Annotated in this window: 45 protein-coding genes (1 of these 45 running past the window's edge); 26 read left to right on the top strand and 19 right to left on the bottom strand. The window is 73.2% G+C overall.

Translation table 11 applies throughout. From position 1 onward, the window contains the following. On the bottom strand, positions 1–628 hold the 5' portion of the coding sequence (locus IF73_RS0111135; RefSeq protein ID WP_031006182.1) for a glycoside hydrolase family 6 protein. It extends 395 nt beyond the left edge of the window; 628 of the gene's 1023 nt are visible here — the first part of the coding sequence; the start codon lies at positions 626–628; its stop codon lies off the left edge, out of view. Positions 629–692: 64 nt separating this feature from the next. After that, a complete protein-coding gene (locus tag IF73_RS0111130; protein WP_031006180.1) occupies positions 693–1688 on the bottom strand; it encodes an ArsR/SmtB family transcription factor in 996 nt (331 codons plus the stop codon). A 70-nt stretch (positions 1689–1758) separates the two neighbouring features. Between IF73_RS0111130 and IF73_RS0111125 the strand changes: the two genes are divergently transcribed. The 4 genes from IF73_RS0111125 (at position 1759) to IF73_RS0111110 (ending at position 5693) form a co-directional block, all read left to right on the top strand. Beyond that, positions 1759–3003, top strand: a complete 1245-nt coding sequence (locus tag IF73_RS0111125) for an MFS transporter (RefSeq protein ID WP_051716677.1) — start codon at positions 1759–1761, stop codon at positions 3001–3003. A 31-nt stretch (positions 3004–3034) separates the two neighbouring features. Next, positions 3035–3544, top strand: coding sequence for a MarR family winged helix-turn-helix transcriptional regulator (locus tag IF73_RS0111120; RefSeq protein WP_031006176.1), 510 nt, complete (start codon positions 3035–3037; stop codon positions 3542–3544). A 43-nt stretch (positions 3545–3587) separates the two neighbouring features. After that, positions 3588–3920, top strand: coding sequence for a DUF3817 domain-containing protein (locus IF73_RS0111115; protein WP_031006174.1), 333 nt, complete (start codon positions 3588–3590; stop codon positions 3918–3920). A gap of 72 nt (positions 3921–3992) precedes the next feature. Further along, positions 3993–5693, top strand: coding sequence for an acyl-CoA mutase large subunit family protein (locus IF73_RS0111110; RefSeq protein ID WP_031006172.1), 1701 nt, complete (start codon positions 3993–3995; stop codon positions 5691–5693). 66 nt (positions 5694–5759) lie between these two features. Here IF73_RS0111110 and IF73_RS0111105 read toward each other — a convergent pair whose 3' ends face one another. Together IF73_RS0111105 and IF73_RS0111100 are read right to left on the bottom strand one after the other, a co-directional pair. Beyond that, positions 5760–6179, bottom strand: coding sequence for a PPOX class F420-dependent oxidoreductase (locus IF73_RS0111105; protein WP_031006170.1), 420 nt, complete (start codon positions 6177–6179; stop codon positions 5760–5762). A 9-nt stretch (positions 6180–6188) separates the two neighbouring features. After that, the gene (locus IF73_RS0111100) at positions 6189–6812 is read right to left on the bottom strand and encodes a TetR/AcrR family transcriptional regulator (protein WP_031006168.1); all 624 of its coding nucleotides are present in this window, start codon (positions 6810–6812) and stop codon (positions 6189–6191) included. Positions 6813–7064: 252 nt separating this feature from the next. On the opposite strand from IF73_RS0111100, the gene IF73_RS0111095 reads away from it, so the two are divergent. From IF73_RS0111095 to IF73_RS0111080, 4 genes are all read left to right on the top strand, one after another. Next, positions 7065–8030 (top strand): tetratricopeptide repeat protein, encoded by a 966-nt coding sequence (locus IF73_RS0111095; protein ID WP_031006166.1) that lies wholly within the window; start codon positions 7065–7067, stop codon positions 8028–8030. 627 nt (positions 8031–8657) lie between these two features. After that, on the top strand, positions 8658–9326 hold the full coding sequence (locus IF73_RS0111090) for a DUF6230 family protein (protein ID WP_078868012.1): 669 nt from the start codon (positions 8658–8660) through the stop codon (positions 9324–9326). A gap of 106 nt (positions 9327–9432) precedes the next feature. Next, positions 9433–10005 (top strand): DUF6114 domain-containing protein, encoded by a 573-nt coding sequence (locus IF73_RS0111085; RefSeq protein WP_031006162.1) that lies wholly within the window; start codon positions 9433–9435, stop codon positions 10003–10005. After that, positions 9995–11341, top strand: a complete 1347-nt coding sequence (locus IF73_RS0111080) for a hypothetical protein (protein ID WP_031006160.1) — start codon at positions 9995–9997, stop codon at positions 11339–11341. Before IF73_RS0111085 ends, IF73_RS0111080 begins: the two co-directional genes overlap by 11 nt. Before the next feature lie 94 nt (positions 11342–11435). Here the strand turns inward: IF73_RS0111080 and pyk are convergent, their stop codons facing one another. From pyk to pta, 3 genes are all read right to left on the bottom strand, one after another. Continuing rightward, a complete protein-coding gene (pyk, locus tag IF73_RS0111075; RefSeq protein WP_031006158.1) occupies positions 11436–12866 on the bottom strand; it encodes a pyruvate kinase in 1431 nt (476 codons plus the stop codon). Positions 12867–12964: 98 nt separating this feature from the next. Further along, on the bottom strand, positions 12965–14179 hold the full coding sequence (locus IF73_RS0111070) for an acetate kinase (RefSeq protein ID WP_031006156.1): 1215 nt from the start codon (positions 14177–14179) through the stop codon (positions 12965–12967). Then, positions 14176–16269 (bottom strand): phosphate acetyltransferase, encoded by a 2094-nt coding sequence (pta, locus tag IF73_RS0111065; protein WP_031006154.1) that lies wholly within the window; start codon positions 16267–16269, stop codon positions 14176–14178. Before pta ends, IF73_RS0111070 begins: the two co-directional genes overlap by 4 nt. A 342-nt stretch (positions 16270–16611) precedes the next feature. Between pta and IF73_RS0111060 the strand changes: the two genes are divergently transcribed. Continuing rightward, positions 16612–17637, top strand: coding sequence for a 6-phosphofructokinase (locus IF73_RS0111060; RefSeq protein WP_031006152.1), 1026 nt, complete (start codon positions 16612–16614; stop codon positions 17635–17637). A 66-nt stretch (positions 17638–17703) separates the two neighbouring features. Here IF73_RS0111060 and IF73_RS0111055 read toward each other — a convergent pair whose 3' ends face one another. The 3 genes from IF73_RS0111055 to IF73_RS0111040 form a co-directional block, all read right to left on the bottom strand. Next, on the bottom strand, positions 17704–18312 hold the full coding sequence (locus IF73_RS0111055) for a helix-turn-helix domain-containing protein (RefSeq protein WP_031006150.1): 609 nt from the start codon (positions 18310–18312) through the stop codon (positions 17704–17706). 199 nt (positions 18313–18511) lie between these two features. Further along, positions 18512–19201 carry a response regulator gene (locus tag IF73_RS0111045; RefSeq protein ID WP_031006148.1) on the bottom strand — a complete coding sequence of 230 codons (690 nt, stop codon included), beginning with the start codon at positions 19199–19201 and terminating at the stop codon, positions 18512–18514. Next, the gene (locus IF73_RS0111040; protein ID WP_031006145.1) at positions 19198–20826 is read right to left on the bottom strand and encodes a sensor histidine kinase; all 1629 of its coding nucleotides are present in this window, start codon (positions 20824–20826) and stop codon (positions 19198–19200) included. The genes IF73_RS0111045 and IF73_RS0111040 overlap by 4 nt, the downstream gene beginning before the upstream one ends. A 126-nt stretch (positions 20827–20952) precedes the next feature. Here IF73_RS0111040 and IF73_RS0111035 point away from each other — a divergent pair, with 126 nt between their 5' ends. The 4 genes from IF73_RS0111035 to IF73_RS0111020 all read left to right on the top strand — a co-directional run bounded on the left by IF73_RS0111035 (position 20953) and on the right by IF73_RS0111020 (position 26336). Continuing rightward, a complete protein-coding gene (locus tag IF73_RS0111035; RefSeq protein WP_051716676.1) occupies positions 20953–22386 on the top strand; it encodes a cation:dicarboxylate symporter family transporter in 1434 nt (477 codons plus the stop codon). 217 nt (positions 22387–22603) lie between these two features. Continuing rightward, positions 22604–23467: a nitroreductase/quinone reductase family protein gene (locus IF73_RS0111030; RefSeq protein WP_031006141.1), complete on the top strand. Its 864-nt coding sequence runs from the start codon at positions 22604–22606 to the stop codon at positions 23465–23467. Next, positions 23464–23907 (top strand): GNAT family N-acetyltransferase, encoded by a 444-nt coding sequence (locus IF73_RS0111025; RefSeq protein ID WP_031006139.1) that lies wholly within the window; start codon positions 23464–23466, stop codon positions 23905–23907. The genes IF73_RS0111030 and IF73_RS0111025 overlap by 4 nt, the downstream gene beginning before the upstream one ends. Before the next feature lie 194 nt (positions 23908–24101). Beyond that, entirely contained in the window at positions 24102–26336 is a 2235-nt protein-coding gene (locus IF73_RS0111020; RefSeq protein WP_031006137.1) for a HelD family protein, read from the top strand. On the opposite strand, the gene glgB is transcribed toward IF73_RS0111020, so the two are convergent. The 4 genes from glgB to IF73_RS0111000 form a co-directional block, all read right to left on the bottom strand. Then, positions 26323–28539, bottom strand: a complete 2217-nt coding sequence (gene glgB, locus IF73_RS0111015; RefSeq protein WP_037878880.1) for a 1,4-alpha-glucan branching enzyme — start codon at positions 28537–28539, stop codon at positions 26323–26325. The genes IF73_RS0111020 and glgB overlap by 14 nt on opposite strands. Positions 28540–28645: 106 nt before the next feature. Next, on the bottom strand, positions 28646–29995 hold the full coding sequence (locus IF73_RS0111010; RefSeq protein ID WP_031006133.1) for a maltokinase N-terminal cap-like domain-containing protein: 1350 nt from the start codon (positions 29993–29995) through the stop codon (positions 28646–28648). Between the two features lie 224 nt (positions 29996–30219). After that, a complete protein-coding gene (gene treS / locus IF73_RS0111005) occupies positions 30220–31914 on the bottom strand; it encodes a maltose alpha-D-glucosyltransferase (RefSeq protein ID WP_031006131.1) in 1695 nt (564 codons plus the stop codon). Further along, a complete protein-coding gene (locus tag IF73_RS0111000) occupies positions 31911–33896 on the bottom strand; it encodes an alpha-1,4-glucan--maltose-1-phosphate maltosyltransferase (protein WP_031006129.1) in 1986 nt (661 codons plus the stop codon). The genes treS and IF73_RS0111000 overlap by 4 nt, the downstream gene beginning before the upstream one ends. A 364-nt stretch (positions 33897–34260) precedes the next feature. Here IF73_RS0111000 and IF73_RS0110995 point away from each other — a divergent pair, with 364 nt between their 5' ends. The 4 genes from IF73_RS0110995 to IF73_RS0110980 all read left to right on the top strand — a co-directional run bounded on the left by IF73_RS0110995 (position 34261) and on the right by IF73_RS0110980 (position 40110). After that, positions 34261–35139, top strand: a complete 879-nt coding sequence (locus tag IF73_RS0110995; protein WP_051716675.1) for an AraC family transcriptional regulator — start codon at positions 34261–34263, stop codon at positions 35137–35139. Positions 35140–35258: 119 nt separating this feature from the next. Then, complete coding sequence (gene glgP / locus IF73_RS0110990) at positions 35259–37826, top strand: alpha-glucan family phosphorylase (RefSeq protein ID WP_031006125.1); 2568 nt, start codon at positions 35259–35261, stop codon at positions 37824–37826. Between the two features lie 81 nt (positions 37827–37907). Beyond that, positions 37908–38576 (top strand): response regulator, encoded by a 669-nt coding sequence (locus IF73_RS0110985; RefSeq protein ID WP_031006123.1) that lies wholly within the window; start codon positions 37908–37910, stop codon positions 38574–38576. Beyond that, positions 38569–40110, top strand: coding sequence for a sensor histidine kinase (locus tag IF73_RS0110980; protein ID WP_031006121.1), 1542 nt, complete (start codon positions 38569–38571; stop codon positions 40108–40110). The genes IF73_RS0110985 and IF73_RS0110980 overlap by 8 nt, the downstream gene beginning before the upstream one ends. Positions 40111–40173: 63 nt before the next feature. Here the strand turns inward: IF73_RS0110980 and IF73_RS0110975 are convergent, their stop codons facing one another. The 3 genes from IF73_RS0110975 to IF73_RS0110965 all read right to left on the bottom strand — a co-directional run bounded on the left by IF73_RS0110975 (position 40174) and on the right by IF73_RS0110965 (position 46239). Then, positions 40174–42204: a M4 family metallopeptidase gene (locus tag IF73_RS0110975; RefSeq protein ID WP_031006119.1), complete on the bottom strand. Its 2031-nt coding sequence runs from the start codon at positions 42202–42204 to the stop codon at positions 40174–40176. Between the two features lie 394 nt (positions 42205–42598). Beyond that, entirely contained in the window at positions 42599–44449 is a 1851-nt protein-coding gene (locus IF73_RS0110970; RefSeq protein WP_051716674.1) for an ABC transporter ATP-binding protein, read from the bottom strand. Then, positions 44446–46239, bottom strand: a complete 1794-nt coding sequence (locus IF73_RS0110965) for an ABC transporter ATP-binding protein (protein WP_037878873.1) — start codon at positions 46237–46239, stop codon at positions 44446–44448. Before IF73_RS0110965 ends, IF73_RS0110970 begins: the two co-directional genes overlap by 4 nt. A 104-nt stretch (positions 46240–46343) precedes the next feature. Here IF73_RS0110965 and IF73_RS0110960 point away from each other — a divergent pair, with 104 nt between their 5' ends. Beyond that, the gene (locus tag IF73_RS0110960; protein ID WP_031006113.1) at positions 46344–47588 is read left to right on the top strand and encodes a hypothetical protein; all 1245 of its coding nucleotides are present in this window, start codon (positions 46344–46346) and stop codon (positions 47586–47588) included. Between the two features lie 12 nt (positions 47589–47600). On the opposite strand, the gene glgX is transcribed toward IF73_RS0110960, so the two are convergent. Then, the gene (gene glgX, locus IF73_RS0110955; RefSeq protein ID WP_031006111.1) at positions 47601–49802 is read right to left on the bottom strand and encodes a glycogen debranching protein GlgX; all 2202 of its coding nucleotides are present in this window, start codon (positions 49800–49802) and stop codon (positions 47601–47603) included. Positions 49803–49989: 187 nt separating this feature from the next. Here glgX and IF73_RS0110950 point away from each other — a divergent pair, with 187 nt between their 5' ends. The 4 genes from IF73_RS0110950 to IF73_RS0110935 all read left to right on the top strand — a co-directional run bounded on the left by IF73_RS0110950 (position 49990) and on the right by IF73_RS0110935 (position 54123). After that, entirely contained in the window at positions 49990–51207 is a 1218-nt protein-coding gene (locus IF73_RS0110950) for a L,D-transpeptidase (protein ID WP_031006109.1), read from the top strand. A gap of 193 nt (positions 51208–51400) precedes the next feature. Further along, entirely contained in the window at positions 51401–52645 is a 1245-nt protein-coding gene (locus IF73_RS0110945; RefSeq protein ID WP_037878870.1) for a L,D-transpeptidase, read from the top strand. Positions 52646–52727: 82 nt separating this feature from the next. Then, complete coding sequence (locus tag IF73_RS0110940) at positions 52728–53495, top strand: enoyl-CoA hydratase/isomerase family protein (RefSeq protein WP_031006105.1); 768 nt, start codon at positions 52728–52730, stop codon at positions 53493–53495. Between the two features lie 127 nt (positions 53496–53622). Beyond that, positions 53623–54123, top strand: a complete 501-nt coding sequence (locus IF73_RS0110935) for an ATP-binding protein (protein ID WP_031006103.1) — start codon at positions 53623–53625, stop codon at positions 54121–54123. A 299-nt stretch (positions 54124–54422) separates the two neighbouring features. On the opposite strand, the gene IF73_RS0110930 is transcribed toward IF73_RS0110935, so the two are convergent. After that, positions 54423–55061 (bottom strand): GNAT family N-acetyltransferase, encoded by a 639-nt coding sequence (locus tag IF73_RS0110930; protein WP_031006101.1) that lies wholly within the window; start codon positions 55059–55061, stop codon positions 54423–54425. Positions 55062–55136: 75 nt separating this feature from the next. On the opposite strand from IF73_RS0110930, the gene IF73_RS0110925 reads away from it, so the two are divergent. The 4 genes from IF73_RS0110925 (at position 55137) to IF73_RS0110910 (ending at position 57634) form a co-directional block, all read left to right on the top strand. Next, positions 55137–55352, top strand: coding sequence for an EF-hand domain-containing protein (locus IF73_RS0110925; RefSeq protein ID WP_015036303.1), 216 nt, complete (start codon positions 55137–55139; stop codon positions 55350–55352). An 85-nt stretch (positions 55353–55437) separates the two neighbouring features. Beyond that, positions 55438–56355, top strand: a complete 918-nt coding sequence (locus tag IF73_RS0110920) for a CopD family protein (protein WP_031006099.1) — start codon at positions 55438–55440, stop codon at positions 56353–56355. A gap of 89 nt (positions 56356–56444) precedes the next feature. Further along, the gene (locus IF73_RS37595; RefSeq protein ID WP_031006097.1) at positions 56445–56990 is read left to right on the top strand and encodes an SseB family protein; all 546 of its coding nucleotides are present in this window, start codon (positions 56445–56447) and stop codon (positions 56988–56990) included. Beyond that, positions 56987–57634 carry a hypothetical protein gene (locus IF73_RS0110910; RefSeq protein ID WP_031006095.1) on the top strand — a complete coding sequence of 216 codons (648 nt, stop codon included), beginning with the start codon at positions 56987–56989 and terminating at the stop codon, positions 57632–57634. The genes IF73_RS37595 and IF73_RS0110910 overlap by 4 nt, the downstream gene beginning before the upstream one ends. Positions 57635–57671: the final 37 nt, after the last annotated feature.

Genomic DNA, 57671 nt, shown 5'->3' with positions numbered 1-57671 from the left:
TCCACGCCGGGTTCCCCGCGTCCAGGTAGACCCGGGTCCGCGGCTGCCGCTTCAGCCGCTCGATCGCCTCCGTCAGCAGCTGCGACCGCTCCTCGTGGTACTGCCCCGGCGTGCAGCCGTCCACCATGTGCGGCACCGCGTCCGGCTCCAGCACCACCACCGCCGAGGCGTCCCCGATCGCCGACGCGAAGGCGTCCACCCACGCCCGGTACGCCTGCGCGTCGTGCGCCCCGCCCGCCGAGTACATGCCGCAGTCCCGGTGCGGGATGTTGTACGCCACGAAGACCGCCGTCCGGTTCTCGGCCGTCGCCCCGCGCACCGCCCGCAGGATCTCCGGCACCGGGTCGTCCCCGGCCGGCCACTCCGCGACCGGCTGCTCCGAGATCCGCTTCAGCACGTGGGCGTCGTCGGTGCGGCCCTGCGCCTCGTACTGCCGCACCTGCTTCGCCGCGTCGCTCTCCGGGTCCACCCAGAACGGCGACCCGCCGGTCGGTGCCGGGGCCTCGCCCTTCGTCGCGGCGGGCGGGCCGACGGGGGAGGGGGCGGGCCCGTCGGAGGAGCACCCGCTGCCGGTCAGCAGCAGGGCGGTCGCGAGGGCGAAGGCGGTGACGGCGGTACGGCGGGACATCCGGCCCCCAGGGTCGGCAACACGGGGAGTGGCGGAACCAACGGGACGTATCGTTACATGACGGTCAGCCGGCGTCCGGCTGCGACACCGCGATCCCCAGCGGCGTCCGCTCGTACAGCACCTGGTGGCCGTAACGGCGCGAGGTCAGCAGCCCCGCGTCCCGCAGCACGGCGAGGTGCGCGGAGACCGACGACGGAGCCCGCCCCAGCCGGTGCGCGAGCGCCGTCGTCCCCGTCGGCTCGTCCAGCGCGCACAGCACGTCCGCCCGCACCGGGCCGAGCAGCCGGGCCAGGGCCCGCGGCGTCCGCTCCCGCGACTCCGTCCACAGCCCGCCGATCCCGCGCACCGGATACACCACCGTCGGCTGCCACGGCTCGTCGAAACCGCTCACCACCTCGGGCCAGATGAACACCGACGGCATCAGCACCAGACCCCGCCCGCCCAGCGCCCGCACGTGCTCGCCGCGGTAGGCGCCCACCTCCAGGACCGCCGCCTCCGGGTCCCAGGAGAACGACGGGTGCAGCTCTGCGAGCAGCCGTTCGAGACCGCCCTCCGCGAGCCGCCGCGAGTGGTGGGCGACGTCCGCCTCGAGCAGCGCCCGCAGCCGGGGCCAGTGCGGGGCGATCAGCGCCTCCCAGGCGGCCTCCAGCAGACCGGCCAGCCGCTCCACCGCCCCGGCGGGGTCGGCGAGCAGCCGCCGCCCCTCCGCGCTCTCGGCCGCCCCCGGCGTACAGGCCAGCGCCCGGGCGAGGTCCGGCCCGACCAGCGCCGGATCGACCGCACGTACGGCGGCGAGCTCCTCCTCGAAGGAGGCGGCGGGCCCCAGCGGCGGCGGGTACAGGAAGTCCGGCGAATGCCCCCGCAGCGGCATCAGCAGCTGGAGCGGCGCCAGGTCCAGCTCCCGCGCCGCCCCGCCGATCCGCCGCAGCCACGGCAGGTGGTACCCCTGCTGCCGCGGCCGCGCCAATACCCGCACGGCGGACTGCGTCTCCCACAGCGGCGACACGGCGAACCGGATCCGCAGCGGATCGGCTTCGCCGAAGACCAGGTGGTACGGCACCACGCCCCCCGAGATTCGGCTGAAGCCGAAAGTCTAGGGCGGAGCCCACCCCGCGCAGCAGGCTGCGCCCATGACCCGGACCGACACCCCCGCCACCGCTCCCCCCGCCGCGGAAACCGCCCCGCCCGGCTACCTCGCCGTCTTCCGCGTCCGGGAGTTCCGGTGGGTGTTCGGGGCGCACCTGCTGTCCCTGCTCGGGCTCGTCGTCAGCGAGATCGCGCTCACCGTGCTCGTCTACGACCTCACCCGCTCCCCGCTCCTCTCCTCCCTCACCTTCGCGCTCGGGTTCCTGCCCTACCTCCTCGGCGGCACCCTCCTCGCCGGGCTCGCCGACCGCCATCCGCCCCGTCGCGTGCTCGTCGTCTGCGACCTGGTCTGCGCCGCCGCCGTCGCGCTGATGGTGCTGCCCGCCACCCCCGTCGCCGGGCTCCTCGTGCTGCGCTGCGCCGTCGCCGCCGTCGCCCCCGTCTTCCAGGGGACCCGGATGGCGACCCTCGCCGACATCCTCGGCGAGGGGGACCTCTTCGTCCTCGGCCGCTCCCTCCTCCGGATCGTCTCCCAGTCCGCCCTGCTCGCCGGGTTCGGCGTCGGCGGCGTCCTCCTCACCGTCCTGCCCGCCCGCGGCGCCATCGCCCTCACCGCCGGCACCTTCCTCCTCTCCGCCCTCCTGCTGCGCCTCGGCACCGCCCGCCGCCCCGCCCGCGCCGCGGACCGGCGCGAAGGGCTCGGCGCCACCTGGTCGCTGCTGCGCGACCGGCGGATCCGCGCCCTGATGCTGCTCTTCTGGGTGCCGCCGTTCTTCGTCGTCGTCCCCGAGGCGCTCGCCGCCCCCTACGCCGACGAGCTCGGCGTCTCCACCGCCGCCCTCGGCCTCCTCATGTGCGCCATGCCCGTCGGCACCATCGCCGGTGAGCTCCTGGCCGGCGCCGTCCTGCGCCCCGCCACCCGCTCCCGGCTCGTCGCCCCGCTCCTCCTCGCCGGCTTCCTCCCCTTCCTCCTCTACGCGCTCCGCCCCGGCCCCGCCCTCGCCGCGCTCGCCCTCGTGCTGGCCGGCGCCGCCGGGGCGTACACCCTCGGCCTCGACGCCTGGTTCGTCGCCGCCGTCCCGGAGGAGCGGCGGGGGAGGGCCATGACCCTCATGACGGCCGGGATGATGACCGTCCAGGGCGTCGGCATGGCCGGCGCGGGGCTCGTCGCCGAGTTCGTCCCCGTCCATCTGACCGTCGCCGGCGCCGGCGTCCTCGCCACCGCGGCCGTGGCCGCCCTGCTGGCCGAGGCCCGGGCGTCGGGCGGCCGAAAAGTGAGACGGGGCTGACCGCCATATGACCAGTCGGTAAGGTCGACGCGTGCCGAAGCCGCTCAGTCTCCCCTTCGACCCCATCGCCCGAGCCGACGAACTCTGGCAGAAGCGCTGGGGTCCGGTCCCCTCGATGGCCGCGATCACCTCGATCATGCGCGCCCACCAGATCCTGCTGGCCGAGGTCGACGCCGTGGTCAAGCCCTACGGGCTGACCTTCGCCCGCTACGAGGCTCTGGTGCTGCTCACCTTCTCCCAGGCGGGCGAGCTGCCGATGTCGAAGATCGGCGAGCGGCTGATGGTCCACCCCACCTCGGTGACGAACACGGTGGACCGCCTGGTGAAGTCCGGCCTCGTCGACAAGCGCCCCAACCCCAACGACGGGCGCGGCACCCTCGCCTCCATCACCGAGAAGGGCCGCGAGGTGGTCGAGTCCGCCACCCGCGATCTGATGGACATGGAGTTCGGCCTGGGCGCGTACGACGCCGAGGAGTGCGCCGAGATCTTCGCCCTGCTGCGCCCCCTGCGGGTCGCGGCGCACGACTTCGACGAGGGCTGACCCCGGCGAAGATCGCCCGGAACGGGCGGTTACGCTCGACGGCATGAAATCCAGCGTGCTGACCCGCTACCGCGTCATGGCGTACGTGACCGCCGTCATGCTGCTCGTGCTCTGTGGCTGCATGGTCGCCAAGTACGGCTTCGACACCGGCGAGGACCTGACCTTCGCGGTCTCCCAGCTCCACGGTGTCCTGTACATCATCTACCTGATCTTCGCCTTCGACCTGGGCTCCAAGGCCCGCTGGTCGTTCGGCAAGATCGTGTGGGTGCTGCTCTCCGGCACGATCCCCTTCGCCGCTTTCATCGTCGAGCGTAAGGTCGTCGCCGAGGTGAAGCCGCTGGTCAGCGGCGCGCAGCCGGTTCCCGCGAACGCCTGACACCCACCCCCGCACAGATGTGCGGGGGTGTGCCATCGACATTTACTAGGACGTCCTAGTAAATTCGAAGGCATGGACGCTGACGCCATCGAGGAAGGCCGCCGTCGCTGGCAGGCCCGTTACGACAAGGCCCGCAAGCGCGACGCCGACTTCACCACGCTCTCCGGGGACCCCGTCGAGCCGGTCTACGGGCCCCGGCCCGGGGACAGCTACGAGGGGTTCGAGCGCATCGGCTGGCCCGGCGAGTACCCCTTCACCCGGGGACTGCACCCGACCGGCTACCGGGGCCGCACCTGGACCATCCGCCAGTTCGCCGGCTTCGGCAACGCCGAGCAGACCAACGAGCGGTACAAGATGATCCTCGCCGCCGGCGGCGGCGGGCTCTCGGTCGCCTTCGACATGCCCACCCTCATGGGCCGCGACTCCGACGACCCCCGCTCCCTCGGCGAGGTCGGCCACTGCGGTGTCGCCATCGACTCCGCCGCCGACATGGAGGTCCTCTTCAAGGACATCCCGCTCGGCGACGTCACCACGTCGATGACGATCTCGGGCCCCGCCGTCCCCGTCTTCTGCATGTACCTGGTCGCCGCCGAGCGCCAGGGCGTCGATCCGGCCGTGCTCAACGGCACGCTCCAGACCGACATCTTCAAGGAGTACATCGCGCAGAAGGAGTGGCTCTTCCCGCCCGAGCCCCACCTGCGCCTCATCGGCGACCTGATGGAGCACTGCGCCGCCGGCATCCCCGCGTACAAGCCGCTCTCCGTCTCCGGCTACCACATCCGCGAGGCCGGGGCGACGGCCGCGCAGGAGCTGGCGTACACCCTCGCCGACGGCTTCGGCTACGTCGAGCTCGGTCTCTCCCGCGGCCTCGACGTGGACGTCTTCGCGCCCGGCCTCTCCTTCTTCTTCGACGCGCACCTCGACTTCTTCGAGGAGATCGCCAAGTTCCGCGCCGCCCGCCGGATCTGGGCCCGCTGGATGAAGGAGGTCTACGGCGCCAAGACCGACAAGGCGCAGTGGCTCCGCTTCCACACCCAGACCGCCGGCGTCTCGCTCACCGCCCAGCAGCCGTACAACAACGTCGTGCGGACCGCGGTCGAGGCCCTCTCCGCCGTCCTCGGCGGCACCAACTCCCTCCACACCAACGCCCTCGACGAGACCCTCGCGCTCCCCAGCGAGCAGGCCGCCGAGATCGCGCTCCGCACCCAGCAGGTGCTGATGGAGGAGACCGGCGTCGCCAACGTCGCCGACCCGCTGGGCGGTTCCTGGTACGTCGAGCAGCTCACCGACCGGATCGAGGCCGACGCCGAGAAGATCTTCGACCAGATCAAGGAGCGCGGGCTCCGGGCCCACCCGGACGGGCAGCACCCGATCGGCCCGATCACCTCCGGCATCCTGCGCGGCATCGAGGACGGCTGGTTCACCGGCGAGATCGCCGAGTCCGCCTTCCGCTACCAGCAGGCCCTGGAGAAGGGCGAGAAGCGGGTCGTCGGCGTCAACGTCCACCACGGCTCGGTCACCGGCGACCTGGAGATCCTGCGGGTCAGCCACGAGGTCGAGTGGGAGCAGGTCCGGGTCCTCGGCGAGCGGAAGGGCCGGCGCGACGAGGCGAAGGTCCGCGCCTCCCTCGACGCGATGCTGGCGGCGGCCCGGGACGGCTCCAACATGATCCCGCCGATGCTCGACGCGGTCCGCGCCGAGGCCACCCTGGGCGAGATCTGCGACGTGCTCCGCGACGAGTGGGGCGTGTACGTGGAGCCCGCGGGCTTCTGACGCCCCCGACGCGAACGGACAGGGCCGGTACGGGACCTCCCCGCACCGGCCCTTCGTCCGCCCGCGTCAGCGGACCGAGCCCAGCACCTTCGCCGGGGTGATCCGGAGCACCACCCGGACCTTCTCCGGCGGCAGCTCCAGGTACTCCCGGCCGGCGCCCTCGCCCTCGTACTTCTCCGCCAGCGCCACCGCCAGGGCCCGGCCCTCGTCCTCGGTGACCGTGGCCGTGCCGCGTATCTCCGCGTAGCGGTCGGGGTCGCGGCGGTCGAGGAGGGTGAGGGAGACCCGGGCGTCGGCCCGGATGTTCCCGACCTTGCGGCGGCCGTCCTGGCTGGAGATCAGCACGTCGTCGCCGTCCCGGCCCACCCACACCACCGAGGTCTGCGGGGAGCCGTCGGGCTGGATCGTGGCCAGGACGGCGTGGTTGACGTCGTCCAGCAGGGCGCGCACCGGCTCGGACAGCCGGATGTCTGTACGGGTGATCATGCGGGCACGCTAGCCGAGCGCCGCCACCGCGCCCAGGCCGCCCACGAGCAGCGCGGAGAGCCGGGCCACCCACTGGCCGTCCACCGGCTCGGCGCTCACCAGAGCGCGGTGCACCACGGCGCCGGCGACCACGTCGAAGATCAGGTCGTCGATGGCGTCCACGGTCACCGGGTCGCGGTCCGCGGGGAGTTCGCCGCGCTCCTGCGCCCGCCGCCGACCGTCGAGGACCAGCCGTTTCTGGCGCTCCACGATCGAGGTGCGGATCCGTTCGCGCAGCGGCACGTCCCGGGTCGACTCGGCGACGACGGCCATCAGCGCGGTCTTGGTCTCCGGGCGCTCCAGGAGGGCGGCGAACTGGAGGACCACGTGCTCGATGTCCGCCTGGAGGGAACCCAGGTCGGGCAGTTCGAGTTCATCGAAGAGGACGGCGACGGCGTCGACGACCAGTTCGTTCTTGTTGGCCCAGCGGCGGTACAGGGTGGTCTTGGCGACCCCGGCGCGGCCGGCGACGTCGCCCATGGTGAGTTTCGACCAGCCCAGCTCCACCAGGGCCGCGCGGGTCGCCTCCAGGATGGCCGCGTCGGCCTCGGTGGAGCGGGGGCGGCCGGTTCGGGGGGTGGTGCGGCTACACATGAACGACGACCATACTCGCCGGTAGGTACGGCGCCAGGGGCCCGTCGTGTGAGGCAGTTCACGGGAGGACGGTGGCCCCCGGCCCCGCGTCGGCCATTACGCTACGACCCGTAGCGAAAGGCATTGAGCGGCCTGAGCGACAACCATGCAGGACCGCCGGGTGGGGACCCGGCGGGTACGGGCGCCCTCGGCGGAGGGTGCTGTTCAGCCATGGCTTACCGGTTCCGCGCGCGGAAGGGGGAGGATGTACTCATGCAGCCCCGAAACATGTCCATGAGCGGCGTCGTCGACCTCGCCGCGGTGAAGGCGGCCGGAGAGGCCAAGGCGAAGGCGGAGCAGGCGCGCGCCGAGGCGGCGCGCCACGGCGGACCCGCGGCGGTGCCGCCGTCCGCCCTCGTGATCGACGTCGACGAGGCGGGCTTCGAGCGCGATGTGCTCCAGCGTTCCGCCGAGGTCCCGGTCGTCCTCGACTTCTGGGCCGAGTGGTGCGAGCCGTGCAAGCAGCTGGGTCCGCTCCTGGAGCGGCTGGCCGTGGAGTACGACGGTCGTTTCCTGCTCGCGAAGATCGACGTCGACGCCAACCAGATGCTGATGCAGCAGTTCGGCATCCAGGGAATTCCGGCCGTTTTCGCGGTCGTCGCCGGCCAGGCCCTGCCCCTCTTCCAGGGTGCGGTGCCGGAGGCGCAGATCCGCGAGACCCTCGACCAGCTGATCCACGTCGGCGAGGAGCGCTTCGGCCTCACGGGCCTCACCGTGGACCGGGACGCCGCCGGTTCCGGGTCCGAGCGGCCGGCCGCCGGCCCGTACGACGCCCTCCTGGAGGCGGCCATGTCCGCCCTGGACGCGGGCGATCTGGCCGGCGCGGTGCAGGCGTACAAGAACGTGCTGGCCGACGACCCCGAGCACCCCGAGGCCAAGCTGGGCCTCGCCCAGGCCGAACTGCTGCAGCGGGTGCAGGGCATGGACCCGCAGGCGGTGCGGAAGAACGCGGCGGACGACCCGGCGGACGTCGAGGCGCAGATCGCCGCCGCCGACCTGGACCTGGCGGGCGGTCATGTGCAGGACGCCTTCGGGCGGCTGGTCGAGACCGTCGGCCGGACCTTCGGCGACGACCGGAACACGGCCCGGCTCCGTCTCCTGGAGCTGTTCGAGGTGATCGGCCCCGAGGACCCGCGGGTGATCGCGGCCCGGCAGGCGCTGGCCCGCGTGCTGTTCTGAGCCCGTTGTCCCCGGCCTGAGGCTAAGCGCCTGCTCAGGGCGGGGAAGGGTGCCGGATCGTCCGTCGATTTGGCGACACGGTGACAACCGGCGGCCGCGCTTTACCAAATCTTGATAATCGCGGCCGCTGTTACTTGCAGTAAATCGAACCCGTGTGTCTGTCCGGGTTCACCCTCCTATAAGCGGATTTTCGGCACCTCGCGCCCCCACCCTGCGTGCCCGCTCGGCGGCATCACGCCATGGCGCGGTCACACGTCCGTTACTAGCGAGTAATGAACCCCTTGTGCGGGCGCCGGGAATGGACCACGATCGGCCACGCTCGGTCCGAACCGCACGCCCCGGCAACCGCCTGGACGCGCGGCGCGGGTCCCCACCGGGCGGGCCGGCGCCCCAGGCTGCCGGCCATCGGACAGGGGGGTTCCTGCTCCCACCGGGCAGGACCTGTCCACCGGGCCGTGCGCACGCGCGGCACATGGTTGTCGCTCGGGGGTGATCGCCGGTGATCCGGACGCGCGTCGCGTCTCCTGATGCCTCGGCGCTCTCCTTCCCGAGGACGTAGCTCTTCTCCCATCCCAGGACGGGCCCCGGGCCCCTCCTGGAGATGTACGTCCGAGAAGGAGGATTCTCATGAGTTCCCAGGTTCGTGGCGGGACCAGATGGAAGCGGTTCGCCGTCGTCATGGTCCCGAGCCTGGCGGCCACGGCCGCGATCGGTGTCGGCCTGGCGCAGGGCGCGCTCGCCGCGTCCTTCGCGATCTCCGGCCAGGAGTTCAAGGTCACGACGGACAAGCTCGAGGGCACCGAGTTCGTCCAGTACGGCAGCGTCGACCAGGGCAAGGACCTGGAGGGCAAGCCGTTCGCCGCTCCGGTCGCGGTCTCCGGCTTCGACACGGCCAAGATCACCAACATGTGCCAGTCCGTCGTGACCCCCGTCCTGGGCCTGGGTGACATCACCCTGCGCCTGGAGGCCGGCAAGGCCGCCGCGAAGAGCGGCGCCGACGCGGACAAGGTCCAGGCCAAGGACATCTACCTCGATGTCTCCTACCTGGACGCCGACGCCGACTTCAAGAACATCGACATCGGCGTCGCGGCCGGCGGTCTGCCGAAGTACGACGGTGGCCAGGGCATCCAGCCCAACACCAAGGCCAACCCGAACGGCTTCGCCCAGCGCGCCGAAGAGGTCGTCCTGACCAACGTCAAGCAGAAGGCGTGGGCCACGACGGCCGCCACCTTCAAGCTCCCCGACCTCAAGCTGTCCCTGCACCGGGGCACCGAGAAGGAGTGCTTCCAGGACTGACCTGGTGCTCCGGGGTGCGGGCCGTTCCGGCGGCCCGCACCTGCACCGGGCCGGTCCCGGTCTCCTCACCTTTCTCAGCAACACCGCTTCCAGGGAGCTGTTTTCCATGAGCGCCGAGACCCCTGCCTCCCCCGAAGTCCGCAAGGAGAACCGGTTCAAGGTCTGGCGGCAGACCCGGCCCTTCTGGGCGGGCCTGTTCACCATCCTCGCCAGCCTGCCGATCGCCTACCTCCCGTACGGGGACGTACGCCTCGGCAACATCACCCTGGCCATGGCCACGACCGCCGGAGCCGGTGCGCTGATCATCGGCGTACTGCTCTTCACGCTCGGCCTGACGATGTGGTTCCAGCCCGTCGTCCGGGTCTTCGCGGGCATCGCGGCGATCGTGCTCGGCCTGGTCTCCATCCCCGTGTCGAACTTCGGCGGTCTCGTCATCGGGTTCTTGTTCGCCCTCGTCGGCGGCGGCATGTCCGCGGCCTGGGCACCCGCCCCGCCGGTCGAGAAGACCGGCCACGCGGAGCACGACGGTGAGCCGGCGGTCTCCGAGGAGACCGCGTACGACTCCGACTCCGAGGCCGAGACCGTCCTGGCGGCCGGAGTCCCGGAGCAGCGCGAGGCGTACGAGCCGGCGACCGACACGACGATCGACGCCAACGGCGGGAGGAACAGTGCGGGGTGACGAGACCCAGCAGGGCCTCGGGAGGAGCGGGCCGCGCCACGCGGCCCCTCGCAAGACGCTGCTGAACAGGATCCAGGGCCCCGCGGGCAAGGCGATGGCGCTCGCCGCCATGCCGACCGCGGTGCTCATGGGCATGGGCCTGGCGCCCAGTCCCGCCCTGGCCGACGAGAAGGACATCCCCTTCGCCCCCGGCCCCTGTGTGACCCGCTCCGACGAGCCGGTGGCGGAGGAGACGACGGCCACGCCCACGGCGAAGGCCACCGAGACCGCGAAGCCGGAACCGACGGCCACGGCCACCGAGCCGACCGAACCGTCCGAGGAGCCGTCGGCGACCCCGTCCGCCACCGCGACCGCGACCGCCGCGCCCACCGCCACGGCGACCCCGGAGCCGACGGCGACCGCGACCGCGTCCGCCCTCGCGGCCTCCGCCGCCGACACGGCCGCGCCCGCCCCGACGCCCACGCCCACCCAGTCGGTCAACCCGCTCGACCCGCTGGGCGTCGGCGACGCCATCACGGACTTCTTCGACGGCCTGGCCCCGGACCGGGAGCCGACGGCGACCCCGTCCGCCACCGCGACGCCCGCGCCGACCCCGTCGGCGACGACGGCCGCGCCGCAGCAGAAGGCGGCCACGGCCGACGAGCCCGCGCCCACCGAGGCACCCACCGAGGCGCCCGCCGAGCAGAAGGACACGGCCGCCGCGAAGGCCGACGCCGCCGCGGCGAAGACCAAGGCCGCCATCGAGAAGGCCGCCAAGCAGGCCGGCGTCGCGGTCAAGGAGCTCGACGAGAGCGCCAAGGGCCTGGACGCCAAGCAGGACACGGACATACCCGACGGCGCCAAGCCCCGCTTCCCCTGCCCCGAACGCGACGACGCGGCGCTCGCCGCGGCCGAGCTGGAGCCGGGCATCCCGCTGCTCCCGGACGAGCCGTGGCGCCTGGAGAGCACCATGCTCACGCTCAGCGGCCTGAAGTACCACGGCATCGTCGAGGTGAAGACCTACGGCGGCCAGGAGAAGAAGGTCCTGAAGTTCACCGCGACCTACGTGGGCATCAAGGACCTGCACCAGATCACCGAGCACTCCGACGGTCGCGAGGGCCACGTCCGCTCCCAGCGGGGCTCGACGTCGACCATCACCGGCGGCACCGTGACGATGTACACGGAGGAGCTGAAGGGCAACCTCCTCGGCATCATCCCGATCACCTTCGGCCCGGAGTCCCCGCCCCCGCTGGACCTCCCGGCGGTCTTCTTCACCAACGTGAAGCTCAAGCAGGCGGGCCAGTTCGGCGGCAACCTCCACGTGGAGGACCTCCGCAACACCGTCGAACCGGCCTGACCCCCGTACCACTCCGGGAGCCGCACAGAGCGACGGCCTCTCCTCCCACCCGGGAGGAGAGGCCGTCGTCGTGCGTGATCCCGAGGGGAGCGCGTCAGGCGCGCTCGCCGCCGCCCAGGTGGTGGACGCGGACCATGTTGGTGGTGCCGGGGACGCCGGGGGGCGAGCCGGCGGTGATGACCATGGTGTCGCCCTCGTTGTAGCGCTGGAGCTTGAGGAGCTCGGCGTCGACGAGGTCGACCATCGCGTCGGTGTTGTCGACGAAGGGGACGAGGAAGGACTCGACGCCCCAGCTCAGGGTGAGCTGGTTGCGGGTGTCGGCGTCCGTCGTGAAGGCGAGGATCGGCTGCTGCACCCGGTAGCGGGAGAGGCGGCGGGCCGTGTCGCCGGACTGGGTGAAGGCGATCAGCGCCTTGCCGCCGAGGAAGTCGGCGATCTCACAGGCGGCGCGGGCGACCGAGCCGCCCTGGGTGCGCGGCTTCTTGCCCGGGACGAGGGGCTGGAGGCCCTTGGAGAGGAGCTCCTCCTCGGCCGCGGTGACGATCTTCGACATCGTCTTGACGGTCTCGATCGGGTAGGCGCCGACCGAGGACTCGGCGGAGAGCATGACCGCGTCGGCGCCGTCCAGGATGGCGTTGGCGACGTCGCTCGCCTCGGCGCGGGTCGGCCGCGAGTTGGTGATCATCGACTCCATCATCTGGGTGGCGACGATGACCGGCTTGGCGTTCCGGCGGCACATCTCGACGAGCCGCTTCTGCACCATCGGCACCCGCTCCAGCGGGTACTCGACGGCGAGGTCGCCGCGGGCGACCATCACGGCGTCGAAGGCGGCGACGACCTCGGCCATGTTCTCGACGGCCTGCGGCTTCTCGACCTTGGCGATGACGGGGACCCGGCGGCCCTCCTCGTCCATCACCTTGTGGACGTCCTTGACGTCGGCGGCGTCGCGGACGAAGGAGAGCGCGACCATGTCGCAGCCCATCCGGAGGGCGAAGCGGAGGTCCTCGACGTCCTTCTCGGAGAGGGCCGGGACGTTGACCGCCGCGCCGGGCAGGTTGATGCCCTTGTGGTCGGAGATCACGCCGCCCTCGATGACGACGGTCTTGACCCGCGGGCCCTCGACCTCGACGACCCGCAGCTCGACGTTGCCGTCGTTGATGAGGACCTGGTCGCCCTTGGAGACGTCGCCCGGGAGGCCCTTGTAGGTGGTGCCGCAGATGGACTTGTCGCCGGGGACGTCCTCGGTGGTGATGGTGAACTCGTCCCCGCGGACCAGCTCGACCGGACCCTCCGCGAAGGTCTCCAGACGGATCTTGGGGCCCTGGAGGTCGGCCAGCACACCGACGGCGCGGCCGGTGTCGGCGGCGGCCTTGCGGAGACGGTCGTACCGCTCCTGGTGCTCTGCCTGGGTCCCGTGGCTCATGTTGAAACGGGCCACGTTCATGCCGGCCTCGATGAGAGCCTTCAGCTGCTCGTACGAGTCGACGGCGGGGCCCAGCGTGCAGACGATTTTGGAACGGCGCATGAGGCGGATCCTATCGGTTTGTTTCACTGCGGAATATTCCGGCTGGCGGAAAGTACAAATGGGCGGGGACCCGCTCAGGCGTTCACTCGTTCGAGTGGCTACTCGCTCACGAGTGCGTAGCTCTGACGGGCGATCTCCAGCTCCTCGTCGGTCGGCACCACGGCCACCGCCACCCGGGCGTACTCGGGCGAGATCACCCGCGGTTCGTCCGACCGTACGGCGTTGAGACCGGCGTCCACGGCGAGGCCCAGTTCCTCCAGGCCGGCGATGGCCGCCTCCCGTACCGGCGCCGCGTTCTCGCCCACGCCGGCGGTGAAGGCGACCGCGTCGACCCGGCCGAGCACCGCGTAGTACGCGCCGATGTACTTCTTCAGCCGGTGGACGTAGACGTCGAAGGCGAGCGCGGCGCGCTCGTCGCCCTCGTCGATCCGGCGCCGGATCTCGCGCATGTCGTTGTCGCCGCAGAGCCCGACGAGCCCGGACCGCTTGTTGAGCAGGACGTCGATCTCGTCGGCCGACATGCCCGCCACCCGCATCAGGTGGAAGGTGACCGCCGGGTCGACGTCGCCGGAGCGGGTGCCCATGACCAGGCCCTCCAGCGGGGTCAGGCCCATCGAGGTGTCCACGCAGCGGCCGCCGCGCACCGCCGAGGCGGAGGCGCCGTTGCCGAGGTGCAGCACGATCACGTTCACCTCCTCGGGCGCCTTGCCGAGCAGCTTCGCCGTCGCCCGGGAGACGTACGCGTGGGAGGTGCCGTGGAAGCCGTAGCGGCGGATCCGGTGCGCGTCGGCGGTCTCCACGTCGATCGCGTACCGGGCCGCCGCCTCCGGCATCGTGGTGTGGAAGGCGGTGTCGAAGACGGCGACCTGCGGCAGGTCGGGGCGGAGCGCCATGGCCGTGCGGATGCCGAGCAGGTTCGCCGGGTTGTGCAGCGGCGCCACCGGCACCAGGCGCTCGATCTCGGCGATCACCTCCTCGTCGATGACCGTCGGCTCGGTGAAGCGCAGCCCGCCGTGCACCACCCGGTGGCCGATCGCGGCCAGCTCGGGGGAGTCCAGGCCGAGCCCGTCCGCCGCCAGCTCCTCGGCGACCGCCTTCAGCGCCGCCGCGTGGTCGGGGATCGGTCCGGTCCGCTCCCGCTTCGCGCCGCCGCCGCCCTGCAGCGGGGTGTGGGCGAGCCGGGAGGTGTCCTCGCCGATCCGCTCCACCAGGCCCTGGGCGAGCCGGCTGCCGTCGCTCATGTCGAGGAGCTGGTACTTCACCGACGAGGAGCCGGAGTTCAGGACGAGGACGCGGGTGGGAGTGCCGGTCATGCGGGGAGCTCCTCGGTCGGGGCGGGGACCTGGGACTGGATCGCCGTGATGGCGACCGTGTTGACGATGTCGCTGACGAGGGCGCCGCGCGAGAGGTCGTTGACCGGCTTGCGCAGGCCCTGGAGGACCGGGCCGACGGCGACGGCGCCGGCCGAACGCTGCACCGCCTTGTAGGTGTTGTTGCCGGTGTTGAGGTCCGGGAAGATCAGCACGGTCGCCTGGCCGGCCACCTCCGAGCCGGGCAGCTTGGTCGCCGCCACGGAGGGCTCCACGGCCGCGTCGTACTGGATCGGGCCCTCGATCCGCAGCGCCGGGTGCGCCTCCCGGACCAGCTTGGTGGCCTCGCGGACCTTGTCGACGTCGGCGCCGGAGCCGGAGGTGCCGGTGGAGTACGAGAGCATCGCGATCCGCGGGTCGACGCCGAAGCGGGCCGCGGTGGCCGCCGACTGCACGGCGATGTCCGCGAGCTGCTCGGCGTCCGGATCCGGGTTGACCGCGCAGTCGCCGTACACCAGCACCTTGTCGGCGAGGCACATGAAGAAGACCGAGGAGACGATCGAGGCGTCCGGCTTGGTCTTGATGATCTCGAAGGCGGGGCGGATGGTCGCGGCGGTGGAGTGGACCGCGCCGGAGACCATGCCGTCGGCCAGCCCCTCCTGGACCATCAGGGTGCCGAAGTAGTTCACGTCCGAGACGACGTCGTACGCGAGCTCCACGGTGACGCCCTTGTGGGCGCGGAGCGCCGCGTACTTCTCGGCGAAGTCGTCCCGCAGCTCGGAGGTCTGCGGGTCGATCAGCTGGGTGTCCCGCAGGTCGACGCTGAGGTCGGCGGCCTTCTTGCGGATGGTCTCGACGTCGCCGAGCAGGGTGAGGTCGCAGACGTCCCGGCGCAGCAGCACGTCGGCGGCGCGCAGCACCCGCTCCTCGGTGCCCTCGGGCAGCACCACCCGGCGCCGGTCGGCCCGGGCCTGCTCCAGGAGCTCGTGCTCGAACATCATCGGGGTGACCCGGCCACTGGGCGCCACCGAGATCCGCTTGAGCAGGTCGGTGGTGTCCACGTGCCGCTCGAAGAGGCCGAGCGCGGTCTCCGCCTTGCGCGGGGTGGCCGCGTTCAGCTTGCCCTCCAGGGCGAAGAGTTCGGCGGCGGTCGGGAAGCTGTTGCCGGGGACGGAGATCACCGGGGTGCCGGGGGCGAGCCGGGCGGCCAGGGTGAGGACCGCGTCGGTGGGCCGCTCGTCCAGGGTGAGCAGGACGCCGGCGATCGGGGGCGTACCGGCCGAGTGGGCGGCGAGCGCGCCGACGACCAGGTCGGCGCGGTCCCCGGGGGTGACGACCAGACAGCCCGGGGTCAGCGCGTCGAGGAAGTTCGGCAGCATCGCGCCGCCGAAGACGAAGTCCAGGGCGTCGCGGGCGAGCCCGGCGTCGTCGCCGAGGACGACGGTCGCGCCGAGCGCGTGGGTGATCTGGGCGACCGTCGGCGCGGCGAGCGCCGGCTCGTCCGGGAGGACGTAGCAGGGGACGGGGAGCCGGGCGGCCAGCCGCTCGGCGATGGTCTCGCGGTCCTCGCCCGCCACCCGGTTGACGACCATCGCGAGGACGTCGCAGCCGAGGCCGTCGTAGGCCCGGAAGGCGTTGCGGGCCTCGGCGCGCACGGACTCGGAGGGCTGGCCCTTGCCGCCGACGACGGGGATGACGGAGGCGCCGAACTCGTTCGCCAGGCGGGCGTTGAGGGCCAGCTCGTCGGGGAGCTGGGTGGCGGCGAAGTCGGTGCCGAGGACGAGGACGACCTCGTAGTCGCGGGCGACCGCGTGGAAGCGGTCGACCAGCCGGGAGACCAGCTCGTCCGTGCCCTGCTCGGCCTGGAGGGCGGACGCCTCGTGGTAGTCCATGCCGTAGACCGTGGCGGGGTCCTGGGTCAGCCGGTAGCGGGCGCGCAGCAGGTCGAAGAGGCGGTCGGGACCGTCGTGCACCAGGGGGCGGAACACCCCCACGCGGTCCACCTGTCGGGTGAGGAGTTCCATGACTCCCAGCTCGACGACCTGGCGGCCGTCCCCGCGGTCGATCCCGGTCACGTACACGCTGCGCGTCACGCCGTGGTCTCCTGTCCAGTCCTGCGGTAGGGGCCCGTCCCGTGGAAGGGCCGTCCTGCGTGAGGGCCCGGCCCGTCCTGGGGGCCCGGCCCTCGCCCTGCGTCACCCCAGTCAACTCTCGATCCCGAAAAGAAGCCGATAGGGCGGCATTACCCCCTTGACAATACCCCTGCACCTGGGTAGGTCGCTTGCTGTACGAAAGGCCCTCCCCGAGGGACGAAAGGCCCCCGTTCGGCCCCGCTCCCGGCACGCGCGGAGCGGCGGCGAACGCCCCGGACGGATCCGGCGTGTGAGAATCGAAACGGCTCAAACGGACCGCGACCGAGCAGGAGACACAGCACGATGCGCATCGGAGTCCTCACCGCAGGCGGCGACTGCCCCGGCCTGAACGCAGTGATCCGGTCGGTCGTGCACCGGGCCGTGACCAACTACGGGGACGAGGTCATCGGCTTCGAGGACGGCTACGCCGGACTCCTCGACGGCCGCTACCGCACCCTCGACCTCAACGCCGTCAGCGGCATCCTCGCCCGCGGCGGCACCATCCTCGGCTCGTCCCGCCTGGAGCGCGACCGCTTCGCCGCCGCCTGCGACAACGCCAAGGCGCTCGTGGAGAAGAGCGGCTTCGACGCCCTCATCCCGATCGGCGGCGAGGGCACCCTGACCGCCGCCCGGATGCTCTCCGACGCGGGCGTCCCGGTCGTCGGCGTCCCCAAGACCATCGACAACGACATCTCGTCGACCGACCGCACCTTCGGCTTCGACACCGCCGTCGGCGTCGCCACCGAGGCGATGGACCGGCTGAAGACCACCGCCGAGTCCCACCAGCGGGTCATGGTCGTCGAGGTGATGGGCCGGCACGCCGGCTGGATCGCGCTGGAGTCCGGCATGGCCGGCGGCGCCCACGGCATCTGCCTCCCCGAGCGCCCCTTCGACCCGGCCGACCTGGTCAAGATGGTCGAGGAGCGCTTCGCCCGCGGCAAGAAGTTCGCCGTCATCTGCGTCGCCGAGGGCGCCCACCCGGCCGAGGGCACGATGGACTACGGCAAGGGCGAGATCGACCAGTTCGGCCACGAGCGCTTCCAGGGCATCGGCACCGCCCTCGCCTACGAGCTGGAGCGGCGGCTCGGCAAGGAGGCCCGCCCGGTCATCCTCGGCCACGTCCAGCGCGGCGGCACCCCGACGGCGTACGACCGCGTCCTCGCCACCCGCTTCGGCTGGCACGCGGTGGAGGCCGTGCACCGCGGCGACTTCGGCAACATGACCGCGCTGCGCGGCACCGACGTGAAGATGGTGCCGCTGGCGGAGGCCGTCACCCAGCTGAAGACGGTCCCGGCGGACCGGATCCGGGAGGCGGAGTCGGTCTTCTGACCGCTCCCGGCACGCAGGGACGGAGGTCCCGCCCGGCGGGACCTCCGTCGTCCGTTTCCCGGGGTACTAGTGCCCCACCGCCGCCCAGAAGTGGTCGGTGATCGCCTCCAGGTACGCCCGGCCCTCGTCGCCCGTCGCCCCGGAGGCGCCCCAGCTGGACGTCGCCGCCATGTGGGCGTGGTACTCGGCGTGCAGCCGCGCCAGCGCCGGCTCCAGCACCCGCTTGGGCAGCGGCAGCATCCGCACGGCCGGCTTCACGTACGCCTGCCAGCGGGTGGTCGCCGCGTCCCGCAGCAGCTCCGCGAGGCGTCCGTCGCCGCCGGTGGCGGTGATCAGCGCCCGCGGGCCGAGGCCGAGGACCTGGGCGAGCGCGGCCGTCTGCCGTTCGGTCCCCTTCCAGCTGCCCTCGTCCTCCATCCGGCGGTACGCGTGCGCGGCGACGCCCACGTGCCGGGCGAGGTCCTCCACGGAGAGCCCGCGGGCCACCCGGTGCTCGCGCAGGGTGGAGGCGACGGCGATCAGATCGGCGGGCGAGCACCACAGGACGCCCGCGAGCGCGGTCAGCTCCTGTTCGCTCGGCGCGAGGGTGCCGCGCTCCCAGGCGGCGACGGTGTCGGGGGTGACCGGGAGGCCGTACTGGGCCCGGAGGCCGTACGCGACATGACCCGGTGCCATGCCGAGCCCCTGACGCAGGCGGCGCGCGGCCGGGGCGTCGAAGGGAGGAGAGGGATGGTGCACCACGCCACGGTAGGCGCGCGCAGTGACGGCTGGCTACGGTGCGTTCATCTGAGGCCACAGCCTGGAGGAAGGTGGGAACCGGCCGGTAATCGGGGCGTGACGTCCGGTGAGCGGACGGCGCGGGCCGGGGCGCCGGTCAGCGGCCGCCGCCGCGCCAGCGGTACTGGAGCTCCGGGCGGCCGATCTGGCCGTACTGCGGGGCGCGGACCGCCCGGCCCTCGGTGACCAGGTGCTCCAGATAGCGGCGGGCGGTGATCCGCGAGATGCCCACCGCCGCGCCCGCCTCCGCGGCGGTCAGCCCGGCCGGCGCCTCGCGCAGGGAGCGGGTGACCGACTCCAGCGTCGGACCGCTCAGCCCCTTCGGCAGGGTCGCCGGCTGCGGGGCGCGCAGCGCGGCCAGCGCCCGGTCGACCTCGTCCTGCCCGGACGCCTCGCCGGCCGCGCCCCGGAACTCGGCGTACCGGGTCAGCCGGTCCCGCAGGGTGGCGAAGGCGAAGGGCTTGAGGACGTACTGGACCACCCCGAGGGAGACCCCCTCGCGCACCACGGCCAGATCGCGCGCCGAGGTCACCGCGATGACGTCCGCCCCGTGCCCGGCGGCCCGCAGCGCCCGCAGCAGGGCGAGCCCGTAGCCGTCCGGCAGATAGAGGTCGAGCAGGATCAGGTCCACGGGCACCCGGTCGAGCAGCCGCACCGCCGCCGCCCGCGAGTGCGCCACCCCGACCACCCGGAAGCCCTCCACCCGGCCCGCGTACAGCGCGTGCGCGTCGGCGGCGACCGGGTCGTCCTCGACCACGAGCACCCGGATCTCCTGCGGCCCGTTCATCTGTCGCCTCCGGCGGGGGTACGGGGGAGGGGGACGCGGACCGTGAAGCGGGCGCCGCCCTCCGGGGCCTCGTCCACGGTGAGGGTGCCGGCCGCGCGGGTGACGGCCTGCCGGACCAGCGCCAGGCCGAGCCCGCGGCCCGGACCCCGGGTGGACCAGCCCCGGCCGAGCACCGCGTCCCGGTCGGCGGGGCGGACGCCGGGACCGCTGTCGCCGACCCGGAGCAGCAGCTCGCCGTCGCCGGAGCGGGCCGCGACCGTGACCGTCACGCGCGCGTGCGGCGTGCCGCCCGCCGCCTCCACCGCGTTGTCCACGAGATTGCCCAGCACCGTGACGAGATCCCGCGGCCCCAGCGCCGGCGGGAGCAGTCCGTCGTCGATCCGGCTGTCCTCGGTGAGGACCAGCTCCACGCCCCGCTCGTTCGCCTGCGCCGCCTTGCCGAGCAGCAGCGCCGCGAGCACCGGCTCGCCGACCGCGTCCACCACCCGGTCGGTGAGCGCCTGCGCCAGCTCCAGCTCCGCCGTGGCGAACTCCACCGCCTCGGCCACCCGCCCGAGTTCGATCAGCGACACCACCGTGTGCAGCCGGTTCGCCGCCTCGTGGGCCTGCGAGCGCAGCGCCTCCGTGAAACCCCGCTGGGAGTCCAGCTCGCCGGAGAGCGCCTGGAGTTCGGTGCGGTCCCGGAGCGTCACCACGGTGCCGCGCCGCTCCCCGCCCACCACCGGCCGGGTGTTGACGACGAGGACCCGGTCGTCGGTCAGATGGGTCTCGTCCACCCGGGGCTCCGAGGAGAGCAGCGCCCCGGTCAGCGGCGCCGGGAGCCCGAGCTCGGCCGCCGGCCGGCCGACCACCCCCTCGTCCAGGCCGAGCAGCTCGCGCGCCCCGTCGTTGATGAGCGCGATCCTGCGCCGCCCGTCGAGCATCACCAGGCCCTCCCGCACCGCGTGCAGCGCGGCCTGGTGGTAGTCGTGCATCCGGCTCAGCTCGGCGGCGTTCATCCCGTGGGTGTGCCGCCGCAGCCGCGCGTTGATCACATACGTGCCGGCGCCGCCGAGGGCGAGCGCCGCCCCCGCCATCCCGAGCAGCGCGGTCACCTGCTCCCGTACCTGCGCGCTGATCCGCTCGATGGTGATGCCCGCGCTGACCAGGGCGACCACCCGGCCGCCGGCGAGCACCGGGGTGATCGTCCGCACCGACGGGCCGAGCGTCCCCGGGTACGTCTCCGAGAAGGTCTCGCCGCGCAGCGCCGGCTCGATGTGGCCGAGGTAGTGGCGGCCGATCCGGTCCGGCTCCGGGTGCGTCCACCGCGTCCCGTCCGGCGCCATGATCACCACGAAGGCCACGTCCGCCCGCCGGCGCAGCTCCTCCGCGTACGGCTGGAGCGCGGCGGACGGGTCGGCGGTACGGACCGCCGCCACGACGGACGGCGATCCGGCCACGGCCGTCGCGGTCGCCGTGGACTGCCGGCGCGCGGTCTCCTCGGCCTGCGCCCGGTCCGTGACGTACGCGAAGACCGCGCAGCCCGCCACGACCGCGGCCATCAGCACGACCTGCATCGCGAAGAGCTGGCCGGCCAGGCTGCGGGGCCGCGGCAGGGGGAGGGGGCGGAAGGGCGGGAGACGCATGCGGCAAGTGTGCACGCCTGGATTTGCTCCGGGGCATTGCGTTCCCGAATCGTGCTCCGCGGAAGCGGGCGCGCGCGTTTCGGCCATGAACGAAACGCACGCAACGGTGACCCGGGTCACAGGCTGATGGATAGTCGCGGAGTCCACCGGGACGTGGACACCCATCAGCACGAGGAGGACCCCGTGGCCGCACGCCGGGACCGTACCCACTACCTGTATCTGGCCGTGATCGGCGCCGTCCTGCTCGGCGTCGGCGTCGGTTTCCTCGCCCCGGGCGTGGCCGTCGAGCTGAAGCCGCTGGGCACCGGCTTCGTGAACCTGATCAAGATGATGATCTCGCCGATCATCTTCTGCACGATCGTGCTGGGCGTCGGCTCGGTCCGCAAGGCCGCCAAGGTGGGTGCCGTCGGCGGTCTCGCGCTCGGCTACTTCATGGTGATGTCGACCGTCGCACTCGCGATCGGCCTCGTCGTCGGCAACCTCCTGGAGCCCGGTTCCGGCCTCCACCTCACCAAGGAGCTGGCCGAGGCCGGCGCCAAGCAGGCGGAGGGCGCGAGCGAGGGCACCGCCGACTTCCTGCTCGGGATCATCCCGACGACCCTGGTCTCCGCCTTCACCGGCGGCGAGGTCCTCCAGACCCTCCTCGTCGCCCTCCTGGCGGGCTTCGCGCTCCAGGCGATGGGCCCGGCCGGCGAGCCGGTGCTGCGCGGCATCGGCCACATCCAGCGGCTCGTCTTCCGGATCCTCTCCATGATCATGTGGGCGGCCCCGGTCGGCGCCTTCGGCGCCATCGCCGCCGTCGTCGGCGCGACCGGCCTCGACGCGCTGAAGTCGCTCGCCGTCATCATGATCGGCTTCTACGTGACCTGCGCCCTCTTCGTCTTCGTCGTCCTCGGCACGCTGCTCCGGCTGGTCGCCGGGGTCAACCTCTGGTCGCTGCTGAAGTACCTGGGCCGCGAGTTCCTGCTGATCCTCTCGACCTCCTCCTCAGAGTCCGCGCTGCCCCGCCTGATCGCGAAGATGGAGCACCTGGGCGTCTCCAAGCCCGTCGTCGGCATCACCGTCCCCACCGGCTACTCCTTCAACCTCGACGGCACCGCCATCTACCTCACGATGGCCTCGCTCTTCGTCGCCGAGGCGATGGGCGACCCGCTCTCGATCGGCGAGCAGATCTCCCTCCTCGTCTTCATGGTCATCGCATCGAAGGGCGCCGCGGGCGTCACCGGCGCCGGTCTCGCCACCCTCGCCGGCGGCCTCCAGTCGCACCGCCCCGACCTGGTCGACGGCGTCGGCCTGATCGTCGGCATCGACCGCTTCATGAGCGAGGCCCGCGCCCTCACCAACTTCGCCGGCAACGCCGTCGCCACCGTCCTCGTCGGCACCTGGACGAAGGAGATCGACCGGACGCGGGTGACCGAGGTCCTGGCGGGGAAGTTCCCCTTCGACGAGAAGAGCTTCACCGACGACCACGCGGGCCACGCCGACCACCCCGGCGACGAGCCGGCCGCCGTGCCCGACCCGCGCGACCAGGGCGAGGAGCGCGCCCGCGCCGGCGTCTGACCGCCCCGAACCTCCTCCCGGGACCCGGGCCTTGAGCCGGATCCGGGCACCGGGAGGAACCCGCCCCGCGGGAAAGGCCCTTGACACCGTCAAGGGCCTCCACGTGAGCCCTTGACACCGTCAAGGGCCTCCGCGTGAGAATGGGCGCACTCACGTCGCGTGTCGGTCCGCGCTCGAAAGCGGAGACATGGAGGCAAGAGGACAGTAGGGATGGCAGTTGCCTCTCGACTTCAACGTCAGCGTCATCGAAGAATTCCGCACCAACGCCGGTCGACTCGGCGGCCCCTTCGAGGGATGGGTGCTCCTTCTCCTCACCACCACCGGCGCCAGGTCCGGAAGAGAACACACCACCCCGCTCGGCTTCGTCGAGGACGGCGACCGGCTCCTCGTCGTCGGCTCGGCCGGCGGCTCCGACCGCCACCCGGACTGGTACCGCAACGTCCTGGTCCACCCCACCGTGACCGTCGAACGCGGCGCGGACCGCTGGCGGGCGACGGCCGTCGCCGCCACCGGCGCCGAACGGGACGCGCTCTTCGCCAAGGTCGTCGCCGCCGCCCCGGGCTACGCCGACTACCAGAAGGCCACCGACCGGGTCCTGCCCGTCGTCGTCCTCCACCGCATCCCCGACTCCGACCACACCCCGCCGGACCGGCTCGACGCCCTCGCCGACGAGCTGGTGAGGATCCACGACTGGCTGCGCGGGGAACTCGCGGCCCTCGCCGACGGCCTCGCCGCGCCGGGCGCCGCCGACCTCACGGTGGAGCTCCGCCGCCACTGCCTCACCTTCTGCGCCGGTCTCGCCCATCACCACGGCGGCGAGGACGCGGGCCTCTTCCCCTACCTGGCCCGGGAGTTCCCGGAGAAGGCCGGGGTCTTCGAGCGGCTGCGCGCCGAGCACGACACCGTCGCCCGCGCCCTGGACGGACTGCGGGAGCTGCTCGCCCGGGTCGACGAGACCGGCCCGGCGGAGCTGCGCCCCGGGTTCGACCGGCTGCGGACGGAGCTGGAGACGCACTTCGCCTACGAGGAGGCGGAGATCGTCCCGCTCCTGAGGGCGTCCGTGCCAGACTCGCCCGCATGAACCATGATCACGACGAGGCGGGTCTGACCGTCGGGGACCGCGACCCGGAGCTGTCGAAGCTCCTGGACCGGGGCCTCGACGCGTACAACTTCGCGGCCACCGGGACCACCCCCGAGGACCAGGGCGAGCTGTCCGTGCGGGCGCAGGACCCGGTGACGGGCGAGACCGTCGGCGGGCTGACCGCCTGGACCTGGGGCGGACTGCTCGGCATCGAGATGCTGTGGGTGCGCGAGGACCGCCGCCGGGACGGCTGGGGGAGCAGGCTGCTGCGCGCGGCCGAGGCCGAGGCCCGCCGGCGCGGCTGCGACCGCGCCACCGTCTCCTCCTTCACCTTCCAGGCCCCGGACTTCTACCGGCGGCACGGGTACGTGGAGACCGGCCGCACGCTCGGCATCCCGGGCGGCGCGGAGGACGTCCACTTCCACAAGAGCCTCGGCTAGGCCCTGTCCGGCTTCCGGTGCTCGGTCCCGCACCGCGCCGAAACCGCGCGACGGCACGAAAAAACCCCGGCTGAATTGACAGTCGGGGTGGTGCGGCGCCTATATTAGTGAATTCCGTGTGCTCACTCACGAGGATTCCGTGAGGAATTCATGGAGCATTTCACTAAAGGCACTGTATCGCGCTGGGAGTCGAATTGTCAACCGAGCCAATTCGGGACGAGCAGAAATTCATCACCTCGCTCTACGCGCGGCTCGACGACCTGAGGGAGCGGGCCGAGGCCGCCGTCGGCGAGGCGCTCAGGACGCCCGGGACCGGCAGCGCGCAGTCGCGCCTGGAGCGGGACGTCATGGTGGCGGAGCAGTCGGGGCTGCTCGCCGCCTTCAACGCCGGCGAGACCGGCCTCTGCTTCGGCCGGCTCGTCTTCCGGGACGGGCGCGACCACCACATCGGGCGCATCGGCCTGCGCGAGGACGACCCGCGGCGGACCCCGCTCGTCGTCGACTGGCGAGCCGACGTCGCCCGCCCCTTCTACCTCGCCACCGGCCACGAGCCGATGGGCCTCAGCCGCCGCCGGCACATCACCACCAAGGGCCGCGAGGTCGTGTCGCTCCACGACGAGGTCCTCGACCTCGCCGACCGCACCCGCTCCGGCCACGAGGGCCGGGACGCCGACGAGGTGCTGCTCGCCGCGCTCGACGCCGCCCGCACCGGCCGCATGCACGACATCGTGCAGACCATCCAGGCCGAGCAGGACGCCATCATCCGCTCCCCGCACACCGGCGTCCTGGTCGTCGAGGGCGGCCCCGGCACCGGCAAGACCGCGGTCGCCCTGCACCGCGCCGCGTACCTGCTCTACGCCCACCGCGAGCAGCTCGCCAGGCGGGCCGTCCTCATCGTCGGCCCCAACCCGGCCTTCCTCGGCTACATCGGCAACGTGCTGCCCTCGCTCGGCGAGACCGGCGTCCTGCTCGCCACCCCCGGCGAGCTGTACCCGGGCGTCCGGGCCGGCGCCGCCGACACCGCCCGCGCCGCCGCCGTGAAGGGCGACGTCCGGATGGCCGCCGCCCTGGCGGAGGCCGTACGCGACCGGCAGCAGGTCCCCGAGCGCGGCGCGCCGCTGATCGTCCCGCACGAGGACGGCGACCTGGTCATCGACTGGGACATGGCCCTGGAGGCCCGCCACAAGGCCCGCGAGACCGCCCTCCCGCACAACCTCGCCCGCCCCTACTTCGTCTTCCGGATCCTCGACGCGCTCGCCGCGCAGCTCGCCGACCGGATCGGCGCCGACCCGTACGGCGGCCCCAACTTCCTCGGCCCCGACGACATCGCCCTGCTCGCCAAGGGCATCGCCGCCAACCCCGACGTGCACGCCGCCATCGACACCCTCTGGCCGGAGCTCACCCCCGAGGAGTTCCTCGCCGACTACCTCGCCGAGCCCACCCACCTCCCCGAGGAGGACGCGGCGGCGATCCGCCGCGACGGCGGCGCCTGGACCCCGGGCGACGTGCCGCTCCTCGACGAGGCCGCCGAACTCCTCGGCCACGACGACTCCGCCGCCCGCGCCGCCCAGGAGGCCGAGCGGCAGCGCCGGGTGCAGTACGCCCAGGGCGTCCTCGACGTCTCCTTCGCCTCCCGCACCTACGAGTTCGAGGACAAGGAGGAGCTGGACGAGGACGCCTCCGAGGTGCTGTCCGCGCACGACATCATCGACGCCGAGCGGTTCGCCGAGCGGCACGAGGAGGCCGACCACCGCACCGCCGCCGAGCGGGCCGCCGCCGACCGCACCTGGGCCTTCGGCCACATCATCGTCGACGAGGCGCAGGAGCTGTCCGCGATGCAGTGGCGGCTGCTGATGCGCCGCAGCCCCACCCGCTCGATGACACTGGTCGGCGACCCCGCCCAGACCGGCGACCCGGCCGGCGTCGGCGCGTGGGACGCGATCCTCGCCCCGTACGTGCAGGACCGCTGGCAGCACGTGCGGCTCGGGGTCAACTACCGCACGCCCGCCGAGATCATGGCGGTCGCCGCCGCCGTCCGCCGGGCGGACGACCCGGCCTTCGAGCCGCCGGGCTCGGTCCGCTCCACCGGCGTCGAACCGTGGGACCGGACCGTCGAGGACCCGGTGAAGGAGACCGCCGACGCGGTCGCCGCCGAGCTCGGCGGCGAGGGCCGGATCGCCGTGATCGCCCCGCCGGAGCTGCTGCCCGGCCTGGTCGCGGCCCTCCCCGACGCCTCGTACGGCCCGAAGCCCGACCTCACCCGCCCGGTGGTCCTCCTCGACCCCCGCCAGGCGAAGGGCCTCGAGTTCGACACGGTCCTCGTCGTCGACCCGGACGGCATCCGGGCCGGCGCCACGCACGGCGTGAACGACCTGTACGTGGCGCTGACCCGGGCCACCCAGCGGCTCGGGATCGTCAGGCGGGCCTGAGCCAGACCGTCGCGAGCGGCGGCAGCGTCATCCGGACGCTCGCCGCCCGCCCGTGCCACGGCACCGACTCGGTCTTCACCGGGTCGGTGCCGACCACGTCCGAACCGCCGTACCGGGAGGCGTCCGTGTTCAGCACCTCGCCCCACGCGGCGAAGGCGTCCGGCACCCCGATCCGGTAGTCGTGCCGGACCACGGGGGAGAAGTTGCAGACGGCGAGCAGCGGCGAGCCGAAGGCGTCGTAGCGGAGGAAGGCGAGGACGTTGTCGTCCGCCGCGTCCCCGACCACCCACTCGAAGCCCTCCGGCGCGGTGTCCCGCTCCCACAGCGACGGCGTCGCCGTGTAGACCTGGTTCAGGTCCCGCACCAGGTCCCTCACGCCCCGGTGGTCGGCCTCGGCGCCGTACTCCGGATCGAGCAGCCACCACTCCGGCCCGTGGTCCGCCGACCACTCGGAACCCTGCGCGAACTCCTGCCCCATGAAGAGGAGTTGCTTGCCCGGGTGGGCCCACATGAAGCCCAGGTAGGCGCGGTGGTTGGCGCGCCGCTGCCACCAGTCGCCGGGCATCTTGGACACCAGCGCCCGCTTGCCGTGCACCACTTCGTCGTGGGAGATCGGCAGGATGTAGTTCTCGCTGTACGCGTACACCATCGAGAAGGTCATCTCGTGGTGGTGGTACTTGCGGTGCACCGGCTCCTTCTCCATGTACTGGAGCGAGTCGTGCATCCAGCCCATGTTCCACTTCATGCCGAAGCCGAGCCCGCCGAAGCCGCCCGGGCCGACCAGGTCCGTCGCCCGGGTCACCCCGTCCCAGGCGGTCGACTCCTCGGCGAAGGTCACGATGCCGGGGCAGCGGCGGTAGACGGTGGCGTTCATCTCCTGGAGGAAGGCGACCGCGTCCAGGTTCTCCCGGCCGCCGTACTCGTTCGGCAGCCACTCGCCGTACTCCCGCGAGTAGTCGAGGTAGAGCATCGACGCCACCGCGTCCACCCGCAGGCCGTCGACGTGGAACTCCTGGCACCAGTAGACCGCGTTGGCGACGAGGAAGTTCCGCACCTCCTTGCGGCCGTAGTCGAACTCCAGGGTGCCCCAGTCCGGGTGGTGCGAGCGGCGCGGATCCGCGTGCTCGTACAGCGGGCGCCCGTCGAACTCGGCCAGCGCCCAGTCGTCCTTGGGGAAGTGGGCCGGCACCCAGTCCATCAGCACGCCGATGCCGGCCCGGTGCAGCGCGTCCACCAGGTACCTGAAGTCGTCCGGGGTGCCGAGCCGGGCGGTCGGCGCGTAGAAGCCGGTGACCTGGTAGCCCCAGGAGCCGCCGAAGGGATGCTCGGTGACCGGCATGAACTCCACGTGCGTGAAGCCGAGTTCACGGACGTAAGCGGGCAGCTCCTCGGCCAGCTGGCGGTAGGTCAGGCCGGGTCGCCAGGAGGGGAGGTGGAGCTCGTAGACCGAGATCGGCGCCTCGTGCGGCGGCCGGGCCCCGCGCCGCGCCATCCACTCCTGGTCGCCCCACTCGTAGTGCGAGGCGGTGACGATCGAGGCGGTGTTCGGCGGGCACTCGGTGCGCCGGGCCATCGGGTCGGCCCGCACGGTGTGCGAGCCGTCGGGGCGGGTGATGTCGTACTTGTAGACCGCCCCCTCCCCGATGCCGGGCACGAACAGCTCCCACACGCCGGTCGAGCCGAGCGAGCGCATCGGCAGCCCGGTGCCGTCCCAGTGGACGAAGTCGCCGGTGACGCGGACGCCGCGCGCGTTCGGCGCCCAGACGGCGAAGCGGGTGCCGGACACCCCGCCGTGGGTCATCACCCGGGAGCCGAGCGCCGTCCACAGCTCCTCGTGCCGGCCCTCGCCGATCAGATGCAGGTCCAGCTCGCCGAGCGAGGGCAGGTGCCGGTACGGATCCTGGACGGCGAGCTCCGGCCCGTCGTCGTACCGCACACGGAACTCGTACGCCGGGACCTTCCGCAGCAGCGGCACCAGCGCCGAGAACAGGCCGTCGCCCTCGTGGCGCAGCTCGACCGTCCGCCCCTTCGGGAGCACGGCCGTGACCGACCGGGCCCAGGGCCGCAGCGTCCGGAGGACGACGCCGCCCTTCACCGGGTGGGCGCCGAGCAGCGCGTGCGGATCGTGGTGCTCCCCGGCGAGCAGCCGCGCGCGCTCGCCGGGGTCGATCGGGGGCGCCGTGCGGGGCGTCTTGGCGGTCACCGGAAGCCTCCTGAAACATCGAAAAGGGTACGAAATAGGCAACTCCCTCGCCGGGTGCCAGGAAACTCCGCCGAACGGGCCATCTCGCGCGCCCGGTGCCGCCCGCTCACCGGAGGGTGGCGAGGCGGTGGATGGCGGACATGGGCACGGGGAGCCAGTCCGGGCGGTGCCGGGCCTCGTAGACGACCTCGTACACCGCCTTGTCGGTCTCGTAGGCCCGCAGCAGCGCGGGATCGGTGCGGGGGTCCGCGCCGGCGACCTCGGCGTAGCCGGTGCAGTACGCGGCCCGGCAGCGGGCCGCCCAGTCGGCGTTCCACGGCCGGTGGGTGCGGGCCGCGTAGTCGAAGGAGCGGAGCATGCCGGCGACGTCGCGGACGGTCGGCTGCGGGCGGCGCCGCTCGTCGAGCGGCTTCGCCGGCTCGCCCTCGAAGTCGATGACGGCCCAGGCGCCGTCGGAGCCGCGCAGGGTCTGCCCGAGGTGCAGGTCGCCGTGGATGCGCTGCACCGTGCCGGCGCCCTCCGCGTCGCCGGCCGCCGCGAAGACGGCCCGCAGGCCGGGGACGTACGGCAGCAGCGCGGGGACGGCCTGGGCGGCGGCGTGCAGCCGCCGGTCCATCGCGGCCGCCAGGCCCTCGGTCTCGGCGCGCGGCAGCCGCTGGGTGGGCAGGGCCTCGGCGAGGGCGAGGTGGACCTCGGCGGTGGCCCGTCCGAGCGCCCGCGCCTCGGTGGCGAACTCCCGCCCCGCCGCGAGGGCGTCGAGGGCGAGCCGCCAGCCGTCGCGGGAGTCGCGCAGATACGGCTGGAGCACGCCCAGCGTCGCCGCCCCGGACTCGAACCAGGCCACCGGGGCCGGGACGCGGGCGCAGCCGGCCCGGTCGAGGGCGAGCGGCAGTTCCAGGTCCGGGTTGGCGCCGGGGCTGACCCGGCGGAAGATCTTCAGGATGTACGCGTCGCCGAAGACGAGCGAGGAGTTGGACTGTTCGCCGTCGAGGACCCGGGGGGCGAGCGCCCCGGGCAGGGCGCGGGTGGCGTGGAAGCGGAGCGGTCCGGTGCGGCCGGGGGTGCGCAGCCGCTCGTACAGGAGCCCGGCGAGGCGCGGGTCGCGCAGCCCCTCGTAGACGGCGCGGCCGGTCAGCGGGCCCTGCCGGACGCGGCCGATGAGGGCGGGGGCGAGGCGCGGCGGCAGCTGGGTCCGTACGCCGAGCAGGAGTTGGTAGCAGTCGGCGGGTTCGCCGGCCGGGCGGCCGGGCTGTTCGACCCGCAGCAGGAGGTGGAGGAGTCCGGGGCCGGGGCCGTCCAGCGGCAGCAGCTCGGTGGCCGCGTCCAGCGTGAATCCGGTGACCCGGCGGCCCTTGCCCGCGAACCAGCGCTGCCGGGGCAGCCATTCGTGGAGCAGGGGCGTCAGGGACGGAAGGAGGGCGTCCGGGGCCCGGGTGGTGGATGCGGTCTCCGGCATGGCATCGCGTCCTTTCCCCGGGGCGCGCAGTTGGCTGTCGTAGGCGTTCAAATGCGCAGATTGTCCCGGATGGCGGCTGGGGCTGTCCGGATGTGCGGGACGTGTCGGAAAGGGAAGATCCATATGGATGGACCCGGATGGGGCGGGTTCGTGTGTGGGACACAGTTCCCAGAGTGGGACGGCGGAAACCGTCCCACCCCGGCGGATCCGTAGCTGACTGAATGTCAACTCCGCTTCATCCGGAACCAGTAGAAGCCGTGCCCGGCCAGCGTCAGCAGGTACGGCAGCTCGCCGATCGCGGGGAACTCCACCCCGCCGATCAGCTCCACCGGCCGCATCCCGGCGAAGCGCCGCAGGTCCAGCTCGGTCGGCTGTGCGAACCGCGAGAAGTTGTTGACGCAGAGCACGAGATCGTCGCCGTCCTCACGGAGGAAGGCGAGCACCGACGGGTTGGACGCCGGGAGTTCGGTGTACGTGCCCGTCCCGAAGGCCCGGTTCTGCTTGCGGATCTCGATCATCCGCTTCGTCCAGTGCAGCAGCGAGGACGGCGAGGCCATCCCCGCCTCCACATTGGTCACCTGGTAGCCGTGGACCGGGTCCATGATGGCCGGCAGATAGAGCCGGCCCGGGTCGCAGGAGGAGAAGCCCGCGTTCCGGTCGGGGGTCCACTGCATCGGGGTGCGCACCCCGTCCCGGTCGCCGAGCCAGATGTTGTCGCCCATGCCGATCTCGTCGCCGTAGTACAGCACCGGCGAGCCCGGCAGCGAGAAGAGCAGCGCGGTGAACAGCTCCATCTGCTTGCGGTCGTTGTCGAGGAGCGGGGCGAGCCGCCGCCGGATGCCGATGTTGGCCCGCATCCGCGGGTCCTTGGCGTACTCGGCGTACATGTAGTCCCGCTCCTCGTCCGTGACCATCTCGAGGGTGAGCTCGTCGTGGTTGCGGAGGAAGATGCCCCACTGGCAGCCGGAGGGGATCTCCGGGGTCTTCGCCAGGATCTCGGAGACCGGGTAGCGGGACTCGCGCCGCACGGCCATGAAGATCCGCGGCATGACCGGGAAGTGGAAGGCCATGTGGCACTCGTCGCCGCCGGAGCGGAAGTCGCCGAAGTAGTCGACCACGTCCTCGGGCCACTGGTTCGCCTCGGCGAGCAGCACCGTGTCCGGGTAGTGGTCGTCGATCTCCTTCCGGACCTCCTTCAGGAAGGTGTGGGTGGCCGGCAGGTTCTCGCAGTTGGTGCCCTCCTGCTGGTACAGGTACGGCACCGCGTCCAGCCGGAAGCCGTCGATCCCCAGGTCCAGCCAGAACTTCAGCGCCGACAGGATCTCCTCCCGGACCGCCGGGTTCTCGTAGTTGAGGTCCGGCTGGTGCGAGAAGAAGCGGTGCCAGTAGTACTGCTTGCGGACCGGGTCGAAGGTCCAGTTGGAGGTCTCCGTGTCGACGAAGATGATCCGGGCGTCCGGGTACTGCTTGTCGTCGTCGGCCCAGACGTAGTAGTCGCCGTACGGTCCGTCCGGGTCGCGCCGCGACTCCTGGAACCACGGGTGCTGGTCGCTGGTGTGGTTCATGACGAAGTCGATGATCACGCGCATCCCGCGCTGGTGCGCCGCGTCCACGAACTCGACGAAGTCGGCGAGGTCGCCGAACTCGGGGAGGACCGAGGTGTAGTCGGCGACGTCGTAGCCGCCGTCGCGCAGCGGTGACTTGAAGAACGGCGGCAGCCACAGGCAGTCCACGCCGAGCCACTGGAGGTAGTCCAGCCGGGAGGTGATGCCCTTCAGGTCGCCGACGCCGTCGCCGTTGCTGTCCTGGAAGGACCGGACGAGGACCTCGTAGAAGACGGCCCGCTTGAACCAGTCGGGGTCGCGGTCCTTGGCGGGGGTGTCCTCGAAGGTGTCGGGGACGGGATCGTTGACAGTCATGAGGTGGGTGACCCTCCGGTCTGCGGGGACGGTCGCAGGACGAGCACGTGCGCGGGCGTGACGCCCGGTTCCAGGCGCACGTAGGCGTTCCTGCCCCAGTGATAGGTGGCGCCGGTGAGCTCGTCGCGCACCGGCACGGTCTCGTGCCAGCCGAGGCCGAGTTCCGGCATGTTCAACGAGACCGTCGCCTCCTGGGTGTGGTGCGGGTCGAGGTTGACGACCACCAGAACGGTGTTCGAACCCGACTTCTTGGAGTACGCGATCACCTGCGCGTTGTCGGTCGTGTGGAAGGTCAGGTTCCGCAGCCGCCGGAGCGCCGGGTGACGGCGCCGGATCCGGTTCAGCGAGGTGATCAGCGGGGTGATCGTCGCGCCCGCCCGCTCCGCCGACTCCCAGTCGCGCGGCCGGAGTTGGTACTTCTCCGAGTCGAGGTACTCCTCGCTGCCCGGGCGCAGCGGGGTGTTCTCGCACAGCTCGTACCCGGCGTAGATGCCCCAGGTCGGCGAGAGCGTCGCCGCGAGCACCGCCCGCGCCTCGAAGGCCGGCCGGCCGCCCTCCTGGAGGTAGGCGTGCAGGATGTCCGGGGTGTTCACGAAGAGGTTGGGCCGCATCTGCGCCGCCACGTCCCCGGACAGCTCCGTCAGGTACTCGGTCAGCTCGTCCTTGCTGTTCCGCCAGGTGAAGTACGTGTAGGACTGCTGGAAGCCGACGGCGCCCAGCGTCCGCATCATCGCCGGCCGGGTGAACGCCTCCGCCAGGAAGATCACGTCCGGGTCCCGGCCGTTGATCTCCCCGATCACCCGCTCCCAGAACACCACCGGCTTGGTGTGCGGGTTGTCCACCCGGAAGATCCGCACCCCGTGGTCCATCCAGTGCCGCAGCACCCGCACGGTCTCGGCGACGATGCCGTCCATGTCCTTGTCGAACGCGATCGGGTAGATGTCCTGGTACTTCTTCGGCGGGTTCTCGGCGTAGGCGATCGAGCCGTCCGCCCGGTGGTGGAACCACTCCGGGTGCTTCTCCACCCACGGGTGGTCCGGCGAGCACTGGAGCGCGAAGTCCAGCGCGATCTCCAGGCGCAGTTCACGGGCCCGGGCCACGAAGGCGTCGAAGTCCTCGATCGTGCCCAGGTCGGGGTGGACCGCGTCGTGACCGCCCTCCGGCGAACCGATCGCCCACGGCACGCCGACGTCGCTCGGCGACGCCGACAGGGCGTTGTTGGGGCCCTTGCGGTGGGTCTCGCCGATCGGGTGGATCGGCGGCAGGTAGACCACGTCGAAGCCCATCGCCGCGATGGCCGGAAGCCGTTCGGCGGCGGTCCGGAAGTTGCCCGGCACCGTACGGCCCTTGACCTTCCGCACGCCCTCCGAGCGCGGGAAGAACTCGTACCAGGAGCCGTACAGCGCCCGCTCGCGCTCCACCCGGAGCGGGAACGCCGGGGAGGCGGAGACCAGTTCGCGCAGCGGATGCCGGTCCAGCGCCTCCGTCACCTGCGGGGCGAGCGCCGCCGCGAGCCGGGCCGCCGCCGGCGTGGACGCGTCGCGCAGCGCGTCCGCCGCCGCGAGCACCGCCTCGCGCCCGCCGCCCTTCTTCGGGACGCCCTTGGCGGCCCGCTCGTGCAGCTCCGCGCCCTCGGCCAGGACGAGTTCGGAGTCGATCCCGGCCGGGATCTTGATCCTCGCCGCGTGGCGCCAGGTCGCCAGCGGGTCGCTCCACGCCTCGACGGTGTACGTCCACAGGCCCTCGGCGTCCGGGGTGACCTCGGCACCCCAGCGGTCGGAGCCCTCGGCCAGCTCGCGCATCGGGGTCCACGGCCCCGACCGGCCGGTCGGGCCGGTCAGTACGACATTGGCGGCGACCGCGTCGTGGCCCTCGCGGAAGACGGTCGCCGACACCTCGAAGGTCTCGCCGACCACCGCCTTCGCGGGGCGCCGGCCACAGTCGACCAGCGGGCGGACGTCCAGTACGGGAATACGTCCCATGAGCGGATTCACAGCATCACCTGACGGGTTACGGGGGTGCGGGTGGTGGTGCGCTCTTTCTAGCCGCGCCGGAGGCCGGGGGGAGGACGGCATCGCCGCGCCCCTCCGCGTTCACTCGGATGGCGGGCCCACAGGGATGAAGACGGGTACGGGGAGGACGGATTCGGGGGGTACCGGGGGAGCCTTGCCCAGCGAACCGGGCGGGCAATCCGGCCCTTTGTTAACTACTAGGGCGTAGGGGGCCGGGCAAGACGCGCGCCGGACACGAAACCCGCCCGGCACCCCCCGGAGGGACCCGATCTCCCGCCCGCGCTCGCTACGCTGACCGTCCGTCGTTCACCGGGTGCGGAAGGCGGCAGTTCCGATGCAGACCGAGACCGGCGGCACGCGGGCCGTCCTCCACCACGTCCTCGCCGGACGGTGCCGGCTCTCCGCCGCGGGGGTCCGCGCCCTCGAACTCGCCCCCGGAGACCTCGCCCTGCTCCCGACCGGCGCCCGCCACCACCTCACGCCGGAACCGGCCGCCGCCCCGGACACCCCGCCACCGGCCGTGCCGGACACCCCCCTGCCGACGAGCCCGCCGGGCCCCCCGGGCGCAGCACCTCCGCGGGGAGTCCCCGCCGGGCCCGCCGTCTTCGTGGTCGAACCCGGCGGGGCCGGCGCGGGCGTGCGCGTCCTGACCGTCCGCACCGGATACGGCCGCCCGGCCGCCCCGCCCCTCGCCGCCGCCCTGCCCCGCGCCCTCCGCCTCGACCGGGCCCGCGTCGAGGCCGAACCCCTGCTCCGCGACACCCTCGCCCTGCTCGCCGCCCCCGGCCGGCGCCCCGGGCCCGGCGACCGGCTGCTCGCCCTGCGGGTCCTGGAGACGGCCCTCGGTCTGGCCGCCGCGCCCCGGCCGCCGGACGGCCCGTACCACCACCCCGGCATCGGCCGCGCGATCGCCGCCATCGAGACCCGCTACGCCGAGCCCTGGACCGTGGTCACCCTCGCCCGCGAGGCCGGCATGTCCCGCTCCGCCTTCACCGCCGCCTTCCGCGAGGCCGTCGGCACACCCCCGGCCCGCCGTCTGACGGCCCGCCGGATACGGGAGGCCGCCCGGCTGCTCGCCGAGACCGGGCTCCCCCAGTCCGCCGTCCCCGCCCGCGTCGGCTACCGCAGCCGGGTCGGCTTCCACCTCGCCTTCCGCACCGCCTACGGCATGACCCCGGGGGAGTACCGGGCCGCCGCGCCCCGCCGGGTCTGAACCCCGGCGGAGGCACCGTGGCCCCGCGGCCGCCGAGCCCCTACGCTCGGTGCGGCACGCCGGACGCACAGCGTGGTGCGTCCGCTCCGTTCCGTCACCGGCCTGCGAAGGTGGGACACGTGAAGGCAATCCGTCGATTCACCGTGCGTCCTGTCCTCCCCGACACCCTTCGACCCCTCGCCGCCCTGGCGCGCAACCTGCGCTGGTCCTGGCACGAACCGACCCGCGCCCTCTTCGACTCCCTCGCCCCCGCGGGGCTCGCGGGCGCCGACCCCGTCCGCGTCCTCGGCGCCCTGGAGGCGCCCCGGCTCGCCGCGCTCGCCACCGACCGCGACTTCCTCGCCCGGCTCACCGCCGCCGCCGACGACCTCGACGCCTACCTGACCCGGCCCCGCTGGTACCAGGAGCGCGGCTCCGGCGACGGGCCCGCCGCCCTCGCCTACTTCTCGCCCGAGTTCGGCGTCGCCGCCGCCCTGCCCCAGTACTCCGGCGGGCTCGGCATCCTCGCCGGCGACCACCTCAAGTCCGCCAGCGACCTCGGCGTCCCGCTCATCGGCGTCGGACTCCTCTACCGCCACGGCTACTTCCGCCAGTCCCTCGGCCGCGACGGCTGGCAGCAGGAGCAGTACCCCGTCCTCGACCCCGGCGAACTGCCCGTCACCCTGCTCCGCGAACCCGACGGCACCCCCGCCCGGATCGCCCTCGCCCTGCCCGGCGGCCGCAGCCTCCACGCCCACCTGTGGATCGCCCAGGTCGGCCGCGTCCCGCTGCTGATGCTCGACTCGGACGTCGAGGAGAACGGCCCCGGCGAGCGGTCCGTCACCGACCGGCTCTACGGCGGCGGCAGCGAGCACCGGCTCCTCCAGGAGATGCTCCTCGGCATCGGCGGCGTCCGCGCGGTCCGCACCTACACCCGGCTCACCGGCCACCCCGAACCCGAGGTCTTCCACACCAACGAGGGCCACGCCGGCTTCCTCGGCCTCGAACGGATCCGCGAACTCCAGGGCGCGGGACTGGACTTCGACGCCGCCCTCGAAACCGTCCGGGCCGGCACCGTCTTCACCACCCACACCCCCGTCCCGGCCGGCATCGACCGCTTCGACCGCGAACTGGTCGCCCGCCACCTCGGCGACGACGGCGCCCTCCCCGGCCTCGACACCGGCCGCGTCCTCGCCCTCGGCGACGAGACCCCGCTCGGCGGCGACCCCGGCGTCTTCAACATGGCCGCCATGGGACTGCGCCTCGCCCAGCGCGCCAACGGCGTCTCCACCCTCCACGGCGCCGTCAGCCGGGAGATGTTCGCCGGACTCTGGCCCGGCTTCGACGCCGACGAGGTGCCCATCTCCTCGATCACCAACGGCGTCCACGCCCCCACCTGGACCGCCCCCGAGGTCACCCGGCTCGGCGCCGACGCCGGCGACCGCGAGCTGTGGGAGCTGCGCCGCGCCCTGCGCACCCGGCTCGTCGCCGACGTCCGGGACCGGGTACGGGCCTCCTGGCGGCAGCGCGGCGCCGCCGCCGCCGAACTCGGCTGGACCGACAGCGTCCTCGACCCCGACGTCCTCACCATCGGCTTCGCCCGCCGGGTCCCCTCGTACAAGCGGCTCACCCTGATGCTCCGCGACAAGGAGCGGCTGCGCGCCCTGCTGCTCCACCCCGAGCGGCCGGTGCAGCTGGTCGTCGCCGGCAAGGCCCACCCGGCCGACGACGGCGGCAAGAAACTCGTCCAGGAACTGGTCCGGTTCGCCGACGACCCCCGGGTCCGGCACCGGATCGTCTTCCTGCCCGACTACGGCATGGAGATGGCCCGCGGCCTCTACCCCGGCTGCGACGTCTGGCTCAACAACCCGCTGCGCCCGCTGGAGGCGTGCGGCACCAGCGGCATGAAGGCCGCCCTCAACGGCTGCCTCAACCTCTCCGTCCTCGACGGCTGGTGGGACGAGTGGTACGAGCCCGAGTTCGGCTGGGCCATCCCCACCGCCGACGGTGCCGCCGCGGCCGACGAGGAGCGCCGCGACGACCTGGAGGCCGCCGCCCTCTACGAGCTGATCGAACGCCGGGTCGCCCCCCGCTTCTACGACCGCGGCGCCGACGGCGTCCCCGCCGCCTGGACCGCCATGGTCCGCCGCACCCTCGCCGACCTCGGCCCCAAGGTGCTCGCCGACCGGATGGTCCGCGACTACGTCGAGCGGCTGTACGTCCCCGCCGCCGCGGCCCGCCGGGCGCTCACCCCCGACCGCGCCCGGGAGCTCGCCGCCTGGAAGGCCCGGGTCCGGGCGGCCTGGCCCGGTGTCTCCGTGGACCACGTGGAGATCGGCGACGACCTCGCGGAGGCCGGCGCCGAACTGGGCGCCACCCCGGTCGTCCGGGTCCGGGTCGCGCTCGGCGGCCTCGCCCCCGACGACGTGGAGGTGCAGGCGGTCACCGGCCGGGTGGACGCCGACGACACCCTCAGCGCCACCCGTACCGTCACGCTCAAACCGGCCGGCGGCCCGGACCTGGAGGGCCGGCAGCCCTACGCGGGCACCCTGGAGCTCGACCGCACCGGATCCTTCGGCTGCACGGTCCGCGTGCTGCCCGCCCACCCGCTCCTCGCCCACCCCGCCGAAACCGGCCTCGTCGCCCTGCCGGAGGAGCCCGGCGGCGAGGGCGCGGCGAACCGGGGCGCGGGAGTGCTCCTGCGGTAGCCCGCACGCCCGGGGCCCGCTTCCGGGCCCCGGGTGCCCAGGATCGGCCTGGCCCGAAGGGCACGGCCTACGCTGGAGCGCATGATCAGGGTGCTGCTCGCCGACGACGAGGCGATGATCCGTGCCGGGGTGCGGGCCATCCTCACCACCGACCCGGGGATCGAGGTGGTCGCCGAGGCGGGCGACGGCCACGAGGCCGTGGAGCTGGCCCGGCTCCACCGGCCCGACGTGGCCCTCCTCGACATCCGGATGCCCCGCCTCGACGGCCTCGCCGCCGCCGACGCGCTCCGCCGCACCCTGCCGGACACGGCGGTCGTCATGCTCACCACCTTCTCCGAGGACGACTACATCGCCCGCGCCCTCGGCGGCGGCGTCGGCGGCTTCCTCCTCAAGTCCGGCGACCCCCGCGAGCTGATCGCCGGGGTCCGCGCCGTCGCCGGCGGCGGCGCCGCCCTCTCGCCCACCGTCGCCCGCCGGGTCATCGACACCCTCGGCGGCGAGCGGCTCACCCGCGCCGCCGACGCCCGCGCCCGGCTGGCCCCGCTCACCGGCCGCGAACGCGAGGTCGTCTCGCTGCTCGCCGCCGGCTGCTCCAACCAGGAGATCGCCGCCCGCATGCACGTCGTCGAGGGCACCGTGAAGGCCCATGTGAGCGCGGTCCTGGCCCGGCTCGGCCTGCGCAACCGCGTCCAGCTCGCGGTCCTCGCCCACGAGGCCGGGCTGGTGGCGGAGGGACCGCCCGGTGCCTGAGACCTCCCCGGCGCGCCGCCGGCTCGTCGACCTGGCGCTCTGGCTGCTGCTCTCCGTCCCGGTGCTGCTCCGCTCCGACCCGAACGACGGCGGGTCCTGGCTCCACGTCGCCGCCGGGGTCACCGTGCTCGGCGGCTGCGTCGCCGTCAGCCGCCGGTGGCCGCTGCTGCCGCTCGCCGTCACCTGCGCGGCGAGCCTGCCGGCCTCGCTGGAGCTGTTCACCCCCTCGTACAGCCTCGCCCTGGTCGCCTTCGGCTATCTCGCCGGGCGCCGGCAGGACCACACCCGCGGCTCGCTCTGGCTGTTCGGCGGCGTGGCGGCGGTGGGGCTGCTGCTCACCCGGCTCACCGGCACCTCGCTCGGACCCTGGTTCACCCTGCTGCTCGCCCTCGCGCTGGCGATCGTGGCGCCCTGGCTGGTCGGCCGGTACGTGCGCCAGTACGACCGGCTGGTGCGCAGCGGCTGGGAGCTGGCGGACCGGATGGAGCGGGAGCAGGCGGCGGTCGCCGACCGGGAGCGGCTGCGGGAGCGGTCCCGGATCGCCGGGGACATGCACGACTCCCTCGGCCACGACCTGGCGCTGATCGCGGTGCGGGCGGGCGTCCTGGAGGTGGACCCCGGGCTCGGGCCGGAGCAGCAGCGGGCGGCCGGCGAGCTGCGGCGGGCGGCGGCGGAGGCGACCGAGCGGCTGCGGGACGTCGTCGGGGTGCTGCGGGAGGAGGGCGCGGGGGCCCCGACTGCGCCGGCCGACGAGACGGTCGGCGACCTGGTGGACCGGGCGCGGGCCTCGGGCCTCGACGTGACGCTCTCCGGCGAGGCGCACTCCGGCGAGGCGCACTCCGGCGTGGTGCCGGAGCTGCCGGGGATGGCGGGGCGGGCGCTGCACCGGGTGGTGCAGGAGGGGCTGACGAACGCGGCCAAGCACGCCCCGGGCGCGGCCGTCACGGTGGAGGTCCGGGAGACCGGCGAGCGGGTGACGGTACGGGTGGTCAGCGGGCCGGGCGCCGGTTCGGGGCCGCCCGCCTCCGGGGGCTCCGGCCTGGTCGGTCTCGACGAGCGGGTGCGGCTCGCGGGCGGCACGCTGACCCACGGCCCGGTGCGCGGCGGCGGGTTCGCGCTGACGGCGGTGCTCCCCCGGCGAGCGCCGGCGGCGGTGCCGGCCGCGCCGACCTCGGCCCGGGAGCTGGACCGGGCCCGGCGGCGGGTGCGCAAGGACCTGGTGCGGGCGATCTGGATCCCGCTGGCGCTGCTGGCCGCGCTGGCGGTGCTGACGGCGGGCGTCGCGGTGTGGTCGCAGTCCCGCTCGTACCTGGAGCCCGACAACTACGCGCGGCTGCTGGTCGGCCAGGCGTACGCGGAGCTCGTGGAGGACCTGCCGGACCACGCGCTGGAGCGGCTTCCCGCGGGGCTGTCGCCGGAGCCGGGGGGCGTGGACGAGTGCCGCTACTACCGGGCGACGGTCTTCGCGGAGCGTCCGGTCTACCGGCTCTGCTTCGCGGCGGGGCGGCTGGTCTCCCGGGACGAGCTGGGGTGAACGGGCGGACGCCCGGAGGGAAGGCTCCCTCCGGGCGTCCGCGCCTCGTGCGTGCCGTTCCCCTTACGGGAAGGTCAGCTTGAAGCTGTTGATGTAGCCGGTGTCGATGGACGCCTTGTCCTGGACGCGGAGCTTCCAGGTGCCGTTGGCGACCTCGGACGAGGCGTTGACCGTGTAGGTCTGGTTGATGTTGTCCGCGCTGCCGCCGGAGCGGTTGTGCAGGTTGTAGACCGAGCCGTCGGGGGCGATGAGGTCGACGACCAGGTCACCGATGTAGGTGTGGACGATGTCCACGCCGACGGAGAGGTTGCTGGGAGCGTTGCCCGTGCGACCGGTCACGTTGACCGAGGAGGTCACCGCGGCCCCGGGGGAGTCCGGGATGGAGACGTCGGCGGTGTTCTCGAAGACCGTGCCGGTGGGCGGGGTGGTGCCGGGGCGGGTGCCGACGTTGACGGCGGCCCAGGCGTGCTGGACGGCGAGGGCCTCGGGGCTGCCGGCGCCGTACAGCTCCTCGGCGGCCGCGACCGTGCCGGTGCGGGCGCCCGCGTAGTTGGTGGACGAGGTCCACTTGGTGGTGAGCGCCTTGAACCAGATCATCCGGGCCTTGTCGATCCCGATGCCGGTGACCGGCAGGCCGTCGGAGGTCGGCGAGTCGTAGGTCACGCCGTTGACGGTCTTGACGCCGCTGCCCTCGGAGAGCAGGTAGAAGAAGTGGTTCGCCGGGCCCGAGGAGTAGTGGACGTCGATCGAGCCGATGCCCGAGTACCACGCGTCCTTGGACGAGCCGTCCTTGCTGGGCTTGTCCATGTAGCGGAGCGGGGTGCCGTTGCCGCGGATGTCGATCTTCTCGCCGACGAGGTAGTCGCCCTTGTCGTTCGGGTTGTTGGCGTAGAACTCGACGGCCGCCGCGAAGATGTCGGAGGTGGCCTCGTTGAGGCCGCCGGACTCGCCGCTGTAGACGAGCTTGGCGGTGACCGAGGTGAGGCCGTGGGTCATCTCGTGGGCGGCCACGTCGATGGAGGTGAGCGGCTTGGTGTTGTTCGAGCCGTCGCCGTACGTCATGCAGAAGCAGGAGTCCTGCCAGAAGGCGTTGACGTACGCGTTGCCGTAGTGGACCCGGGAGTACGCGCCGACGCCGTCGCCGCGGATGCCGCTGCGGCCGTGCACGTTCTTGTAGTAGTCCCAGGTGAGCGCGGCGCCGTAGTGGGCGTCGGCGCCGGCCGTCTCCAGGTTGGTCGGCGTGCCGTCGCCCCAGACGTCGTCCGAGCCGGAGAAGAGCGTGCCGGTGCCGGAGGTGCCCCGGTTGAGGTTGTACGTCTTGTGGTTGCCGCGGCCGGTGTCGGTCAGCGTGTACGAGGGCGCGGTGCCGAGCGTGACCTGGCCGCTGTACTGGGTGTTGCCGGTGCCGGTGTGCACGGCCTGCCACTCGTACAGCTTGGCGCCGGACTTGGCGTCGGTGACGACGTGCAGCTCGTTCGGCGTGCCGTCGTGCTGGAGGCCGCCGACGACGGTCTCGTACGCGAGGACCGGGGCGCCGTTCTGGCCCATCCAGACGACCTTGCGCGGGGCGCGCTCGCTCTTGGTGGCCTTCGAGCCCTCGGCGGCGGCCGCGCCGACGGCCTGCTTCTCCGCGGCGGCGGGGGCGACGTCGGCCGTGAGGTCGACGTTCTTCAGCTCCGCGCGGGAGGACTTGGAGACGCCGGTGGTGGCGCCGGCCTTGGACTCGGCCACGATCAGGTCGCCGCCGAGGACCGGGAGGCCCGCGTAGGTGCGCTCGTAGCGGGTGTGGGTCGTGCCGTCGCGGTCCTGGACCACGTCGCGGACGACCAGCTTCTCCTGGGAGCCGAGGCCCAGCTCCTTGGCCGTCTCGGCCTTGTCGGCGTCGGCGGCCTTGATCAGCGCGGTGCGCTGGGCGGGGGAGAGGTCGGCGGGGAGCTTGCCCGGGTTGACCTTCCCGAGGGCCGACGCCGGGGCGGCGGCCGTGCCGAGGTTGTCGGCGGAGGCGCTGCCGGCCTGGACGCCGACGGCGATCATGGCGGCGGCGGCGATGAGCGCGCCGGTCGCGGTGGCACGGCGGCTGGGCGTGGATCTCACGCGAACTCCTTTTGCGAGGGGGGTACCGGGCCGCTGGGTGAACGGGCCGGGCGGAGCAAGCAGAGCGATGACGCACGATCGGGTGACGCGACGAACGTGATTGCGAGGAACCGGGGGGAAGACTGGCAGCTACCGGCGGTATCTGTCAGGAGCGCGTCAATAACTTGGCCGGAAGTCGTCCGCTGCGCGCACGGGCGCGTTCGTTAACCGGACGTTTCATCGATCTTGGGCGCGGTGTCACACCCCGTTCGGCGTGCGGGAACGCCGAGTCGTCCGCCCGCCGGGCCGCCGGAGCGCCACCCGCCGTCCCGCCCTTCGGACGCGGGACGGCTTTACCGAACCGATGGCCGGATCGTTTCGCGGGGAACCGGAACCTCCGCCCCCGTCCGGTCCGTCAGCCCGTCAGGGAGTCGCGCCAGGCGCGGTGGAGGCCGGCGTAGCGGCCCTTCCCGGCGATCAGGTCGGCCGGCGGGCCGTCCTCGACGACGCGGCCCGCCTCCATGACCAGAACCCGGTCCGCGACCTCGACCGTGGACAGGCGGTGGGCGATGACCACCGCCGTACGGCCGGCCAGGACCGTGTCCATCGCGTGCTGCACCGCCCGCTCGCCCGGCACGTCCAGCGAGCTCGTCGCCTCGTCCAGGATCAGCACCGCCGGGTCCGCGAGGAGCGCCCGCGCGAAGGCCACCAACTGGCGCTGACCGGCCGAGATCCGGCCGCCCCGCTTCCGTACGTCGGTGTCGTAGCCGTCCGGCAGCCCGGCGATGAACTCGTGCGCGCCGATCGCCTTCGCCGCCTGCTCGATCTCCTCCCGGCCGGCGTCCGGGCGGCCGATCGCGATGTTCTCCGCGACCGTCCCGGAGAACAGGAACGCCTCCTGCGTCACCATCACCACCCCGCGCCGCAGCTCCGGCGTGGCCAGTTCGCGCAGGTCGACGCCGTCGAGCAGCACCCGGCCGTCCGTCGGGTCGTAGAAGCGGGCGAGCAGCTTCGCCAGCGTCGACTTGCCGGCGCCGGTCGCGCCGACCACGGCCACCGTCTGCCCCGCCGGGATCCGCAGGTCGAAGCGGGGCAGCACCTCGCCGCCCGTCCGGTACGCGAACCGCACCCCGTCGAAGACGACCTCCCGCCCCGGTGCCGTCCCGGCCCGCGCCGGCAGCTCCCGCGGCGCCGCCGCCTCCGGCACGCCCGGCTCCTGCGCCAGCAGACCCGCGATCTTCGACAGCGACGCCGCCGCCGACTCGTACGAGTTGAGGAACATGCCGAGCCGGTCGATCGGGTCGTAGAGCCGCCGCACGTACAGCACCGCCGCCGCGAGCACGCCCAGCTCCAGCGAGCCCGCCGCCACCCGGTAGGCGCCCCACAGGCACATTCCGGCCACCGCCGTGTTCGCCACCAGCCGCGAGCCGACCACATAGCGGGCCATCTCCAGGAGCGCGTCGCCGTTGCTGCGCTCGTGCCGGTGGTTGAGCCCCGCGAACTCCGCGTCGTTCACCCGCTCCCGGCGGAACGCCCGCACCGGCCGGATCCCGTTCATCGTCTCGGCGAACTTCACGATCACCCCGGCGATCGCCGTCGACCGCTCCGCGAACACCGCGCCCGCCCGCCGCCGGTACCGGCGCACCAGCAGGTACAGCGGCCCGAACGAGGCCACCGCCACCGCACCGATCCCGAGGTCCAGCCAGAGCAGCACCAGCGCGATCGACACGAACGACAGCACCACCCCGATCAGCTCCTGGAGCCCCTCCGACAGCAGCTCCCGCAGCGACTCCACGTCCGTCGTCGACCGCGAGATCAGCCGCCCCGAGGTGTACCGCTCGTGGAAGTCCACGCTCAGCACCTGTGCGTGCCGGAAGATCCGCCCCCGCAGATCGAGCAGCACGTCCTGGTTGATCCGCGCAGCGCCCCGGACGAACGCGTACTGGAGCGCCCCGGCTCCGGCCGCGCACAGCAGACAGCCGGCCGCCACCGCGACCAGCGGACCGTGGTCCCCGGCCCGGAAGGCCGGCACCCCGCGGTCGATCGCGTACGCCACGAGCAGCGGGCCCGCCTGGACCGCCGCCTCCTTCACCAGCAGCACCAGCGCCGCCACCGCCACCCGGAACCGGTGCGCGGCCAGCAGCGAGCGCAGCAGCGCGCCGGTCGCCCCGCGCGGCGCCGGCAGGTCGTCCCGGTCGAACGGATCGCCCGGACCGGGCCCGTCCGCCCGCTCCTCCTCCGGCTCCACGAGCGTGGTGTCCGTCACCGTTCCCCGTCCCCTCCGCCCGACATCAGCCAGGCGTACTCGGCGCTGCTCCGCAGCAGTTCCTGATGGGTGCCGACCGCCGCGATCCGGCCGCCGGACAGCAGCGCCACCCGGTCGGCCAGCATCACCGTCGACGGCCGGTGCGCCACGACCAGCGCCGTCGTCTCCTTCAGCACCTCGCGCAGGGCCGCCTCCACCCGCGCCTCGGTGTGCACGTCCAGCGCCGACAGCGGATCGTCGAGCACCAGGAAGCGCGGCCGGCCGACCACCGCCCGGGCCAGCGCGAGCCGCTGCCGCTGACCGCCCGAGAGGCTCAGCCCCTGCTCGCCGACCTGCGTCCGGGTCCCCTCCGGCAGCCGCCCGACGAAACCGTCCGCCTGCGCGATGCCCAGCGCCCGCGCCAGCTCCGGCTCCCCGGCCTCCGGGCCCGCGCCCATCAGCACGTTCTCGCCGACGCTCGCCGAGAAGAGGGTCGGCTCCTCGAACGCCACGGACACCAGCGTGCGCAGCCGCTCACGCTCCATCAGGGCGATGTCCTCGCCGTCCAGCAGGATCCGCCCGGCGCTCACCTCGTGCAGCCGCGGCACCAGCGCGGTCAGCGTGGTCTTGCCGGAGCCGGTCGCCCCGACCAGCGCCAGCGTCTCGCCCGGCCGCACGTGCAGGTCGATGGAGTCCAGCACGGGCGGGGCGTCGTCCGGCGCGTCCGGGAAGCGGAAGGACACGCCCTCGAAGCGGAGCCCGTCGGCGGCCCCCGCCGGCGCGGCCGCCGGCGCGGCCGCGTCCCGTTCCTCCTCGGCGTCCATCACCTCGAAGTACCGTTCCGTCGCCGTCACCGCCTCCTGGCTCATCGCGAGCAGGAAGCCGATCGACTCCACCGGCCAGCGCAGCGCGAGCGCCGTCGACAGGAAGGCGACCAGGGTGCCCGCCGACAGGTCGCCGTCCGCGACCCGCACCGAGCCGAGCACCAGCGCGGCGCCGATCGCCAGCTCCGGCAGGACCGTGATCAGCGCCCAGATCGTGGCGAGCAGCCGCGCCTTGGACAGCTCCGTGGAGCGCAGCAGCTCCGCGAGCCGGCGGAAGGCGTCCGCCTGGCTGCGGTGCCGGCCGAAGCCCTTGACGATCCGGATGCCGAGGACGCTCTCCTCCACCACCGTCGTCAGATCGCCCACCTGGTCCTGCGCCCGCCGCGCCACCACCCCGTACCGCCGCTCGAAGTACGAGCACAGCACCATCACCGGCACCACCGGCGTCAGCAGCACCAGCCCGAGCGACCGGTCCTGCCCCAGCAGCAGCGCGCAGCCCGCCAGGATGGTCACCGCGTTGACGACCAGGAAGGTCAGCGGGAAGGCCAGGAACATCCGGACGATCATGAGGTCCGTGGTGCCGCGCGACAGCAGCTGCCCGGACGCCCACCGGTCGTGGAAGGCGATCGGCAGCCGCTGGAGCCGCCCGTACAGGTCCTCCCGCATCCGCGCCTCCACGGACGACAGCGGCCGCGCCACCAGCCACCGCCGCAGCCCGAACAGCCCGGCCTCGGCGACCCCGAGCAGCAGCAGGTACAGCGCCCCCAGCCACACCCCGCCCGGGTCCCGGTCCGCGACCGGCCCGTCCACCAGCCACTTCAGCACCAGTGGGATGACGAGGCTCAGACAGGAGGCGACGACCGCGACGAAGGCGGCGCTGAAGAACCGCCCCCGCACGGGCCGCACATACGGCCAGAGCCGCAGCAGCACCCGCACGGCGGAGCGCCGGACGGCGACGGACTCGGAGGTGACAGGTGTCTCGGGCATCAGGGCCGACCCTAGGGGGCACCACTGACACGTCTCACCCGATTTTCGGACGCCGCCCGTAGGATCCCTGCCCAGTACACGCACCAGGGGTGGGGAGAGACACCATGAGGACCCGTACGAGACGAGCCGCCGCGACCGCCGTCCTGCTGCCGCTGCTCGCCGCGGCCGTCGGCTGCCAGGCGGCCGGCACGCGGGGGAAGCCGGCCGCCGAGGCGCCGTCGCCGACCGGGAAGCCGGTCTACGAGGAGAAGCTCGCCGACCAGCTGAACGCCGCCGCCCGGGCCACCGCCGCCACCGGCTCCGCCCGCTTCACCGCCACCCTCTCCTACGGCTCCGCCGAGGGCACCGCCGTGGAGACCACCACCGGCGTCCTCGACTACGCGAGGGACTCCGCCCGCGTGACGCGCTCGTACGTCGTCCCGCGCGGCTTTCCGGAGGACACGGCCACCGAGCTCGGCCTGCCCTCCGGGGCGCGCGACCCCCAGGTCTTCGCCGTCGAGGAGAACGACGTCGGCTACCGCACCGCCCGGGGCACCTGGCTGCGGTACGACGCCTCCGGGTCCAAGGAGTTCACGGACCGCGTCGGCGAGATCCTGGCCCTCGCGGGCGAGTCGGAGCCCTGGGGCGGCACCCTCGCCGACGTCGTCCGCCACGCCGACCCGGAGCGCGCGCCCAGGACCGGCGCGGACGGCCGGCGGACGTACCGCGTCGACGTGTACGGCAGGAGCCTCACCGACCTCCTGCCCGCCGGGATCCGGTACGCCTCCCGGGACGCGAGGACGCCGGGCGAGGTCCCGGTGACGGTGGTCCTCGACAAGGACGGCCGGCTGCTGAGCGCCGAGGCCGACTACGCCCCGCTCCTGCGCGGCCTGCGCGGCGCCGGCGTCCTGCGGGGCGTCACCTCGCTGCGCGCCACGTACACGCTCACCGGGCACGGCGGGCAGACCGTGCCCGGCATCCCGGCGGGGGAGCGGACCGAGGACGCCGAGCGGGTCACCGCGGCGCTGGTCGAGGTGAAGCCCGGCGCCTGCGCCTCGACGGACACCGGCCTCGGCTCGGCGGACCGCCTCGTCCGGCCCGTGGCCTGCGGCAAGGACGCCGACGTGCGGGTCTTCGCCGTGCAGCGGGTCGACGAGACCTACCGGAACAAGGACCCGCAGGGCCTCGGGCGCGCCCTCGCGGCCGCGCGCTGCCGCGAGGACCTCCGCACCGTGCCCGCCGCGTGGACGCGGGACGCCCACCCCGCCGGCACGTACCAGGTCGGCGGCACCGAGACCGTCAGCTACGGCTACACCGGTCCCGAGGCCACCGTCTCCGGCGACTTCGTCTGCTACGTCACCCTCCGCTGACGCCCCGCCGCCTCACCCCGCCACCCGCAGCAGCACCACCGACCGCGCCCCCACCTCCAGCACCGTCCCGCCCGGGTGGAGCGTGCCCGGGGGCACGGTCTGGTCGTCGAGGGCGGTGTCCAGGACGCGTTCGTACGTCTGGGCCCAGGGCGGGCCCGGGAGGCGGAAGGACAGGGGCCGGGGGCCCGCGTGGAGGACGGCGAGGAAGCTGTCGTCGAGGACCTGCTCGCCGCGCTCGTCCCGGCCCGGTATGTCGCGGCCCGACAGATAGAGGGCGAGCGTGGCCGAGGGCGCGTACCAGTCGCCTTCCGTCATCTCAGTGCCGTCCGGGCCGAACCAGGCCAGGTCCCGCAGCCCGTCCGCGCCCTGCGGGCGGCCGGAGAAGAAGGCGCGGCGGCGCAGCACCGGGTGGCGGTGGCGGAGGGCCAGCAGGCGCCTCGTCAGGGCGAGGAGCTGGGCGCGGCCGGGGTCGTCGGGGAGGGACCAGTCGAGCCAGCCGATCTCGTTGTCCTGGCAGTACGCGTTGTTGTTGCCGCCCTGGGTGCGGCCCATCTCGTCGCCCGCGACGAGCATCGGGACGCCGGTGGAGAGCAGCAGCGTGGTGAGCAGGTTGCGGAGCTGGCGGAGCCGGAGGGCGTTCACCTCCGGGTCGTCCGTCTCGCCCTCCGCGCCGCAGTTCCAGGAGCGGTTGTCGTGGGTGCCGTCCCGGTTGCCCTCCCCGTTGGCCTCGTTGTGCTTGCGCTCGTACGTGACGAGGTCGCGGAGGGTGAAGCCGTCGTGGGCGGTGACGAAGTTGACGGAGGCGTAGGGCCGCCGGCCGCCCCAGGCGTACAGGTCGCTGGAGCCGGAGAGCCGGTAGCCGAGGTCGCGCACGTCGGGCAGGGCGCCGCGCCAGAAGTCCCGCACGGCGTCCCGGTAGCGGTCGTTCCACTCGGTCCACAGCGGCGGGAAGGCGCCGACCTGGTAGCCGCCGTTGCCGACGTCCCAGGGTTCGGCGATGAGCTTCACGCGGCGCAGGACCGGGTCCTGGGCGATGACGGCGAGGAACGGCGACAGCATGTCGACGTCGTGCATCGACCGGGCCAGCGCCGCCGCCAGGTCGAAGCGGAAGCCGTCGACGCCCATCTCGGTCACCCAGTACCGCAGCGAGTCGGTGATGAGCCGTAGCACCTGCGGCTGGACGACGTGCAGGGTGTTGCCGCAGCCGGTGTAGTCGGCGTAGCGCCGCGCGTCCGACTGGAGCCGGTAGTAGCCGCGGTTGTCGATGCCCTTCAGGGAGAGGGTGGGGCCGAGCTCGCCCGCCTCCGCGGTGTGGTTGTAGACGACGTCGAGGATGACCTCGATGCCGGCCGCGTGCAGCGCCCGGACCATCCGCTTGAACTCGCCGACCTGCTGCCCGGTGGTGCCGGACGAGGAGTAGCCGGCGTGCGGGGCGAAGTAGCCGATCGAGTTGTAGCCCCAGTAGTTGGTGAGGCCGCGGCGCAGCAGGTGGTCCTCGTGGGCGAACTGGTGGACCGGCAGCAGCTCGACGGCCGTCACCCCGAGGCGGACCAGGTGGTCGACCGCGGCCGGGTGGGCGAGCCCCGCGTAGGTGCCCCGCAGCCGCTCCGGGATGCCGGGGTGCCGGGCGGTGAAGCCCTTGACGTGCAGCTCGTAGATGACGGAGTCCTGCCAGGGCGTCTTGGGCCTGCGGTCGTCGGACCAGTCGTCGTCGTCCCGTACGACGACCCCCTTGGGGACGTGCGGGGCGGAGTCCCGCTCGTCGCGGACGGTGTCGGCGACGTGCTGCTGCGGCCAGTCCCGCACGTGCCCGTACACCTCGGGCGGCAGCGTGAACTCGCCGTCGACGGCCCGCGCGTACGGGTCGAGGAGCAGCTTCGCCGGGTTCCAGCGGGCGCCGGTCCACGGGTCCCAGCGGCCGTGCACCCGGTAGCCGTACCGCTGCCCGGGTCCGACGCCGGGCACGAAGCCGTGCCAGATCTCGTGGGTGAGCTCGGTCAGCGGCAGCCGGGTCTCGGTGCCGTCCGGGGCGAACAGGCAGAGCTCGACCGCCTCCGCGCCGCCCGCCCAGAGGGCGAAGTTGGTGCCCCGGGTCCCGTCCGGTCCGACCCGGCAGCGGGCCCCGAGGGGGGTCGGCGCGCCCGGCCACACCGGGGGCGCGGTCCGTCCCGGGGCATGCTCCGGTACCGCCTGCTGTTCGGCTGCGCTCGACACCGCCCTGGCCTCCCGCGGCTCCGGCGGGCCCGCGCACCGGGGCAGGGGCGTCCCGGCCCCGGCCCCGCGCGTCCTCCCGCACCCTCGTGTACTCCCGGTCGTCCTCCCTGTTCTGCCCGCAGCGCCGTCCCCCCAACATGGCCCGCACGCACGTTTCCCCTGGAGGGGGGTCGTCGTTGGGCCACGCGTGACACGTGTATGGGAACGGGCCGGGCAACTCCTCGCGGTCGCGGGGCTCCTCGTGGGTCTCGCCGGCTGCACCGGATCGGACGGGGAAGGAGGCGTCGGCCTGGGCCTTCCGGGCAAGGCGCGGGCCCCCGGGGACGTGATCCGGGTCGTCCCGGAGGACGGCAGCCGCGCGGTGCCCGCGGACGGTCCCCTGGAGGTACGGGTGGACAGCGGGCGGCTCGAACGGGTGAGCGTGACCCAGGTGGCGGACGGGCGCCGGTCCGCCGTCCCCGGCACGCTCTCCGCCGACGGGCTGCGCTGGCGGCCCGCCGGCTCCACCCGGCTCGCGCTGGCCGCGAAGTACAGCGTGGACGCGGTGGCGCTGGACGCGCACGGGCACCGCTCGGCCCGGCACACCACCTTCACCACCGTGGTGCCGGAGAGCCGGTTCATCGGCTACTTCACGCCGGAGAACCGTTCCACTGTCGGCGCCGGCATGATCGTCTCCTTCGGCTTCAACCGCCCGATCGAGAACCGGGCCGAGGTGGAGCGGGCCATCCGGGTCACCGCCGACCCGCCGGTGGAGGTCGTCGGCCACTGGTTCGGCAAGGAGCGGCTCGACTTCCGCCCCGCCGCGTACTGGGCGCCCGGCACGAAGGTGACGGTCGAGCTGGGGCTCCGGGACGTCGAGGGAGCCCCCGGCGTCTACGGCATCCAGCGCAAGACGGTCGGCTTCACGGTCGGCCGCTCCCAGGTCTCCCTGGTCGACGCCGCCGCCCACACCATGGAGGTGCGGCGGGACGGGCGGGTCCTCGCGACCCTGCCGATCACCGCGGGCGCGCCGAAGACCACCACGTACAACGGGAAGATGGTGGTGACCGAGCTGTACGACGTGACCCGGATGAACGGGGCGACGGTCGGCTTCGGCGGCGAGTACGACATCAAGGACGTGCCGCACGCCATGCGGCTCACCGAGTCGGGCACCTTCCTCCACGGCAACTACTGGGCCGACCCCGCCACCTTCGGCTCGGCCAACGTCAGCCACGGCTGCGTGGGTCTGCGGGACGTGAAGGGCGGCGGCTCCGACACCCCGGCCGGCTGGTTCTTCGACCGGAGCCTGATCGGCGACGTCGTCGAGGTGGTCAACTCCAAGGACCGGAAGGTCGCTCCGGACAACGGTCTCGGCGGCTGGAACCTGGACTGGGCGGCCTGGAAGGCGGGTTCCGCGCTGCGCTGACCCGGCTCCGGCGCGGGGGCCGGACGCGAGCCGCTCCCCGCTCGCCTCCGGCCCGCCCCAACTGGGACTGAACGGTGACATTCACGTGGAACTTTCGTGTCTTCCGGTGTGATTATCTAGCGCCGTGCACGGGACGTGCGCATGGGGGTGGGGCCCGGTCAGCCGCCGGGTCGTGCGAGGGGAGAAGACCATAGTGAACGGGCAGCCGATATCGGGGACGCCGGTGCGGCGGCGGGGGCTCCGCCTCGGAGCCCTGGCGACGGGGGCGCTGCTCCTCGTCCTGACCGCGTGCGGCGGCGAGGAGCCGTCCAAGACGGCCGACGGGACCGGGGCCAAGGGCACGGGCCAGGGGACCGCGGCCCCCGACAACGCCGCCTCGCAGGCGGTCGTGACCGTCCTGCCGAAGGACGGCGCCGACTCGGTCGCCACCAGCGGGGCCCTCAAGGTCACCGCCGAGCAGGGCAAGCTGACGACCGTGACGGTCGCCGACTCCAAGGGCGCCCCGGTCGAGGGGAAGATCTCGGCGGACGGCGCGAGCTGGGAGCCGCTGGCCCACCTGTCGGCCGGCACCCAGTACAAGGTCCACGCGATCGCCAAGGACGCCGAGGGCCGCGAGTCGGCGAAGGACACCACCTTCACCACCCTGGTCCCGAAGAACACCTTCATCGGCCACTACACGCCGGAGGCGGACACCACCGTCGGCGTCGGCATGCCGGTCTCCATCAACTTCACCCGGGGCATCACCGACCCCGAGGCCGTGGAGAAGGCCATCAAGGTGACGGCCGAGCCGGCCGTCGAGATCGAGGGCCACTGGTTCGGCAACGACCGCCTCGACTTCCGCCCCGAGGAGTACTGGAAGGCCGGGACGAAGGTCACCGTCGAGCTCAACCTGGACGGCGTCGAGGGCCGCCCGGGCGTCTACGGCAAGCAGAAGAAGACGTACTCCTTCACCATCGGCCGCCGTCAGGTCTCCACGGTCGACGCGAGCGCCAAGACCATGAAGGTCGAGCGCGACGGCAAGATCATCAAGACCCTGCCGATCACCGCGGGCGCCCCGTCCACGACCACGTACAACGGCCAGATGGTCATCAGCGAGAAGTACAAGGTGACCCGCATGAACGGGGCCACCGTCGGCTTCGGCGGCGAGTACGACATCAAGGACGTGCCGCACGCCATGCGCCTGTCCACCTCCGGCACCTTCGTGCACGGCAACTACTGGGCGCCGAAGTCCACCTTCGGCTCGCAGAACGTCAGCCACGGCTGCGTCGGCCTCTCGGACACCCGGGGCGCGGGCGACAGCTCCACCCCCGCCGCCTGGTTCTACGACCGCTCGATCATCGGTGACGTCGTCATCGTGAAGAACTCGAAGGACAAGCAGATCAAGCCGGAGAACGGCCTGAACGGCTGGAACATGTCCTGGTCGGAGTGGATCGCCTAGACCCCCGCCGTCCCGGACGGGCCCGGTGCTGTGAGCAACGGCACCGGGCCCGTCCGCGTTAACGCGCACTAACCTCTCTCCCATGACTGTGAACCTCGAAGTCGCCGACGGCGTCGGCACGATCCGTCTCGACCGCCCGCCGATGAACGCCCTGGACATCGCCACCCAGGACCGGCTGCGCGAGCTGGCCCAGGAGGCCACCGACCGCGACGACGTGCGGGCCGTCGTCCTCTACGGCGGCGAGAAGGTCTTCGCGGCCGGCGCGGACATCAAGGAGATGCAGGTCATGGACCACGTGGCCATGGTCGAGCGGTCCCGCGCGCTCCAGGACTCCTTCACCGCCGTCGCCCGCATCCCCAAGCCGGTCGTCGCCGCGATCACCGGCTACGCCCTCGGCGGCGGCTGCGAGCTCGCCCTCTGCGCCGACTACCGGATCGCCGCCGACAACGCGAAGCTCGGCCAGCCCGAGATCCTGCTCGGCCTGATCCCCGGCGCCGGCGGCACCCAGCGGCTCTCCCGCCTGGTCGGCCCGTCCAAGGCCAAGGACCTCATCTTCACCGGCCGGATGGTGAAGGCGGACGAGGCGCTGACGCTCGGCCTGGTCGACCGGGTCGTCCCGGCCGCCGAGGTGTACGAGCAGGCGCACGCCTGGGCGGCGAAGCTGGCCCAGGGGCCGGCGGTGGCGCTGCGCGCCGCCAAGGAGACGATCGACCAGGGTCTGGAGGCGGACATCGACACCGGTCTGGCCCTGGAACGGACCTGGTTCTCGGCGCTGTTCGCCACCGCGGACCGCGAGACCGGCATGCGCAGCTTCGTCGAAGAGGGGCCGGGCAAGGCGAAGTTCGCCTGATCTTCCGACCGGCCGTCAGCCCGGCGGCCCGTCGTCCGACGGGCCGTCAGGGCGACGCGCCGCCCTGCGGGGGCCATTCCACCGGAACGGCCCCCGCGGTGCGTCTCCGGCGGTCATGATGGGGGGCATGGCGGGCCTGGAGAGCAGGGAACAACCGCGGCAGGGCGGTGTGCCCGCCGCGCGGTGGACACCGACCCTGGAGGACGAAGAGGCCCTCGCGGCGATGCGGGAGTGGGGGAACCCGGCGGAGGCCGACGTGCGTCTGCCGTCGCGGCCGGAGTCCGCCAGGACCGCCCGGCGGATGACCCAGTACGTGGTGCTCCGGCAGTGGGGGCTCGGCCCGACCCTCGCCGAGCACGCGGTCCTGCTCGTCTCCGAGCTGGTGGGCAACGCGGTCCGGCACACCGGCGCCCGGGTCTTCGCGCTCCGCGCCCTGCGGCGCCCCGGACGGATCCGGATCGAGGTGCGGGACCCCTCGCGCGGGCTGCCGTGTCTGATGCCGGTGGCCGAGCTCGACGTCAGCGGCCGGGGCCTCTTCCTCGTCGACAAGCTCTCCGACCGGTGGGGCGTGGACCTCGGGCCGCGCGGCAAGACGACCTGGTTCGAGATGCGGGTCACCGACCGCTGAACGCACGGAAGCCCCCGTGCGCCGTGGTGGGGCTGCTGGGGGCTTCCGTGTGATGCGCCGTGGACGGGGGGGTGTATCCACGGCAGCCAAAGCGACCTGGCCCGGGTCAATGGGGGTCGTGACACCGACTATGACAGACGGCGGGCCACACCGCCAAACGCCAGTATCGTTATCAAAGCGGACATATGTTGACGTTTTAATTGTGAATCGTTGGTGACGTGCAGCACTCACCTTGAAAACTGTGAATGGCTATGCGATTCACCGGTTGTTTCCCTCGATCATCCACATAGTGGACGGGCTCACGCGGCGGTGAGCAGCGCCTCCGAGGCCACCGGCCGGTACCCCGCCGCCTGGAAGGTCCGCACGCTCCGCGCGTTCCCCGGCGACTGCTGCGCCCAGACCACTCCGCCCGGCGTCAGATGGCGCGCCGCCGTCGCCAGCGCCCGGCCGAGCCCCCGGTGCCGCACCGCCTCGTCCACCTCGACCGCCGCCTCCCAGCGCCCGGCCACCCCGCGCCCCAGGACCAGCACCCCGCCGTCCGCGGCCCACACCCGCACGTCGTCCCGGTACTTCAGGGCCCGCGCCACCCGCGGGTGCTCCGGGTCCTCGATCTCCCGCAGCTCCAGCGGCGGAGGGCCCGGCAGGGCGTCGGCGACCGTCAGCAGGTCGACGGTGTTCATCCGCCGGCCGGTCTCCGTCATCAGCCGCACCAGGAAACGGGGGTTCATGCTCGCCGCGAGCGGGTCGCTCCCGGTCGCCGCCAGCTCCGCCCGCACCCACGCCGGATCGACGTCGGCGAAGACCACCGAATGGGCCGTGAAGGCCAGCACCCCCGCGTCCCGCGGGTCCGGCTGCGGCACCACCGTCGTCCCGCCGTCCATGGGCGGGAACTCCCCGCGCGCCGCCGCCTCGAGTATCCGTGTCACGTCACCGCTCATACCGCCATCATCGGACACCACGACGGCCAGCTAATCTGACCCCCGTCAGAACAGCACCGAGAAGGGGCGGAAGCAGTGGCGGACATCGAGTCGGCACGCACGGCATTCAACCGGTACGACGTGGACGGGGACGGCTTCATCACCGCCGCGGAGTACAAGAGCGTCATGGCCCAGCTGGGTGACTTCAACGTCACCGAGACGGTGGCCGAGGCCCTCATCAAGCAGCGCGACGACAACGGCGACGGCCGCCTGTCGTGGGACGAGTTCTGGTCCCACCTCAGCAAGGCGTGACCCGGGCCTGACCTGCTCCGGGACCTGGGCCGGGCGGCCTTCACCCTGAGTTGCCGCCCGTCCCGGGCTCGGTGACGATCGTCCGGTGACGCTTCCCGGACCCCTCGGCACCCCGAGCCGTCGAGGCGCCGCGGTGCTCGCCGCCGCCGCCGTCCTCGGCGTCCTCGCCGTCGCCCTCCTGGGCGCCGGCCTCGCCCGGACGGGCACCGGCGAGCTGCGGATACCCGCGGCCCACCCCACCACCCTGCTCCGGATCCTTCTCCTCGCCGGCCTGGCCCTCGCCGTCGGCGAACTCGCCGGCACCCGGCTGGCCGGCGCCGGCCCCCTGCCGCGCCGCCTGGCCGCCCCCGGCGCCCTGCTCGCCGCGGCCGCCTCCGCCGGCCTCCTGCTCCTCCTCGCCGCCGTCAGCGGGCTGAGCCTCCCCGTCGTCTACGGGCTCCGCGAAGGCCGGCTGCTGCTGGTCACCGCCAACGCCTGCCTGCTCGCCGCGGTCTGCGCCGCCTCCCGGCGCCCCGGCCTCGCCGCCCTCCCGCTCGCCGCCGCGATCGTCGCCGAGGCGCTGCGCGCCCACCCCGAGAGCGCCGGCTTCGGCGTCGGCACCGGACTCACCGTCGTCCACCTCACCGCCGCCTCGCTCTGGACCGGCACCCTGCTCCACGTCCTCCGGGTGCTGCGGCTGCGCGACGGCGGCCGCGAGGTGCTGCTCCGGTACGCCCGGATGGCCGCCTGCGTCTACGCGGCCCTCGCCGTCACCGGCACCGTCTCCACGCTGCGCCGGCTGCCCCTGGACGCCGTGCTCGGCACCGCGTACGGCAGGGTCCTGCTGGTGAAGCTCGCCCTCTTCGGCGGCGCCAGCCTGCTGGCCCTGATGGCCCGTTCCCGGCTGCTGTCCGGCGCCGACGCCCGGCCCCCGGCCCGCGTCGAGCTCACCGTCCTCGCCGTGATCATGGCCCTCTCCGCCCTGCTCACCGTGGTCCCGGACCCGCACTGGATCCGCTACTGACCGATCGGAACCGGCCGCGACCCGTACGTCCGCACGGGCGGAGCCCCGCGTCGTTGCTGGTGGAAATGATCACGTGACAGCATGGGGCGGTGACTGACAACGGGGATGAGATACCGAAGCCGCGACCGGCTTCCAGACTGAGCGAGTTGGCGGTGGAACCGCAGCGGGTCGAGGCGGCGTCCTCCGCACCGGTGCCCGCCGCGCCGGGGGAGCGGCCGGCCGACCCGGCGCCCGCCGGGCAGGACGCGGCCCGGCGCGAGTTTGCGCGTTTGCTGGGCGAGTTCCGGCGTACGGCGGTGCTGGTGCCGTTCGACGAGCAGGGCAGCCTGTGGACCGCCGACTTCAACGGGGTGCGGTGGATCTGCGCGTTCTCGGACGAGGAGGCGCTGGCGCGGTTCGCGGCGGCGCGGGGCGAGGCCGGGCGCGAGTGGACGTACCGGACGGTCCTGGGTGCGCGCCTGCTCGACGTGATGGTGCCGATGCTGCCGGGTCCGGGCGGAGTGGCGCTGGACGCGGGCAGCGCGGACGGGGTGGTGTTCCCGCCGGTGGCGGGGATCGTTCCGGACGCGGTGGCGGTGGATCTCGGGGAAGCGGCGGAAACGGCCGGATCGGATCGAGGGGCGGGGGCTCTGTGAGCGGGAATCAGCCTGAACTCGTGGCGCCGCCGGCGGCGCTGGCGCAGATCGCGAAGGGCATCGACCTGGCGCACGCCGAGCTGAAGGAGCTCGGCATGATCGGTGAGGCGACGATGGGCCGTGGCTTCTCCGACCTGGCTCTCTCCGGCCTCGAACTGGGCCACGGCGGGCTGGCGTCGCAGTTCGAGACCTTCTGCGAGCGCTGGGAATGGGGTGTGCGCGCCCTGACCATGCGGGGAAACGGTTTCGCGCAGGGCGTGGGGCTGTCGGCGGGTTCGTTCGCCGAGCAGGACCAGTACGTCAAGGACACGATCAAGATCGGCGTGAACTCCCTCAACGGCAACCCGCATCTGTCGGAGGACGAGGTCAAGCAGATGCGCTGGGACACGATCCGCGACCAGCACGCCTGGGACGGGGCGGACTGGAGCCCGGAGTCCTTCACCCAGGCGCACGACGAGGTCAAGCAGACCTGGAAGAACACCGGATACGACGTCGTGGACTCGCAGATGGACTCCCTGGAGCGGTCCGGTCTGCTCGACGGCGAGCTGCGTGACGCGATGGACGAGGAGTTCAAGGAGACGCTCGATCCCGACCGGGCGACGATCGAGCAGGCCGAGCAGCCGCGGTGGGGGGAGAGCCGCTGATGGTCGACTGGAAGGGGTGGGGCGACAAGATCGTCGA

Source organism: Streptomyces sp. NRRL F-5727, from assembly GCF_000719555.1.
In the GTDB taxonomy this organism is placed as follows: domain Bacteria; phylum Actinomycetota; class Actinomycetes; order Streptomycetales; family Streptomycetaceae; genus Streptomyces.
Note: the sequence above shows the minus strand (reverse complement) of the source record. Positions and strands in the feature narration are given on the sequence as shown.

Bases quoted from the DNA above. Each gene is read 5' to 3' on its own strand.
- IF73_RS0111125 (WP_051716677.1), top strand. From the start codon at position 1,759: ATGACCCGGACCGACACCCCCGCCACCGCTCCCCCCGCCGCGGAAACC.
- IF73_RS0111115 (WP_031006174.1), top strand. From the start codon at position 3,588: ATGAAATCCAGCGTGCTGACCCGCTACCGCGTCATGGCGTACGTGACC.
- IF73_RS0111110 (WP_031006172.1), top strand. From the start codon at position 3,993: ATGGACGCTGACGCCATCGAGGAAGGCCGCCGTCGCTGGCAGGCCCGT.
- IF73_RS0111105 (WP_031006170.1), bottom strand. From the start codon at position 6,179: ATGATCACCCGTACAGACATCCGGCTGTCCGAGCCGGTGCGCGCCCTG.
- IF73_RS0111100 (WP_031006168.1), bottom strand. From the start codon at position 6,812: ATGTGTAGCCGCACCACCCCCCGAACCGGCCGCCCCCGCTCCACCGAG.
- IF73_RS0111095 (WP_031006166.1), top strand. From the start codon at position 7,065: ATGCAGCCCCGAAACATGTCCATGAGCGGCGTCGTCGACCTCGCCGCG.
- IF73_RS0111090 (WP_078868012.1), top strand. From the start codon at position 8,658: ATGAGTTCCCAGGTTCGTGGCGGGACCAGATGGAAGCGGTTCGCCGTC.
- IF73_RS0111085 (WP_031006162.1), top strand. From the start codon at position 9,433: ATGAGCGCCGAGACCCCTGCCTCCCCCGAAGTCCGCAAGGAGAACCGG.
- pyk (WP_031006158.1), bottom strand. From the start codon at position 12,866: ATGCGCCGTTCCAAAATCGTCTGCACGCTGGGCCCCGCCGTCGACTCG.
- IF73_RS0111070 (WP_031006156.1), bottom strand. From the start codon at position 14,179: ATGACCGGCACTCCCACCCGCGTCCTCGTCCTGAACTCCGGCTCCTCG.
- IF73_RS0111060 (WP_031006152.1), top strand. From the start codon at position 16,612: ATGCGCATCGGAGTCCTCACCGCAGGCGGCGACTGCCCCGGCCTGAAC.
- IF73_RS0111055 (WP_031006150.1), bottom strand. From the start codon at position 18,312: ATGGCACCGGGTCATGTCGCGTACGGCCTCCGGGCCCAGTACGGCCTC.
- IF73_RS0111045 (WP_031006148.1), bottom strand. From the start codon at position 19,201: ATGAACGGGCCGCAGGAGATCCGGGTGCTCGTGGTCGAGGACGACCCG.
- IF73_RS0111040 (WP_031006145.1), bottom strand. From the start codon at position 20,826: ATGCGTCTCCCGCCCTTCCGCCCCCTCCCCCTGCCGCGGCCCCGCAGC.
- IF73_RS0111035 (WP_051716676.1), top strand. From the start codon at position 20,953: ATGGATAGTCGCGGAGTCCACCGGGACGTGGACACCCATCAGCACGAG.
- IF73_RS0111025 (WP_031006139.1), top strand. From the start codon at position 23,464: ATGAACCATGATCACGACGAGGCGGGTCTGACCGTCGGGGACCGCGAC.
- IF73_RS0111010 (WP_031006133.1), bottom strand. From the start codon at position 29,995: ATGCCGGAGACCGCATCCACCACCCGGGCCCCGGACGCCCTCCTTCCG.
- treS (WP_031006131.1), bottom strand. From the start codon at position 31,914: ATGACTGTCAACGATCCCGTCCCCGACACCTTCGAGGACACCCCCGCC.
- IF73_RS0111000 (WP_031006129.1), bottom strand. From the start codon at position 33,896: ATGGGACGTATTCCCGTACTGGACGTCCGCCCGCTGGTCGACTGTGGC.
- IF73_RS0110995 (WP_051716675.1), top strand. From the start codon at position 34,261: ATGCAGACCGAGACCGGCGGCACGCGGGCCGTCCTCCACCACGTCCTC.
- IF73_RS0110985 (WP_031006123.1), top strand. From the start codon at position 37,908: ATGATCAGGGTGCTGCTCGCCGACGACGAGGCGATGATCCGTGCCGGG.
- IF73_RS0110965 (WP_037878873.1), bottom strand. From the start codon at position 46,239: ATGCCCGAGACACCTGTCACCTCCGAGTCCGTCGCCGTCCGGCGCTCC.
- IF73_RS0110960 (WP_031006113.1), top strand. From the start codon at position 46,344: ATGAGGACCCGTACGAGACGAGCCGCCGCGACCGCCGTCCTGCTGCCG.
- IF73_RS0110940 (WP_031006105.1), top strand. From the start codon at position 52,728: ATGACTGTGAACCTCGAAGTCGCCGACGGCGTCGGCACGATCCGTCTC.
- IF73_RS0110935 (WP_031006103.1), top strand. From the start codon at position 53,623: ATGGCGGGCCTGGAGAGCAGGGAACAACCGCGGCAGGGCGGTGTGCCC.
- IF73_RS0110930 (WP_031006101.1), bottom strand. From the start codon at position 55,061: ATGAGCGGTGACGTGACACGGATACTCGAGGCGGCGGCGCGCGGGGAG.